This is a genomic window from Planococcus beijingensis (genome assembly GCF_016820615.1).
GTDB lineage: Bacteria > Bacillota > Bacilli > Bacillales_A > Planococcaceae > Planococcus > Planococcus notacanthi.
The window spans coordinates 1-52,112 of the sequence record NZ_JADHDZ010000012.1 but is presented as its reverse complement, the minus strand read 5'-3'; the positions used below and the strand labels follow the sequence as shown (position 1 = coordinate 52,112).

Genomic DNA, 52,112 nt, shown 5'->3' with positions numbered 1-52,112 from the left:
TGCGCGGGCCGTTTTGCGCGGCCGTTGCTGTATGTTGACGTTTTGCTGTTCAGTTTTCAAGGTTCAAGTTGTTTGCCGCGCTTATTGGCGACTTTTCAATATTACCAGCTTCCTAACAGGAAGTCAATAACTTTTTTACTTTATTTTCTTCCGCGTTATTTATTATGAAAAACGCGACAAGAAATAGTATAGCATCGTTTTAAAATAGAAACAAGTCTTTTTTTAAAAAAAGCCGATTTAAAGCTTTTTCACTTTAAACCGGCTATCCCTAAAGGCTTCTTATTCTTTCGGCCGCATTTGCGGGAACAATAAAACATCTCTAATAGAAGAAGAATTCGTCAACAACATGATTAAGCGGTCAATGCCTATTCCTAATCCACCCGTTGGCGGCAATCCGTATTCCAAAGCTTCTATGAAGTCCTCGTCCATTTCATGGGCTTCATCATTTCCTTCAGCCTTTTCGATCAACTGCGCTTCAAAACGTTGGCGCTGATCAATCGGGTCGTTCAACTCCGTAAAGGCATTGGCATGCTCACGGCGAACGATGAACAATTCAAAACGGTCAGTAAACCGCTCATCTTCAGGATTCTTTTTAGCCAAAGGCGATATCTCAACTGGGTGTCCGTAAACGAAAGTAGGTTGAACTAATTGCTCTTCTACTTTCTGCTCAAAGAATTCATTTAAAATATGTCCCACTTCCATAGTAGGCTTCACATCGATCTGATGTTCTTTCGCCAAAGCATGCGCTTCTTCTTTTGTCATCGGCTTCCAAAAATCAACACCTGTATATTCTTTTACGGCATCGGCCATATGTAGTCGTTTCCAACCTACAGCTAAATCAATCTCATCTTCCCCGTATTGGACAGTAGTAGTTCCCAAAACTTCCTGAGCAATATGGGCAACCAAGTTTTCAGTAAGCGCCATAATATCATTGAAGTCAGCGTATGCTTCATAAAGCTCCAGCATCGTAAATTCGGGATTGTGGCGTGTGGATATTCCCTCGTTGCGGAAGACGCGGCCAATTTCGTAAACTTTTTCAAGACCACCGACAATCAAACGCTTCAAGTGAAGTTCAATCGCAATGCGGATATATAATTCCATGTCCAACGCATTGTGGTGTGTAATGAATGGTTTGGCAGCTGCTCCCCCTGCAATTGAATGCAGCATCGGAGTTTCCACTTCCAGGAATCCTTCGTTATCCAAGTAGCGGCGCATCGATTGGATGATCCGGCTGCGCAGAATGAAAGTCTCTTTGCTGCTTTCGCTTGTCAGCAAATCCAAATAGCGCTGGCGGTAACGTTGTTCTACATCTTTTAAACCATGGAACTTTTCCGGTAAAGGACGCAACGCTTTTGTAAGGAACGTTACTTCTTTCGCTTTTACCGATAGTTCCCCTACGTTTGTTTTAAAGACAGTCCCTTTAACGCCTAAGATATCCCCCAAGTCGACTGTGTTGTAAAATTCATAAGCTTCTTCACCAATTGCATCTTTGCGGACGTAGATTTGAATCTGCCCTTTAAGATCCTGAATATGCGCAAAGCCTGCTTTTCCTTTTCCACGTTTTGTCATAACCCGTCCAGCAATGACGACTTCGTGCGGCGTTTCTTCAAGCTCTTCTTTAGAAAGCTCTCCGTATTGTTCGATAATTTCCTGCGACAAATGAGTCCGCTCAAAGCGGCCGCCGAAAGGATCCATTCCGTGATCACGGAATGCTTGCATTTTTTCGCGTCTCACCAATAATTGGTCATTTAATTCTTCTGACATGTCCTACACTCCTTTATCTATATAAAGCCAATCTCATTCATGTATTTCTCTATTGTACACAATTTCTTACCATACTACATAAAAAAGCTGCCACAAATTTGTGGCAGTCTCTGCATACACGCGAATCTTTGCTGCCCACATCTCCGCGTCCCACCTATTTAATACAGTTGTTAATGCGCATCCTGCAGAAACGCCGCGAGGCTATTATAGGATTTCCATAAAAGTACGCCATCAGTTTCTAGAGTTCCTGCCACTTCAAGACCAGGATCTATTTCCAATAAAGGGATGAGAACAAAAGCCCGCTCATTCATTCTTGGGTGCGGAACGGTAAGCCTAGCTGTTTCTATCCGGTCCTGATTGTATAGAAGAATATCAAGGTCAATTGTGCGCGGCCCCCATCTGACAAGACGCTTGCGGTTCAAGTTTTGCTCAATCATCTGGCAAACATCCAATAATGCCATCGCCGTCAATTCCGTTTCGAGCTGGACAACCATATTAAGGAATGGTTCCTGATCTGTGTAACCAACAGGATCTGTTTCATAGAGTGAAGAAATTTGGGTAACGGTAACAGCAGGCTGTTCCGCCAGCTGCGCGACAGCCTGCCTCAACATTTCAAAACGGTCGCCCATATTGGAGCCGAGTGATAAATAACTTAGGTTCATGAGAATTTCCCTCGCGTCAATTCGATGGCAACTGATTTATAGTGGCCAGGAATCGGCGGATCCGGCTTGATGAGCTGGACACGGATGCCTTGCACCAATGGAAATTCCGAAAGAATACGGCTGGCAATACTTTCTGCTACAGCCTCCACTAATTTTTTCGGCTCGCCTTCGACAATTGAACGGCAAGCTTCATAAACTTCTCCATAATGCACTGTATGTTCCAATGCATCCGTTTCTCCCGCCTTCTGCAAATCTACCGCCAATGAAACCGTCAAGCGAAATCGTTGGCCGAGTTTCGTTTCTTCAAGGAACACCCCGTGATAACCATAGAATTCCATATCATTCACGTGAATAAAATCCATCAGTCTTCCTCCTTGTATGGCCGCTTGCCATTGAGCGCATCCATCATCTTCACTACACGTACCGTTTCTTTTACATCATGGACCCGCACAATGTGGCAGCCTTGATTGACGCCATAGCAAACAGTAGCCAACGATCCTTCCAATCGCTCATCAACAGGAACATCCAAAATCTTTCCAATAAACGATTTCCTTGAAGTGCCGAGAAGAATCGGATAACCCAAGTTCGTAAGCTGGCCGATCATTTGCATCGCTTCAAGATTTTGCGCCACTGATTTAACAAATCCGACGCCAGGGTCAAGCCAGATATTTTCCCGGCTCACACCAGCCTTTAAAGAGATTTCTATACTTTCGTTCAAATCCTCCATAAAATCCTTTTGAAAATCCGTATATAACGTATCGTTACGGTTGTGCATAAGGATAATAGGCACATCCCATTTTGTCGCTATGCCTGCAATCGCGGGATCGTACTTAGCTCCCCAAATATCGTTGATGACGTGTGCACCAGCAGCAATCGCTGCATCGGCCACCTTCGATTTATAGGTATCAACGGAAATCAACACGTCAAACTGCCGGCGCAGTTCTTCGATAACAGGAACGATCCGTCCAATTTCTTCTTCATCTGAGATCCGCACATAGCCAGGACGCGTTGACTCGCCTCCCACATCAATGATGTCAGCACCATCTGCAATCATTTGCCGGGCATGCACTATCGCCTGTTCCACCCCATTGTATTTGCCTCCATCAGAAAAAGAATCCGGAGTGACATTCAGGATGCCCATAACGAGCGTTTTCTCATCGAAATTAATTTTCATGCAGATTCACCGTCCAAACTTTAAATATGTATCGATTTCCTGGGAAATAAAAGCGCGCCTTCATCTTACCTTAATTCATTGGTTTTTTTCCACAAAAAAAGAGCGGCCATTAAAGCGCACTCTTTTTGTATTTTAGTTGGATTCATCGAATTGGTAAAGTGGAGTACTTAAGTAGCGTTCTCCGTTGGATGGGATGATCGCCAACACTTTCTTGCCTTTGCCCAATCGTTTAGCCATCTGAAGAGCCGCGTAAATGGCAGCACCTGAAGATACGCCTCCAAGGATACCTTCTTCACGAGCTGCTTGGCGTGCAGTTTCATAGGACTGGTCGTTTGTGACTTGGATAATCTCGCTATAGATTTCAGTGTTCAATACAGCAGGAACAAATCCTGCCCCAATCCCCTGAATTTTATGCGGTCCCGGCTTGCCGCCAGACAATACTGGAGAATCCGTAGGTTCCACGGCCACGATTTGGATATCGGGATACTTCTCTTTCAATACTTGTCCCGCACCCGTAATCGTACCGCCTGTGCCGATCCCTGAAATGAAGGCATCCAATTGGTCGCCCATTGTTTCAACAATTTCCGGTCCTGTCGTCAAACGATGCACTTCAGGGTTTGCTTCATTGTTAAATTGCTGTGGCATGAACCAGCCGTTTTCAGCCGCTTTTTTCTCAGCAGTTTTGATGGCGCCATTTGGACCATTCATTCCGTCTGCTCCTGGCGTCAAGATTAACTCCGCTCCGTAAGCACGCAATAGATTGCGGCGCTCCATACTCATTGTTTCAGGCATAACCAAAACAGATTTATAGCCTTTTGCCGCTGCGATCATCGCTAAGCCAATGCCTGTGTTGCCGCTAGTCGGTTCAATGATGGTATCGCCTTCTTTTAGATCTCCGGACTTTTCAGCCGCCTCAATCATCGCCAGGGCAATGCGGTCTTTCACACTGCTGCCTGGATTGAAGTATTCTAATTTCAAGTAAACGTCCGCATCTTCAGGACCTGTTAATCGGTTTAACTTCACAATTGGGGTTTGCCCAATCAATTCAGTAATTGAATTTCCTACACGCGCCATATCTTCAACACTCCTAATCCCTAGTGATTTTGTCGACTTTAATAAAGCTAATGGTATCAATAAAATAGACCGTTTGTCAAATTGTATGAATTCATAAAAAATAGACGTTTCGTTGCCGAAACGTCCAGAATTTATTCTCCGTAAAACCATTCCGCGTCAAATTCCTGCCAGAATGCTTCCGGAGTGACCGATTGCGGCAATTGTTCCAATGCCAGCTCACGATTGATGTGGCCTTCTACATCTTCAAACGAAAATGTCTGGCCACCAACTTTTTCCGTTACAGAAATGATGGCGGTTTTGCCATTTTCAAGTGCCAAAGGAGATGACCAGCCGCCAACATCCACTTTCGCTACGTTCTTTGCGATATTAGCGTCTACGCCTGGCTCACCACTTGAAATATAGCCGATGTCGCCACCTAAATTACCGGTTGCGCTGTCGACCGAACGTTCACGGGCAGTCGCTTCGAAAGAAGAGCCTTTCTCCAGCTCTGCAATGGTTTCTTCCGCCTCTGCTACTGAGTTCAACATAATCATGCGCGTTCGGTAAGAATCTTTCACATCGTAAAGCGATTGATTGTCATCGTAAAAAGCTTTGATTTCGCTGTCTTCAATGACAATATCTTTCGTCAACACTTTTTCCAGAATCAATTGGGCTGCAACTTTCTCGCGTTGGCGTGTTTCATCCGCTGCGTAAAGAGCCGTCTCTGTACCGTCCTGCGAAGAGCGGAGAAGCGCCAGTTCCAAATCAATTTCTTTATCACTTACTTTGATTCCATAATCTTCCGCTGCAGTTGCCATTACTTTTTCGTTGACCAGTTCAAGCAATGCTTCGCGGCCATGCTGCTCTTCCATAGCAGCCAGCCACTCTTCCCGTGTAATCTCATCACCGCTGACGGAAGCGACTTTTTCCGCATTGCCGGTATCGTTGGGTATCAGCCATGCAATAAACCACAGGAAGTTAGCCAGCAGCAAAATGCCGATGACCAGCAGCACCGGTTTGGTCTTCAGATGTCTTTTCGGCTTTCCTGTGCCTGCCGGTGGCACAGGTCGCCGGTTATTATGACTGGAGTTCATTGATAAACGACTCAAGTTCCTCTTTAGAATAATGATACGTTTCCAGACAGAAATGGCATTGTGCTTCTGCCATGCCGTCTTCATCGATCATGTCTTGAATTTCTTTTTTCCCAAGCCCCAGAATAGCTGTAGCAAAACGGTCTTTAGAACAATTGCAGTCAAAATGTACCGGCATTTTATCAAGAATTTGAATATTTCCTTCTCCAAGCACTGCTTCAAGAATTTCTTCAGGTGATAATCCACGTTGAATCATTTTGGAAACAGGTTCGATTGCGGCTAATTGTTCTTCTAATTTCGTAATGGTTTCATCATCTGTATTCGGCATCAATTGAACGACAAAACCGCCAGCCGCCAATACCGAGTTGTCTGTATCCACCAGAACACCAAGTCCGACCGAGGAAGGAACCTGTTCGGATGATGCGAAATAATAAGTGAAGTCTTCAGCAATTTCACCCGATACAATCGGTGTCTGCCCTGTGAAATTGTCACGCATGCCAAGATCTTTGACAACGGACATCATGCCGTTCGTCCCAACTGCACGGCTGACATCCAATTTCCCTTTTTCATTCAAATCAAAATGCGTTTGAGGATTAGAAACATACCCACGAACGCCGCCTTTTGCGTTGCTGTCAACCAGCAATGCACCGATGGGTCCGCCACCCTCAAATTTAATCGTTACTTTGTCGTCGCCTTTCAGCATAGCGCCAAACATGACGCCTCCTGTCATGGCGCGCCCCAAAGCCGCTGAAGCTGTCGGCCACATCATGTGGCGGCGCTGTGCTTCTCCCACTGTTTTCGTACTGTCTACCGCAAATGCACGGACACTCCCATTAAATGCAAGGCCGCGTACTAAATAATCTGACACATTTATCGTTCCTTTCTTTACGCTTGGTTGCGTTTATAAATTAAATACAGTCCTTTTAATGTCAATAAAGGATCTACATAATCAATGATGGTCGACTCGCCGGCAATCAAAGAAGCCATTCCTCCAGTTGCAATGACAGTCGGTTTTTCCTTGCTTTGCTTTTTCATACGGGCCACAATGCCTTCTGCCTGGCCCACATAGCCAAAGATGATCCCAGCCTGCATAGCCGAAATTGTGTTTTTCCCAACGACATGGTCAGGCGTGGAAATATCAATCCGCGGCAATTTGGAAGCACGGGCATACAGTGCTTCTGTTGAAATATTGATGCCGGGAGCGATTGCGCCTCCCATGTATTGCTGCTTTTCATCAATGTAACAGAAAGTATTGGCAGTACCAAAGTCCACAATGATCAGCGGGCTGCCGTATTCATGAATAGCTGCGACTGCATTGACGATACGGTCCGCACCTACTTCTTTAGGATTATCATACTTGATGTTCAATCCCGTTTTTACACCCGGACCCACAATAAGGGCCTTTACGTGAAAATACTTTTGGCACATGCGCTCAAGCGCCGACATGATCGGCGGCACTACAGAAGACATAATAATGCCATCAATCGATGAAAATCCGAGTCCTGCATCGTTCAAAAAAGCTTTGATCTGCATGCCGTATTCATCTTCCGTTTTGTGGCGAAGGGTTTCCATTCGCCAATGATGTATTAACTGATCCTGGCTGTAGACACCCAGGACAATATTCGTGTTTCCTGCGTCCAATACTAGAATCATGATTTGCCCTCGCTTATTGACGAATTTCCAACACATCATACCATAATTTCAGGAAAGCAAAAAGCTGGTTGCCTCTCCCCTTCAAAGGGAACGGGCAACCAGCTCATCGTTTATCTTATTTGCGTTTTTCTGGAATCGGCTCTCCTACTGAAGTTGCTTCGCCTTCTTCTGATGGCAGGTCTCCAGCTGAAGGGTCGGATGACGCTCCTACTGCATCTGGGACATCGCTATCTTTTTTCAAATCAGGCGTGCTTTCATCCCCAAAGTCACCATTAAGTGACTCATACGAGCGTTCAGGAAGCGTTCCATGATCTTTCAAGTGAAGGATCTGGGCAGCATCCAGGGTTTCAACTTCAAGCAATGTATTCGCGATCAGTTTCAGAAGATCTTCGTTTTCAGTCAGAATCTCTTTCGTGCGGATATACTGCTCTTTGATGATGCGTTGAACTTCCTGATCGATTTCAAAAGCAATCGCATCAGAATAATTTTGTTCTGAGTTAAAGTCACGGCCCAGGAAGACATTCCCGCCTTGTGCCGTACCGAATTGGACAGGTCCAATCTTGTCACTCATCCCATATTCCGTAACCATGCTGCGGGCAATAGCCGTTGCACGTTGGAAATCGTTATGGGCGCCGGTTGATACTTCGCCGAATGAAAGATCTTCAGCCACACGGCCACCAAGCAATCCGGCAATCTTATCAAGCAATTCCGGTTTCGTCATAAAGTAACGGTCTTCTCTTGGAAGCATAACAGCATAGCCGCCTGCTTGTCCGCGAGGAACGATGGTTACCTTATGGACGATATCTGCGTCATCCAATATTAAACCGATGACAGTATGTCCAGATTCGTGGAATGCCACGATATTGCGTTCTTTTTTCGAAATAACGCGATTTTTCTTAGCAGGGCCTGCAATAACGCGGTCAGATGCTTCATCAAGATCTGACATATCGATTTTAAGCTTACTGCGACGGGCTGCAACAAGTGCCGCTTCGTTCAATAAGTTCTCCAAATCGGCACCCGAGAATCCAGGTGTACGCTGAGCGATCGCTTTCAAATCAACATTTTCGTCAAGCGGTTTGTTGCGTGCGTGTACTTTAAGCACTTCTTCACGGCCTTTTACGTCTGGACGGCCTACAGTAATCTGACGGTCAAAACGTCCTGGACGCAGCAACGCCGGATCCAGAATATCTGGACGGTTAGTTGCGGCAATAATGATGACGCCTTCGTTTGCACCGAAACCATCCATCTCTACCAATAGTTGGTTCAATGTCTGCTCACGTTCATCGTGCCCACCGCCAAGACCGGCGCCACGTTGGCGTCCGACTGCATCAATTTCATCGATGAAAATGATACACGGTGCGTTTTTCTTAGCGTTTTCAAACAAATCACGAACTCGGGAAGCCCCGACACCGACAAACATCTCAACAAAATCAGAACCACTGATGGAGAAGAAAGGAACCCCAGCTTCTCCGGCAACAGCACGCGCCAATAGAGTTTTACCAGTACCCGGAGGTCCAACAAGCAAAATCCCTTTTGGAATGCGGGCACCGATGTCTGCGAATCTGCGCGGATCTTTCAGGAAATCAACAACTTCTACAAGTTCCTGTTTCTCTTCATCTGCACCAGCTACATCGTTAAAGCGAACTTTATGCTTTTGATCATCATATAGCTTCGCTTTACTTTTGCCAAAGTTCATCACACGGCCGCCTCCGCCGCCTTGTGATTGATTAAGCAAGAAGAAGAAAAGGATAAAGATGATGATGAAAGGAATGATGCCAGTGAAAAATGAAACCCAACCACTTGTTTGTGGAGCTTTCAAATATTCAATTTCAACACCATCTTGTGCTTTGGCAACTGCATCGATTTCAGCAGTCAACGCCTCGTTCTCCAAAGGAATATTGGTAACGAAAGATTGCCCTTCTTCATAACCGGTCATTTTCCCGGTTACTTCGTAAACCATAGCATCCGGCTGGATCGTCACTTCTTCAATCTGCCCATTTTCCAATGCTTCCAAAAATTCGTTATATCCTATATTTTCAGTCGGCTGGTTACTGTTGTTAAAGGTACCCAGAATCCCGATAATAACTAGGAAAATCAGTAAATAAAATATGGTGTATCGAAATATCCGATTCATCCCGCGCCTCCTCATAAAGTTTCCCTAAAACTATACTAAATACTACCATAGGAACATTTAAGCATACAACGAAAAGGCCTTATTCCCGCTGTTAAATAAACAGACTGTGAACGAACATTGTCTATCCTTCTTCTCCACTATAAACTGCAGGCTTCAAGATTCCGATATAAGGCAGATTCCGATATCTTTCTGCATAGTCCAACCCGTAACCTACAACGAATGCATCAGGCACTACAAAGCCGACATAATCCGCTTTCAAGTCTACTTTCCGTCCTGTTGGCTTGTCCAGCAAGGTAACGATCTTGATTGATTTCGCTTTCCGGTATTTGAACAGGTCAACTAGATAACTGAGTGTTAATCCACTGTCAATGATGTCTTCGATGATCAGGAGATCACGCCCTTCGACACTGGCGTTCAAGTCTTTGATGATTTTAACTTCTCCAGAAGAAACGGTAGCGTTGCCGTAGCTTGAGACATCCATGAAATCCATTTCGACGTAACCGTCAATGCGTTTCATCAAATCGCCCATGAAAGGCATTGCACCTTTTAAGACGCCGATAGCCAACGGATATTTGTCTTTGTAGTCCTCTGTCAACACCGCTCCTAATTCACGGGCTTTTTCCTGTAACCGTTCTTCACTGATCAATACTTCTTTAATGTCATTCTGCAAAATGGTGGACCTCCTAGTATTCCTTGTTTTACATTCTATTAAATTGTTCAATTAGTACCCAATTGTCTCCGTCACATCTTTGCTGGCTGACCTTGGCGGATGGGCGTATGCCTGGCACTAATAAAAGTTCGTTTTTGTCAGTCGCAATGACAGGCCAACTTTCTCTCATAGGCACAGGGATTTTTTCATCAATCATCAAGCGGGCCAATTTTTTCGGTTGATCCATTCCAGCAAGCAGAATCCGGTCTCCCGGTTTTCTGTTCCTTACAAAGAATCGCGAATCTTCCGGTGCGCAAAAATGCCAGACCGCAGCATCTTCCGCTTGTTCAAATTGGGTGAACGGCAGCACTCTGTATCGGCAGCCACAATAAACTTGCGACCAATCCCCGGTAAGGCGTACAGGGTCTGTTCCGGCCACTTTTTCCAGCGATTGGCGATTGAGGAAAACCGTGTCGTATTGGCGGGTCGCTACATAATTTTGCGGCAAATGTAAAAAAACAGTGCCCGCTGAACTCTGCATCATCTCCTGCATTTGCTCAACCAGCTGTCTTGTTACGGGAACTTGCTTCCGATTATATAGATAGTTTAATAGTAGTAGAACCATTCTTTTTTGTAAAGCATACGCTTCAAGTCTGAAACTTTTGGCAGACAAACTGATTTCATCTTCTTTCACCTGGATCAACTGCCGTAATTTCTCTTGGGCCAAATCCTGGAGAAACTGCTGATCCTGCTGCATGTCTTCAGCCAACTCCACGAAATTTTGGGAGACTTGGCTGTTTTCCTCTTTAAGGAGCGGCAAAATCCGCTGGCGCAGACGATTCCGCGTATAGACTGCTTCTTGGTTACTGGAATCTTCCCGATAAGAGACTTTATGCTGCGCAGCGTACGCGGCAACCTGTTCCTTGGTTACTGACAATTGAGGGCGTACCAAAGAGCCCCGACCGAACGGACGACTGGCCTGCATCCCGAATGACCCGTTCTGAAGGCTTCCTCGCACGCCTGACATAAGAATCGTTTCGAGTTGATCGTCGGCATGGTGTGCGGTTGCAAACTTAGCGGCACCGGTCTGTTCCATGACTTCCTGAAAATAATCATATCTTTCCGAACGGCATACCTGCTGTTTGTTGCCGCCTTGTTCTTTCCATATGGCCGGAATTGGAATCGCCCGGCTAAAGCATCCGATTTCCCATTCAGTCGCTGTCGCTTCCGTGAACAACCGATCCTGATGGGATTCCTCGCCTCTCAACATATGGTCGACATGCACTGCAGCCAGCGAAATGCCAAGCTCCTCTTTTTTTGAATTCAGGAAATGGAGCAATACCATGGAATCAATCCCACCTGAACAGCCTACCAACACCAGATCGCCTGGTTCAAATAATCGGTGTTTGTGGATATGCTGCATCATCAGCTCTTGAAAACTCTTCATTTCCTCACCTCACTTGCCTAAGCCTTCTTTCTTCAAATACTGGAGAAGGTTAGGTTAAAAAAATTTCAATTTGCAATTGACATGTCCAGCATTCAATAGTATGCTATTAAATGTTCGTTTAAACAAGGCGGCGTAGCTCAGCTGGCTAGAGCGTACGGTTCATACCCGTGAGGTCGGGGGTTCGATCCCCTCTGCCGCCATCATTTTTCAATTGAATACCTTAACACCAAGCAGCGCCTTTATAAAGGCGCTGCTTTTTTTCACGGAAACCTTCGGCAAACTTTTGGAATGTGCTAAAAAAAACGCTTCCCAAAGTGAGAAGCGTTTCAATATTAAATTCCAGCTGAGTTGAAGCATTTCCCTATACTATTAAAACAGCTAGCAAGTTAGCCTCTTTTTGCCCCTCTGCCGCCACGTTTTGATTCAGTAGCGCGTTTTAAGGTCGTCATGTTTTCTTCGCTGTCTTTCAAGAACTTCGCCATTTTAGTTTCAAAGTTCTCTTTTGGAGCGCGATCAAATGAACGATTGCTTGGGCGTGGTCGTTGTGGTCGTTCTGTTCCGCCTTCTGGCTGTGGCTTCGCTTTACGAATGGAAAGACCGATTTTACCGTCTGCTTCTACATTCATGACTTTCACTTCTACCATTTCGCCAACTTTAAGATGATCGTTGATATCTTTGACATAATTGTCGGCGACTTCACTTATATGCACGAGGCCTGTTGCACCAGTTGGAAGCTGAACAAATGCTCCAAAGTTTGTAATACCTGTGACTTTACCTTCTAACTTGCTGCCTACTTCAATCGACATAAAAAAAATGCTCCTCCTTAAAAATTAAGATGACTCCAAAAAGCTGGGCCACACTGTCATTTTGCGGGACTTGTCCCACTTTTTATTATAACCATCAAAAAAAGAGTGTCAACCGACTACTCTTCTTCTGATGGTTTTTCTTCATCTTTTTTTTCAGTATTAGGTGTAGTGAAAATGATTTCTCCTTCATCTGATAGGAAATAATCTTTGCGCGCTAATTTCGCTAAATATTCTTCATCATTCAGTAGTAGAATTTGCTCTTCCAGTTGGCTCTGCTGTTTTTCAACCTCTTCAAGCTGCTGCAAAGCTTGTATACGAAGCTCTTCTTTTTCAGAAATCGTCTGTGTTTGTGCATAAATGGTGGAGCCTACCCAAATGGTGGCCATCAGGACCAGCAGGCCAAAGACGGTCAATCGTCTGAACAACCGGACTCGATGCGCTTTTTTGCGTTCCCCTTCCATTTCTACTGAACGGACATAGTCATTGCGAATTGAGGTGACTTCGCGCGTTTCCGCCTTTTGATCTCTCTTCAAACTCATGACCCGCTCCCCTTCCCTACTAACTTTGTCATTATTATACATGAAAACCCTTGATATTATAAGCTTTTTCTATAATTTTCCCTATTTTCACTGCATTTCTCGGCGTTACATTCTTTTCAATTTTCTTTTTATTAATAAAAATACTATTGACTTAATTTTTATACAGTCTTATAATACTAATCATTATCTTTATATGAACATTCATAAGCTTTTTACACATAAAAAATAAAATCACACTAATAAATATACAAAATTAATGAATAAAATTGGAGTGAAGTGTATGACCGGATTGTTAACATTATCGAATGGACAAACATTTAAAGGCCATTGGCACGGCAAATCTTCTGCCATTCAAGGAGAAGTTGTATTTTTTACAGGCATGACCGGTTATGAAGAAGTTCTGACAGATCCCTCTTATAAAGGCCAGATCATTGTGTTTTCCTATCCGCTGATTGGTCAATATGGCATCCAATCCCTTTATGCGCAGTCTGATTCCATTCAAGTAGCCGGCATCATTGTTGCCGGCTTGTATGATGGGCCTTTGAGCAAAGATTCCATTCCACTCGCCGAATTTGCCATAAACCACGGCATTCCGATTTTGAGTGGTGTAGATACACGGTCGGTCATCCAAAATGTCCGCGAGTCTGGAACCATGCAATCCCAACTAATCCATACTTCTTTGCCGGAATTGGCCTGGGAACCCGTACAGACCTATTTTTTCCCGGCCACCACAACCACAGACAAAATCCAGACCGTCGGATCGGGTTCTGCCCACATCGGTTTGATTGATTTCCATTATAAATCCTCCATTTTAAATGAACTGCTCGAATTCGATTGCCGAGTCAGCATCATTCCATATGCAACTGCTACAGAAACGCTCGATTCGCTCCAACTGGACGGGCTGCTTTTTTCAAATGGCCCTGGAGATCCGGCAGCACTTCAGCATTTATTTCCTACATATCGAGATTGGGCTGAACGCTACCCAAGCTTTGGCATCTGCCTTGGACACCAGGTACTGGCTTCTGCCTTTGGCGCAAAAACGACAAAACTGGCATATGGACATCGGGGAGCCAATCATCCTGTGATGAACCTGCAGACTAAACGGGTCAGCATGAGTTCACAAAACCACAGTTACGTGGTCGAAAAAAACAGTTTGCAGGACACCCCGTTTTCTGTCCTTTACGAAAACGTCAACGACGGCAGTGTCGAGGGCCTAGTCCACGACACCTTGCCATTGAAGACCGTCCAATTCCATCCAGAAGCAGCGCCGGGACCAACTGACCACCTCGAATTGTTCCATCAGTTCCTGGCTGCGGCACAACAGAAAGAGAGTGTGAAAATGCATGCCTAAGCAACAGCAAATCAAAAAAGTATTGGTTATCGGTTCTGGCGCCATTGTCATTGGACAAGCTGCAGAATTCGATTATTCCGGCACACAGGCATGCTTGGCTTTGAAAGAAGAAGGCATCCATGTAATCCTGATCAATAATAACCCAGCGACGATCATGACTGATAAATCCGTTTCCGATCAAGTGTATTTTGAACCGATGACCTTGGAAAGCGCTACGGCCATCATCGAGAAAGAGCGCCCAGATGGTTTACTCGCAACAGTCGGCGGACAAACTGGCCTGAACTTGGCGATGGCTTTATCCGATTCCGGCATTTTGGCGCAATACGGCGTCACCTTGCTTGGCACTGATATGAAAGCCATCAAACAAGCTGAAGACCGCGAGCAATTCCGTTCCTTGATGAATGAGTTAAGCGAGCCGGTCCCGGACAGCAACATCATCTACTCGATTGAAGGCGCTTTGGAGTTTGCCGCTTCAGCCGGCTATCCACTCATCGTGCGCCCTGCTTATACACTCGGCGGCTTTGGCGGCGGAATTGCCGAAGATGAGGAAACTTACATCAAGCTGGTCAAACAAGGATTAAGCGCAAGCCCCATCCAACAATGCCTGGTAGAAATCAGCATCGCCGGCTACAAGGAAATCGAATATGAAGTCATGCGTGACGCAGATGGCACCTGCATCACCATTTGCAATATGGAAAACCTGGATCCTGTCGGCGTACATACCGGTGACTCGATTGTGGTGGCACCCAGCCAAACTCTGAACGATAAAGATTTCCATATGCTGCGGAGCGCTTCCATCCACATCATCGAAGCACTTGGCATCATCGGCGCGTGCAATGTCCAGTTCGCACTGCATCCCGAAACTTCCGCTTATTACCTGATAGAAGTCAATCCGCGTGTCAGCCGCTCTTCGGCACTCGCTTCAAAAGCAACAGGTTATCCAATCGCTAAGATTGCCGCTAAATTGGCAATCGGATACACATTGGCAGAATTGAAAAACCCAGTAACCGGCACAACATTCGCCAGCTTCGAACCTGCACTGGATTATGTAGCGGTAAAAATTCCGCGCTGGCCGTTTGACCAGTTTCCGCAGGCGGAACGCAGACTCGGCACACAAATGAAAGCGACCGGCGAAGTCATGGCCATCGAACGGCGCATGGAAGCTGCGCTGCAAAAAGCAATCCGCTCACTGGAACTGCCGATTGATGGCTTCCGTCTGGCGGCACTTGCTGATTTTCCTACTGATAGCTTATGCCAATTGGCGATCGAAGCCGATGACCGCCGGCTGTTTGTTCTTTTTGAACTGCTGGTGCGTGGACAGAGCATTGAATTTCTTCACAACATCACGGGGATCACCCCTTACTTCCTGTCGGTGATGGCCAATATCGTGAACGAATGGCAGGAACTGCAGCAATTAGATTGGAACAGCATGACACGTTCCCGCCTCCTGCAAGCCAAAACGCTCGGATTCAGCGATCAGCAGTTGGCTGACCTTTGGAATGTCTCTTGCCCCGAAATCTGGGGGCAGCGCCGCATTTGGCAAGTGACGCCCGCTTACCGCATGATCGATACATGCGCCGCTGAATTCCGCTCAGATACCAATTATTTTTATTCGACGTGGCAAGGTTCTTCCGATGTCGATCGCTCTCACCACAAGAAAAAAGTGGCGGTTGTTGGATCAGGGCCAATCCGCATCGGACAAGGCATCGAATTCGACTATTGCTGCGTACACAGTGTCATGGCCGCACAGAAACTTGGTTACGAAGCGATCATGATCAACAATAATCCTGAAACCGTCAGTACCGATTATGAAGTGGCAGACGCGCTGTATTTTGAACCGATGACGCCGGAAGATATTCTCAATGTCCTGGATTTTGAAGGCATCAACCAAGTCATCCTCCAGTTCGGCGGCCAAACCTCCTTGAATGTGGCAGCTGCCCTGCAGGATGCCGGCATCACCGTTCTTGGGTCTACTGTGGATCTGCTGGATCAAATGGAGGACCGTGACCGGTTCTATGCCTTCCTGGAGTCAATCGGCTTGCCGACCATTCCAGGCAAAACAGCTCTCGAAGCTTCTGCTGTCATCCCGGCAGCCCGCTCACTCGGTTTCCCGGTGCTTCTTCGCCCTTCTTACGTCATCGGCGGACGCGGCATGATCGTGTTGCAGAATGAAACAGAACTGAGCGAATGGCTTCAGCAGACCACTATGGAATTCCCTGTACTGGTCGATCATTTTGTCACCGGCAAAGAAGTCGAAGCCGATATCCTGACCGATGGCGAAAACGTCTGGGTTTCCGCTATTTTCGAACACGTTGAAGGAACCGGCGTCCATTCCGGCGACAGCATCTCCATTACGCCGCCCGTTTCCTTATCGCAACAGGCCATTGTGGAGCTTACTGAAACAGCGAAACACATTGCCACCAACATGGATTATACTGGCTTGTTCAATATCCAGTTCGTATATGAAGGCGATCAATTATTCGTTATGGAAATCAACCCGCGCGCTTCGCGGACAGCGCCGATCAGCTCGAAAGTGACGGATGTGCCGCTCGTTCAGCACGCCACGGCTTTATTGCTGGGAGTGCCGTTTGAAGAGCTCCATATTGAAGAAAGCTATAATGGACAGCCGGAATATACCGTGAAAGCGCCGGTATTCTCCCATATCAAACTTCCTGGATTATCGCCTGTCCTGTCTCCTGAAATGATGTCGACAGGTGAAGTAATCGGTTCAAGCCCTGACCTCGATACCGCATTGGCGAAAGCTCTGACCGGTGCCTCTGTCCAATTGGCCAATTTGGCCGACGGCGGGACAGTGTTTGTCGCGGACAGTTCAATTGACCAAGTGGACAACGCTTCATGGGAAGCACTCGGGTTCAGGATTGTCACAGAAGCGACTATGCCTTTCGAGGAATGGCTGAAAACAGAAACGAAGAAAGTTTATATCGACTTTGCCCCTGACCCGGAAAGCACCAACGCGAAGCAAGCTGCCATTCACCGTCTCCACGTATGGACACGCCCTGAAACCGCAGCAGCCTTCAACGGAACGTATTCATCCATTACCGCATTAGCGAAAGGAGTGCTTGCAAAATGACAATGGCGATCCCGTTTGCTCCATCGATTGTCCAAGAGGACTTCTTGTCCCTGAAAGATTACAGCACAGACGAAATCATGGATTTGCTGAACCTGGCAATTGAACTGAAAAAACCTGAGAACAAATACCTGCCGCTGTTGAAAGGCAAAGTGCTGGGCATGATTTTCGAAAAATCATCCACCCGTACACGCGTTTCCTTCGAAGCCGGAATGCTCCAACTGGGCGGCAACGCCATGTTCCTGAGCTCACAGGACACGCAAATCGGCCGAGGAGAAACCATTCCCGATACCGGGCGCGTACTGTCCGGTTACTTGGACGGATTAATGATCCGTACGTTCCATCAATCTGTAGTCCAGGAACTGGCAGACTTTAGTTCCATTCCCGTCATCAACGGCTTGACGGATGATTTCCATCCGTGCCAGGTGCTGGCGGACTTGATGACCGTTCTCGAACATTTCGGCACTTTGAAAGGCAAGAAAATGGCCTATATCGGAGACGGCAACAATATGGCCAACTCGTTGATGATCGGCGCTGCCAAAGTCGGCATGGACATCAGCGTCGCTTCGCCTGCCGCTTATGCACCTACTGCAAAGATGGTAGCGTTGGCTAAAGACATTGCCCAATATACCGGCTCGAAAATCGAAATTACGGAAAGCCCTGAACAAGCGGTTGCCGGAAGCGACGTAGTCTATACAGACGTCTGGGCAAGCATGGGGCAAGAGCAGGAAACCATCGAACGACTGCAGCACTTCCAAGGCTTCCAGGTCAATGAAGAACTCGTTAAGCATGCCAATGAAGATTATATTTTCATGCACTGCCTGCCCGCACACCGTGAAGAAGAAGTGACGACAGCTATTTTGGAAGGTCCGCATTCGGTGATTTTCCAGGAAGCTGAAAACCGCCTGCATGCTCAAAAAGCGGTTCTTGTTGCCTTGATGGGCGACAAATAACCCACAGCAAACAGAAACACCTCAGGAATCCATGGATTTCTGAGGTGTTTTTTGTCTACTTGCCACTAACTTTCAAGTACCCTTCCAGGGTCTTGCCGCTGTTCTTCAATTGCCCGGCCAATTCAGATCCCAGATAGCGGTAATGCCACGGTTCATACAGATAGCCTGTAATTTTTTCTTTGCCTTTCGGATACCGGAGAATAAAGCCATAACGATGGGCATTGGCTGCCAGCCATCTCCCTTCTTTTGTTGCGGCGAACGATTCTTTCAGCCATTGGGATTGATCGCTTCCGCCAAAGTCGAATGCCAATCCAGTCTGATGCTCGCTATAGCCGGGCTTGGCACTGAAGCGGTTGGCTTCCGCTGCCCCGTGCTTACTGACGTAGCTGTTGTACAGCTCATTTTGATACGCATAAGAACGGAAGCCGCTGAACGCCGTCAGCTGGATTCCTTGTTTTCTCGCCTCACCGGTCATGGCGTCCATCGCTTTTTGGGCCAGTTTGCTGACGCCTGGATTGTAGCTGGACGGCAGGCCGTATTTTTTATTGACGATCAGCACACCTGATGCATAAGTTCCCGGCGTTTCAGTGGAAGGTGCCGGATAAACTGCCGCTTTGCCTGGCGTTTCGTTGCTCAAGTAAGCTGAATTGACCCAGCCGGTTTTTTGGCCGTACTTCACTTTATACCAATTGGCGTCTTTTCCAAGATACTCTACCATTTTCCCTTTAGGTATCGAACCCACAATCGGATTGCTGGCACCCGGCTTGGAGCGCATGTTCAATTGGTCAAGGGTGACGTATGTGACGGGTTTGCCAGGCTGCGCTTTGGCGATCGGGAACAGCTCCGGAGCCAATAGCCGTGCCATGAATCCAGCAAAATGCTGGCGTTGCAAAGGCTCTGCCGGCTTGAATGCCCCTCCCGGAAAACCATTGGTGATGCCGGCCGTCGCCAACCGGCTTATGTATGCATTCGCCCAATGAGCAGAACTGACATCTGAGAAAGAAACACCTTTATCAGCTGTTAAACGATAGGCTTTCGTGAGAATTTTAGCCATCTCGGCACGGGTCAAAGCTCCTTTGGCATCAAAGTACTTGATGCCTTTCCCCGTTTCTTTGCCTTCAATAAAACCAAGCTGAACAGCTTTGGCAACTTCTTCATATCCGGCAGCACCTGGTTTCAAGTCTGCAAAGCCCGGATCAGGAACAGTGGTTTTTTTAGGTTTCATTTCACGCAGAATCATTCGCACTGCATCCAAGCGGGTAATGGTGGCTGCCGGTTGGAAGCTGCCGTCCGGAAAGCCGTTAATGATGCCCTGACCTGCCAGGAAATCAACTTCCTTTTTGAAAGTGGTAACGTCCCGGAAAGAACTTGCGGCGCTGGCCTGGCTCATGCCGATTGGTGAAGTTTGTTGCGGAGGAACCACTGAAACAGCGACCATCAACGCAGCGGCCGATAATCCGATTTTTTTAGCCATCGATTTTTGAGGCAATGCCATCATTTCCTTTCACCAGATCCCTTGCGGCGAATCTGTCTGTTTTCTATTTTCCATGGTATAGAAAATGAAAGGCCTTTTCCATGGTGCATTTTAATCAGAAAAAAAGCCTGCACTGGGCAGGCTTCGACAAATGCTTATGCTTCGTCATCAATAAATTCAGGTTCGATCTTTTCCAGCTTTTCTTCTTTCAAAATGGTGTACATATTGGCTGCTTCTTCTTTTTTCGCCACTTCTTTCAGCCCATCGATGCGCACCGTAACCACTTTTTGGCCGAAACGGATTTGCAGTTCGTCGTTTTCTTTAATGACCGAACTGGCTTTGGCTTTATTGCCATTTACCGTGATGCGGCCTTGGTCAGCCACTTGCTTTGCCAAGGTCCGGCGTTTGATCAAACGGGACACTTTCAAAAATTTATCGAGTCGCATGGTCAGTCTTCCTTTCTTGCCAACAGTTTGGCTTGGTTCCAGAATCCATCCAGCTGCTCCAATGTGTAGTCGCTGAAGTTTCCGGTTCCTTCTTTTACTTGCTGTTCAACATAGCGGAAACGTGTTTGGAATTTACGGTTCGCCTGCATCATCGCTTCTTCCGGCGACAAATCGAAGAACCGGGCAAGGTTCACCAAAGTAAACAATAAATCGCCGAGTTCGTCCAATTGGCGGGCTTTGGAACCTTTCGCCACTTCTTGTTGGAACTCCTGCAATTCTTCATGGAATTTATCCCATGCACCTGCAGCATCCGGCCAGCTGAAACCGACCTTCGCCGCTTTTTTCTGGTAATTGAACGATGTGGTCAATGAAGAACTGAAACGGTCCTGCCCTTCCAATAAAGAATCTGCAGCCGGTTTTTCCTGCGCTTTGATTTCCTGCCAATTGGCAATGACCTGTTCAGCGTTGTCAGCCGATACATCACCAAAGACATGTGGATGGCGGCGGATCATTTTGGCGCTGATGGATTCCAGCACATCCTCCAATTGAAAGTAGCCATTGTCCTGGCCAATCTGGGCGTGCAGGAACACCTGAAGCAACACGTCACCTAATTCGTCAGCAATCGCGTCATCGTCACCCTCCTGAATCGCCTGAAGCAGCTCGTGTGCTTCTTCTATCAAATAAGGGCTCAGTGACTCATGCGTTTGCTCGCGGTCCCACGGACACCCTTCAGGACTTCTCAGCTTCGCGATGATGCTGCGGAATGTCTGCCATTCTTTCAGCCGTTGTATTTGTTCCGCTGCGGGCGGCACGTAGACGGTCGTCAAGTTGTTGACTTCTGTCGAGCGGTCCAATTCATGAAGCGGCACGGTGCGCAGCACTTCGTCTGCAGATCCGGCCGCTGTGACGATAGTCACCGGATAATCATCCGGGTATTTTTCCATCAACGTCAATTTGACTTCCGATGCGCTGAAGCTGTCATAAACCTGGGCAATCAGCAGATGCTGTGTCATGTTCACCTGATCGCTGGTCATCTCCGTACCGTCCATCAATTGGAAACCTTCGATCGGATCGATGCGAAGCGCACCGAACAGCGAATCCAGGAAACTATGCCCACCTTCGATGGCTAATTGGCAACGTCCTTGCTTTTCAGCTTCGATCAAATTTTGCACTGTCTGTTCCGCCACTAACGGATGGCCCGGCACCGCATAGATTACTGCTGCCTGTTGGGACAAGCCAATCAGGGTTTCTGCAATTTCTTCATAGACCGGGCTGAAGCTATCATGTTTTTCATAAACGGCGTCAAAGCTCTCGAACGTTACGCCTTCTTCCCCAAGCTCTGTCAATACCGGATGGTCTGCAGTCCGCACGTATAAATTTTCTGCAGCTTTCAGTTTTTTATAGACACCCAGCGGCAATTGATTTAAATCTCCGGCACCCAGGCCGATTATGTGAATGGTGTTCATCGCTTCTCACCTTTTTTCTTTGAATTTATTGCTAATTGCAGTCCGGCCAGTTTGCGGCCGAACGGAATAATGTACCATTCCTTTTCGGTAATGATGCGGCTTCTGGCAATCAATGCCATGAATGCTACAGCACCAAGCGGAATGGCCGTCGCCGTGGTCAAAGCAGCGCCCAGGCGGCTTGATAAGCTATCAAAAAGATAGACATCCGCCAAAACCGACCAGCCCAGCACTGTTACGGACATCGCTGCAGCGGCGCCAAAAAGCCAGGCATAATAGGTCCACGGTGCAAACTGCAGCGGCCAGACTTTTTTGAAATAAAACAGCAGACCGGCTACAATCACAGCCAGACCGATATTCCCCGCAACAGCCGCGCCAGCCACTCCCCATACAGGAAGCAGCAGCCAATTGCTGACGACTTTCACTGCTAATCCCATGATCAACAGCAAAGCTGGAACCCTCACCTTACCGAAGCCATGCAGCATTGCCGTCATAATCAGCAGCAAGGACATCCAGACAATCTGCCAGTTGAAGATGATTAAAGCACCCGATTGTTCGCGTGTCTGGAACAGCATTTCATTAACATAAGGCATGACGAAAGTCAGCCCTACTGCAGCAGCGAATGCAAACAGGAACGATACACGGAAAGCCAACCTGGCATACATTTCAGCTGGCCTGCCGCTGTGTTTTCGGGAAGTCCGCGCCACTAAAGGCACAATCGCCAAAGTCAGCGAAGTGGCAATCAAAATACCGAATTGCACCAATGGCTGGCCCCGGTCATAAATGCCTTTCTGCTCCATGGCTGCAAGCCGCGACATGCCGCTTGCTTCCAATAGACGGAAAACGGTAAACGAATCCACCAGCTGGAACAGCAGCAGGATCAAGGAACTCATGCTGACGCTTATGCTGACTGCAGTCATTTCCTTGATGATTGGCCAAGTACGGATTGCGGAAGTATTCCTCAACATCTTTGAATGTCCGCGGAAATAGAGCAGCAGCAGAATCACGGCCCCAAGTCCTCCGGCAACCGCGCCCAGCATCGCCATCTGCCCTGCAGCATACAGTGAAAAACCGCTTGAAACAACAACCCACGTACCGAGTAAAATGACGGATACGCGCAGCCCCTGCTCCACCACTTGGGCGTAAGCAACCGGCGCCATATCATTGCGCGACTGGAAATGGCCTTTCAGCACGGCGAGCGGCGCCATCAGCAAGACTGAAAACGAACCGACTTTCAACAATTGATCCAATTGCGTGTCGCCCATCCATCCCGCCAGCAGTTCCGCACCCAAAAACAACAGCAGGAAAACGGTAAAGGAAATGATGGCTACATACATGAAAGCGACGCGCAGAATGGCGCCGTGGTCTTGCCTGCTGTTATCCGCCAGCAATTTGGAAACCGCTACCGCAAAACCATAGGAAGTCCAGATGCCGAAAATAGCGACAAACGGATAGACCTGCTGGTAGATATAGAACCCCTGGTCTCCGACGAGGTTTTGGAAAGGCACCCGATAGACCGCGCTCAGCAGCTTCACGATAAATCCAGCAATCGTCAGCAGCACAGCACCTTTCATAAATGATTTCATTGTGCCTTCATTGTTCACCGGATCCACTCATCTCTTGCTTATAGTGACTTTATGTGTTGGGAAAAAGGATTTTACTGTCATATACCGCTTCGGCTACTCGAGCAGTTTAAAAATAATCATTCTTTAACTTAACTAACCGGCTTCTCTTCACGGAGCGATTCCGGCAATAGTTTGATCATGCCTTCCAATACATCGAACGGATGCAGTTTCTTGGTTTTATTTTCATCGATGGACATGACCAGCTGCTGGCCGGCCATGCTGAACCCGACCGCGCGGCCATAGGCGGCAGATTCCTCCACCACTTTTCCGCCATTGATGCTGGCTGTGCCTTTTTCAGTCAATCGGATGGTTACGACTTTGCCATGTTGCTTGATCGATTCCACCCCTACTTGGCGAGCCCATACTTTCATGCGGGCAATGCGCAGCAAGCGGTCGGTTTCATTCGGCATATCGCCGAAACGGTCGATCAATTCATCCTGCAGCTCGATCATTTCTTCTTCCGTCTCTATGCCTTTGACACGTTTGTACATCTGAATCTTCTGGTAGCCATCGTTGATATAAGAATCAGGAATATAAGCATCGATGTCCAACGCAATTTCGATTTCCGGAACCACTTCTTTTTTGACTCCTGACTGGCGTTCCTCAATGGCTTCCTGCAGCATTTGTGAATACAGGTCAAAGCCGACAGAATCAATAAAGCCATGCTGCTGCGAACCGAGCAGATTTCCCGCTCCACGGATTGTTAAATCACGCATAGCGATTTTGAAACCGGAACCGAGCTCTGTGAATTCCTTGATTGCCATTAAGCGTTTTTCAGCCACATCTGTCAGCACTTTGTCGCGCTGGTACATAAAGTAAGCGTAGGCAACACGGCTCGAACGCCCGACACGCCCGCGCAATTGATAGAGCTGCGACAAGCCCATGCGGTCGGCATTGTAGACGATCAGCGTATTGACGTTTGGAATATCAATACCGGTTTCGATAATGGTGGTCGTCACCAGAACATCATAATCGCCGTCCAGGAATCCGAGAATGACGGATTCCAGTTCGGTCTCACTCATTTGCCCATGTGCATAACCGACGCGGGCTTCCGGGACCAGTTGTTGAATTTCTTCCACTTTCCGCGTCATATCATCTACACGGTTGTACAAATAAAATACTTGTCCGCCGCGTGCCATTTCACGTTCGATGGCTTCGCGCACAAGAGCGCCGTTATGCTCCATGACGTAACTTTGCACAGGGAAACGGTTGGCCGGCGGCGTTTCGATAACGGATAAGTCGCGCACACCGATCATCGACATATGAAGCGTCCGTGGAATCGGCGTTGCCGTCAGCGTCAGAACGTCCACATTGGTCTTCATTTGTTTGATCTTTTCCTTATGGGTGACGCCAAATCGCTGCTCTTCATCAATGATCAATAATCCCAAGTCTTTATACTGCATATCCTTCGACAAAATCCGGTGCGTACCAACAACAACATCCACCGAGCCATTCTTCAAGCCTTTAACGGTTTCGGTCTGTTGTTTTTTGGACCGGAAACGGCTCATCAAACCAACGGTGATTGGATAATCTTTGAATCGTTCACTCATTGTTTCAAAATGCTGTTGGGCCAATATCGTTGTCGGCACCAGGAACGCCACTTGTTTGCCGTCCAATACCGCTTTGAAAGCCGCACGGATGGCCACTTCAGTTTTTCCGTAGCCCACATCCCCGCAAATCAGGCGGTCCATAGGCCGTTCATTTTCCATGTCACGTTTTACTTCATTTATGGAACGCAATTGATCGACGGTTTCCTCGTAGGGGAATTCCGCTTCGAATTGGCGCTGCATATCCTGTTCTTCAGAAAATGCAAACCCTCTTAACGCTTCCCGTTCTGCGTAAAGTTTGATCAGGTCATCCGCAATATCCTGTACGGCTGCAGACACTTTCGTCCGGGTCTTCTTCCATTCGGCGCCGCCCATTTTATGCAGTTTCGGTTCTTTCTCTTCAGACGCGATGTATTTTTGAATCAAATCGATTTTGTCAACCGGCACAAATAATTTGTCGTCCGCTTTATAGACAATATGAAGGTAATCTTTGTGGACTCCTCCGCTTTCCAGCGTTTCGATGCCTACAAAACGGCCAATGCCGTGATGGATGTGAACGATGTAATCGCCCGGTTTGATTTCAGAATAACTCTTGATGCGTTCCGCATTCGTCAGCTTTTGCGCGCGTGTTTTCTTTTTCGGTTGCTGCTTGAACAATTCCGAATCGGTAATAACGGTCAAGCGCTGCAGCGGCATTTCAAATCCGGTCGACAATTCACCATCGACCAAATAGATTTTGCCGCCTTGGATTTCTGTTGAAGGTAAGGCAATTTCAGCTTCCATATCGTAATCTGCCAAAACGTCTCGTACTTTCTGCAGGCGATCGTCTCCCTGCGCCACGATAAAGATCTGGAACTTCCCTAAAGTCCAACGCTCCATTTCTGCTTTCAGCAAATGCATTTGGCCATGGAAGGATTGCATCGGCTTACAGGAAAAGGCAATCGACTTCTTAACCGAAACCATAGGAAATGTCCGTACGAATAAAGACAGGAACGTTACTTGCTGTTGAAGCTTCGACATGATTTCGCGGAATGTATACGTTAACGAAACGTCATGAAGAAACTTGCCTTCTTCCAGCAACGAAACGATCCAATCGCCTTCTTCACGTTCCAGCGTATCTGTCATTTCCTGAATCCGACCCAGTTCATCAAAAAAGACCAGTCCATTTCCCGGGAAATAATCACCTAGAAAGGCCGTTTGGGTATCAATCAACGAAGCATATTTGGCTAACTGCTCGGGAGTTTCACCTTGCTTCAATAAATCAATGTCATGTTGGACATGCTGAAGCATCAATGTTTTCGTATCGTCAGCTTTTATCTTCTTCAAGCTTGTTGCCAGTTTTGCTTCCAGTTTCCCTGCCAGGGTGATGCGTTGGTCTTTCGACAGCACCAATTCGCTGGCTGGCAAAATGCACAGTGACTGGACTTTTTCGAGAGAACGTTGGTCTTCAGCTGAAAATAGCCGCAATGAATCCACTTCTGTATCGAATAATTCAATACGCACCGGATGTTCCAGGTTAAGCGGATAAATATCCAAGATTCCGCCTCGGAGTGCGAATTCACCAGGGGTGGTCACCATTGGCGTACGGGAATAGCCCATCGCCACTAATTTCAACAACCATTCGTCTGTATCCAGTTCTTCACCTTCTGAAATCCGAAGTGTAGCGTAATCCCATTGTTCTTTCGTTGGCAAGAGCTTACGCATTCCCGCAACCGGTGTGATGTACACGCCTTTGCCTATGCTCTTCATGTGATCCAGCGTATCAATTCGGTGGGCCCGTAGTTCAGGACCCGAGAAAGACACTTCTGCGGCAATCAACTCTTCCGCTGGGTAAAGGTGAACCTGCTCTTCCCCGATCAAACGCACCAAATCATCGTATACGCGCTGAGCATGCAATAAATTCGGCGTCACAATCAATAACGGGTTTTCCGTTTCAGACCAGATGGTTTGGTAGAAAATCGGCCGTGCACTGCCCGATAAACCCGAAATCAGTTGATGGTCCTGCCCTTTTTTCAAATCAGCTATAAATTTCTGTGTATGGGTATCCTCCGAAAAGGTTTGTAAAATGTGGTTCATTCAACTTCCTCCTTCCAAAACATATAAGAAACAGAAAAAAGCTCTGAACGCCCAATGCGTCAAAGCGGTTATGCTCCATTAAATTGATTCATTACTTCTACATACGGTTTTGACAACCATGTCTCACAGGCTGCCGCGCTTTTCTTAATGGCGTCATCCACTTCCGGCCTTTCCTCTTTCGAGAATCGCTGCAGCACATAATCCGGCACTTTCATACCTGCAGGCGGACGGCTGATGCCAATGCGCAACCGATTGAATTCTTGGCTGCCTAAATGCTGAATCAATGATTTGATGCCATTATGGCCACCCGCGCTGCCTTTTTGGCGCAAACGCAACTGCCCGGTCGGCAAATCAAGATCATCGTAAATGACAATGATGTCTTTTAGAGCGACATCGTAATATTCCATTAACGCACTGACGCTTTCCCCGGACAAATTCATATAAGTCAATGGCTTCAAGAGTATCACTTTGCCCTCAGGCTTATGGGTCACGGAATACATGCCCTTGAATTTGGATTGCGTCAATGGTGCGTTCCATTGAGCCGCCAAATAGTCGATCACTTTAAAGCCAATGTTATGGCGTGTATCTTCATATGCTTTACCTGGATTTCCCAGGCCAATAATCAGTTTCATACCCATCTTCCTTTGCTTTTTCACTGCCTTCTATTTTACCATAACCAATCTTGAAACAAAAAAATAGGGACTGTCTCTCGACAGCCCCTTATTTCTTGTTCGTATTTACGCTTCTTTGTTTTCTTCAGAATCTTCGCTGCCAACCACTTCTGGTTCTGCATCTTCGTCAGATACAGTTTCAAGCTCGTCCAATTCTTCTTGAGTACGAGGAGCTGTTACAGAAACAAGGATAAAGTCATCTTCGTCCAAAATTTCGTAAGATACAGTTCCACGGATATCGCCAACTGTGATTGTTTCGCCAATCGCCAGTTCAGTGGTATCCACTTCCAAAGCATCCGGAATATCAGAAGGTTTCACGCGAACATTTACTTCACGGTTCGGTTGTGTGATAAAGCCGCCTTCTTTTTCGCCTACAGATTCGCCAGTCAAGTGAACAGCTACTGCCACTTCAAGCTCATCGGACATATTGATTGCCAAAAAGTCGACATGTTTAAAGCTTCCTTTTAGGGCGTCCATTTGATAATCGCTCAAGACGACGTTTATTGTCGTGCCATCGATTTCAAGGTTGATTACGCCATTACGTCCGGATTCACGCAAAGTTTTAATTAAGTCAATTTCAGAAACAGTTACTGGTGTTGTTTCGGTTTGGAAACCGTAGACGACGCCCGGTACATTTCCTTTCGAACGAAGTTCGGTCAAAGCAGAATTCTTATTGCTGCTTTCTCTTTTTTGTGCGGTCATTTTTACAGTCATTACTTTCAGCCTCCAGTTATATTAAAAGTACATAATCACGATAGGTACATAATATGTATATACCCGTTCTTTGTATTTATGAAACATGGAGCATAGAAAGATATTGTTGATGATCAATCAAAAAGAGTGCTGACTGATTTTTGTTCGTGTACACGGACGATTGTTTCAGCCAATAGGCGTGCTACGGACAACTGTTTGATTTTAGGAGATTTCTTTTCTTCAGGCAATGCAATCGAGTTGGTAATAATCAATTCTTTGATAACTGAATCATTGATGCGTTGTACGGCAGGTCCAGAAAGTACTGGATGTGTACAGCATGCATAAACTTCTTTCGCTCCACTTTCAATTAATGCGCTGGCAGCAATTGAGATTGTGCCGGCCGTGTCAATGATGTCATCGATGATGATGGCCGTTTTGCCTTCTACATTACCGACGATGTTCATGACTTCCGCGACATTCGGACGTGGGCGTCGTTTATCAATGATTGCAATTGGTGCTTTCAGACGGTCTGCCATTTTGCGTGCGCGCGTTACCCCGCCGTGATCCGGCGAAACGATGATGACATTTTCCAAGTCAATGCCGCTCTCGTTAAGGAAGTAATCGGACAGCAATGGGACAGCCACCAAATGGTCAATCAAAATATCAAAGAATCCTTGAATTTGAGGAGCATGAAGGTCCAAAACAATAACGCGTGTAGCTCCAGCAGTTTCCAATAAGTTTGCTACCAATTTCGCTGTAATCGGTTCACGTGAACGGGCTTTACGATCCTGGCGTGCGTAGCCGTAGTAAGGAATTACAACATTGACCGTACGGGCAGAAGCACGTTTGACGGCATCGATCATGATCAACAGTTCCATCAAGTTCTCATTGACAGGCTGAGATGTCGATTGCACGATAAATACATCGTAACCGCGAATACTTTCTTCGATATTAATCTGGATTTCCCCATCGCTGAAATGTGTAACTGAACTTTTCCCAAGCGGAATGCCTGCGTGTTCAGAAATTTCTTCAGCCAGCTCCTGGTTCGAATTCAATGAAAAGATTTTCAATTTTGAGTTTGCATTTTGATAGCCCATTAGGTGTGAACCCTCCTATTTTTTACCGTTCAGTTTGTTTGCATAGCCTTCTTTATTTTCCTGGCGCGCGCGAGCAATCGCCAATGAATCCTCAGGTACATCTTTGGAAATGGTTGAGCCTGCAGCTACATAAGATCCTTTGCCTACAGTGACCGGTGCAATCAAGTTCGAGTTGCAGCCGATAAAGGTATCATCTTCAATAACGGTCTGAAACTTATTTTTCCCGTCGTAATTCACTGTGATGGTTCCACAGCCGATATTCACGCCAGTGCCAACTTGAGCATCGCCAATATAGCTCAAGTGGGAAACTTTGCTGTCGTTTCCGACTTCTGATTTTTTGACCTCGACAAAGTTGCCGATTTTCACGTCATTGCCCAAAACGGTCTGTGGACGAATGTGTGCAAATGGCCCTACAGCTGTATCCGTGCCGATGCTGCTGTCATGGATTTCAGAACTGCGAATTGCTGTGCGGTCGCCGATGACACTGTTGACAATATGGGTATTGGAAGAAATGATGCAGTCTTCTCCAATTCTCGAATTGCCGTCAATCGTGACATTCGGATGGATAATGGTGTCTGCTCCAATTTCAGCTTGTGCACTGATGTAAGCAGTCGCAGGATCGATAATGGACACTCCGGCTCTCATGTGCTTTTCAGCAATCCTTTTGCGCATGATGCCTTCAGCCTGGCTCAATGCTACACGGTCATTTACACCCAATGTTTCATCAAAGCTGTCTGTCGCATAAGCCGCAACGATTTCACCTTGTTTTTGAAGGATTTCAATTACGTCAGGCAAATAATATTCACCTTGAACGTTATCGTTGGAAACCAATTTCAATGCTTCAAATAATGCTTTATTGTCAAAGCAATAAGTACCCGTATTGATTTCTTTTACTTGCTGCTCTTCTGGGGATGCATCTTTCTGCTCGACAATCTTTTCAACAATGCCTGCACTGTTGCGAAGAATGCGTCCGTATCCAGTCGGATTCTCGGCAATCGCCGTCAAAATTGTTGCTTTCGCCTGCGTTTCCGCATGTTGGTCAAGCAAAGCCTGCATTGTTTCCGGACGGATCAACGGCGTATCGCCACAAACAACCAATGTCGTTCCTTCCAGTCCTTCAATCAATGAAGCTGTCTGTTGGACGGCGTGTGCTGTTCCCAATTGTTCCGCCTGTAAAGCATATTCACTTTTATCGCCCAGTTGCTGCTGAACTTTTTCAGCGCCATGCCCGACAACCGTCACAATTTTTTCAACGCCGAGCTGTTCGACGTTTCCTGTTACATGCTCAACCATTGGCATGCCGCAAACCGGATGAAGCACTTTATACAGTTTCGACTTCATTCGTGTGCCTTGGCCAGCCGCTAAAATTACTGCATATGTATTTGCCATTCCTTACCCCTCCTCTTAATCCGATAGAATTCCTTTTTTCACAATCCTATCCAGTCATTTCTTCTATTGCTTGATAGATCCAGTTTTCAGCTGGCTATGTCAATTAAAAAATTCGCTTTTCCTTATTGACTATAGCGGAAAAACCTTGATTTTTCAAGGTTTCAGAGCATGACAATACCATGACAAAAAAAGTCAAACAAAAAAAGAGCCCTTATTATGAAAGAAGGCCCTTTGATTCAGCTCTATTAAACGCTGGCATTTTCCAATACCGCTTCGTTTTCACTTTGCTCATATGCAGTTAAGACAGCTTCTTGAAGCTTGGTACGCGCGCTCGAGTTGATCGGGTGTGCAATATCCCGAAATTCTCCATCCGGAGTTCTTTTGCTCGGCATTGCGACAAACAAGCCGTCATTTCCATCAATCACTCGAATGTCATGGATGACGAATTCGTTGTCTAGCGTGATAGAAGCGATTGCTCTCATTCGGCCATCGGTTTGTACACGTCGTAATCTCACATCTGTTACTTCCATTCTCTTCATCACCCCTTATCTCAGCTGCTATTTTTCATTCCTAATTATGGGTATTCGCCATAAAGGACTAATCTCCTTCATAATTTACAAAACTTATTAGAAAATTTGCTCAATGGAAGAAAAAACCGGAAAGAAAGCTGAGTTCATCGGCAAAAAAAATACAGGCAAGCCCATAGTTCATGGGTTTGCCTGTATCCTTCAAAAAGAATTACTTAGCTGTTCACTTTTGCAATAACTTCGATTTCCACTTTTACGTCTTTTGGCAAACGCGCCACTTCGACAGTTGAACGCGCCGGCTTATGGTCTCCGAAATACGCTGCATAAATCTCATTCATTTCTGCAAAATCGTTCATATCTTTAATGAAGACAGTTGTCTTGATCACGTCACCAAGAGAAGAGCCTGCTTCCGCAAGAACCGCTTTCAGATTTGAAAATACCTGATGCGTTTGATCAGCAATTGTGCCTTCAACCAATTCGCCGGATGCTGTTAATGGAATTTGACCTGAACTGTATAGAATTCCTCCTGAAACCACGCCTTGTGAATAAGGGCCAATCGCTGCTGCCGCTTTGTCTGTCGCTACGTAATTCATATTAAATTCCTCCATTTTCAAAGTAGTTTCCTTCTTCTAAAGCAATGGTGCGTTCTTTTTCACTGACTTCATGCAATTTAACAAGAGACAGGTATTTTTCGACCAGCCGCTCATCCGAATGCTCCGCCTCTACGAGGACTGCAACACCCGCTAACGTGCATTCGAACTCTTCCAGCAGGTTCTTCATGCCGTTCATCGTTCCGCCGACTTTCATGAAGTCGTCCGTGATGAGTACACGTTGGCCGCTCTTCATGCTGCGTTTGGATAACACCATGGTCTGTATGCGGCGGGAAGACCCCGATACATAATTGATGCTGACTGTAGAGCCTTCCGTCACTTTGCTGTCTCTTCGGACAATGACTACCGGCACATTCAAATGGCGGGCAATCGCATGGGCAATCGGAATGCCCTTTGTAGCTACCGTCATTATGACATCAATTTTGGCATCAGCAAATGCCGTCGCAAAAACTTTTCCGACACGGTTCATCATTTCCGGGTTGCCCAGTACATCCGTCATGTATAAATAGCCGCCCGGCAACAATCTGTCGGAATGGCTCAACTCTTCCATCAAGTCTGCCATAACGGCTTTGATGTCTGCAGCCTGCAACCTGGGAATATACTTAACACCGCCCGCTGCCCCTGGAACCGTCATCAATAAACCCGTTCCTTTTTCTTCGAACGTTTCTTTGACAATGCCCAAATCTTCACTGATGGAAGACTTAGCGGATTGGTACAGATCCGAAAAATACGTCAGCGGAATCAATTTATGCGGGTGTTCCAATAAAAATTGTGTCATATCAACAAGCCGTTCACTGCGCTTCCACTTCAAAACTACCCTCTCCTAAACACGAATGATTTATAGAAAACTTACCATAAATGTACGTATTTAAGCAAGCAGCTCCCGTTCGCCGATCAAGCGTACTGCATATACTTCCGAACAAAAGCCCCGTAAGCCATTGTAAATCCGCGGAATGCGCGCTTCTTGATGGACCAGGCCAAAAACTGTAGGCCCGCTGCCGCTCATCAAGACAGCATCTGCACCAAATTTTTTCATCTGTTCTTTTATCTGTTCCACTTCCGGATACAATTTCAACGTCACACTTTCCAATGCATTGCCTAAATTAGCACACATCGCTTCATAATCGCCTTCATTGAGTGCCCGGATCATCCCTTCTGTATCTGGATGCTGTGCAGATTGGACATCAAATGCACCATAGACATCAGCTGTAGAAACGCCAATTGTCGGTTTTGCCAAGATAACCCAGCAATTCGGCGGAGTCGGCAATTCCTGGATGATCTCACCACGGCCTCTGGCTAATGCGGTACCGCCATAAACGCAGAAAGAAACATCCGATCCAATTTTGGCACCCAGTTCCGCCAGCTCATCAAGCGACAGGTTCAATTGCCAAAGTTTGTTCAGGCCTTTTAATGTTGCAGCTGCGTCACTGCTGCCGCCGGCTAATCCTGCTGCTACCGGAATTTTCTTATCCAGGGAAATAATGACGCCGGTCTTTATATTGAACGTATCTTTAATCAATTGTGCCGCCTGGTAGGCCAGGTTGCGGGAGTCGTTCGGCACAAAACGGTCTGCAGACTGAATATGTATCCCTTTTGCTGTTCCCATCAATCCAATGCGGTCCGATAAATCCACAGTTGTCATGATCATTTCAATTTCATGGTAATTATCCGGACGTTTATGTAAAACATCAAGTGTTAGGTTAATCTTGGCAGGTGCTTTCACGTAGAGCATCTCACTGCCTCCTTTATATTCTGATGAAGACTATTTTAACATACCGCGAGGCAATGGAAAGCAAAGTGCTGGCAGAAACAAAAAAACTCGCCTTCCGCTTGATTAAGCAGTAGCAAGTTTTGAAGAATCTTATAAAATGTAGTTCAATTATTTCACGACAAGTGCATCTTCTGTTCCTTCGTACACAGTAATTTCTACCGCTTCAGTTAAGATGTCTGCGTAGCTGTAAGACACGCGTTCGAATGCATGCTCTTCTTGATCAAGCTCAATCACAAACACAGAGTGATATGTTTCGCGCAGGATTCCAGCACGTTCGACCGTTTTCTTGCGACCTCCGTTTGCCTTTAAAAGCAATCGTTTTCCTAAATGCAGATCCAACGATTTTTTAATATCCGCCAAAGTTTTGGGCATTTTGTCTACACCTCACTATAGACAAAATTCTACCATAATTTATTGAAATAGTCAAGCAAATTCCTAATTTTATCAGCGTCTATCCGTTTATGTCAATATTTTTTTATTCGAAATATCTTTATCCCGAAATAAGTTGTGCCGATATTGTAACAGAATGCCGATATTAGTGGAAATAAGCGTATAATTTGTCGGCCAATAAGCCAAATTCTTTAATGGTCAAGGTCTCTCCGCGCCGTGCCGGATCGATTTCCGCTTCTTCCAACGCTTTTAAAATCAGTTCTTTCTTTTCTTTGCCAAGCGGCATCGCAACTTGAAGGTTGTTTAAAATAGTTTTTCTTCGTTGAACAAACGACCCTCTCGTTACGCTAAAGAAGAAGTCTTCATCAATCACTTCCACTTCCGGCACTTCCCGTTTAGTCATGCGGATGACAGCGGAATCTACATTCGGCTGCGGCAGGAAAACAGATTTGGGAACAGTCAACGCCATTTCAGCCTGTGTATAGTACTGGATAGCGATAGAAAGAGATCCGTATGCCTTTGTTCCAGGTTTGGCTGTAATGCGCTCAGCCACCTCTTTTTGAAGCATAACGACCATGCCTCGGATCGGCAGCTTTTCCAGCAATAGTTTTAAGATGATGGGTGTCGTAACGTAATAAGGCAGATTGGCTACAACGACAATGTCGTCATACCCTGCCAATTCGTTGTCGATGGCTGCTTGTACATCCGTTTTTAGAATATCGGCATGAACGATAGAAATATTGTCGTAAGGAGAGAGTGTGTCGTCAAGAACCGGCAGCAGACGCTGATCGATTTCAAAAGCCAGTACTTTCCCTGCTTCTCTTGCCAAGTGCTCCGTCAAAGCACCAATACCGGGACCGATTTCAATGGCAGCAGACTGTTTGGTCAGTTTCGCCTGTCCAACGATTTTACGTAAAATATTGGGGTCGATCAGAAAGTTCTGCCCCAGGCTTTTCTTCACTTTTAAATTGTACTTTGCCATAATCTGCTGTGTCCGGATGGGTGTAGCAATATCTTTAGTCATTGGTTTTCCTCCTGAATTAACGCTTGTACCGCTTTGATGAACTGGTCTTTCGAGATACCGAACATGTGAAGCCGCTTTTGGAGCTGCTTACCGTTCGTATAGCCGATTTGCAGAGTGTTGCCAAGTTGTATACGGCGCTGCTTCGCTTTAGGATGGGCGACAAGTCCGGCATCGATCAAGTCTTCCATTGTAATCTCTACAGGACGCTCTTCCTGAAGCGGCGTATAGACGGCCTGCAAGGCTTCTCGGATGTCTTCATCGCGAGCATGCTCGATCCCTAAACCTTTGCCGTTTTTAGCAATCGTTTTTTCCTTCGCCAAAAATGCATGTTTCGCCTGAGGCACATGTTCTTCAATAATAGCACGGATCCGCCGCCCGGGATAATCAGGATCTGTAAAAACAATGACCCCTCTCTTTTGTTGGGCATGAGCAATGCGCTGCAGCGTTTCTGCTGAAATCGCCGAACCATTTGTTTCTATTGTATCTGCAATGACAGCTCGTTTGATTGCTACCGTATCGTCTTTTCCTTCAACTACTATAATTTCGTTTATTTTCATTTATTCTGTTCCTCTTTTCAAGCTTCTTGTTTTATTCTACACGTTGGCGGGTAGACATGTAAAAAGCTTTCCCGGGAAATATCCCAGGAAAGCCTGTAGTGGAATGGTTTGTAGATTAGTTAAGTACTCTCACTTTTACTTGTTTGCGCCCAAATGACAATGCATCGGATTTATTGGCCATGAACAAATCGATTTTATTGCCTTTGATTGCTCCGCCTGTATCGCCTGCGATTGCGTTGCCGTAACCTTCAACCCATACTTTAGAGCCTAGCGGAATAACGCTAGGATCCACTGCAATTACTTTAAGGCCTGGATTGGCATGCAGGTTGATGCCTGTCGCTGTAATGCCCGAGCATCCCGTGCAGCTTGCTGTATAAGCTGTAGCTGACACGTAGAATTCTTTACCGCCTGCTGGCTCTTCAGCTGGTTGGGCTTTTGCCGGTTCAGCTTTTGCTGGTGCTGGCGTTGCTGCTTTTTCAACAGAAGCCGTTTTCACTGCTGCTTTCTCCTGCTTTTTCTCTTGTGCAGGAGCTGCCTGTGTTGCAGGTGTTGCTTTTGCTGCTGGTGCCGCTTTTGTTTGAGCCCCACGTGAGACGCTGGCTACAACTGTCTTCGTACCGACTGCCGTTACTTGCTTGGTTGGTTCTTTTACAACTTTTTCGTTTTTAAGATCACGTTTTACTTCTTTACCGTTTTCTTTGATTACTTCATACGTTTTTTTAACTACACCATTTGCGCCTTTTTGAACGACTTTTTCGTTGCCTTTAAGCAATGAATCGTCTTTTTTTGTCTCTACTGCATATTTCACAGTATCTTCGACTACATCGGTGACCTTTTCAACACGAACCACTTTGACTTTTGAATTTGGAAGAACCAGTTCGTCCATTTCTTTTTCCACTCGGTCAAGTTTGCCTAAAGAAACTTTATGTTGTTTTAAAAAGTCAGCGACCGTAGTCGAAGTAGACCATACTTTCTTTTCATTAAGACCGTCTTGAATAGTAACTTCATAGGCTTTTTCAACTGAAATGGTTGTTTCTTCATCTACTTGTTCATCCAAAGCAGGTGATACTTTATCATGTTTTGTAAGTTCAACATTTGCTTTAGCTAAAATTTCGGACACTGTATTTTCAGTTGTCCATGCAGAAGTAGCTTTTCCATCAACTGTTACGTTATATTGTTCTGCTGCATCCCACTCGAGTGCCAAATCTTCATTGATCGGCGTTTCCTTTGAATGGCTTAAGAAATCATGTTCTCCAGCTTCGATTTCCTGTTCCTCCAAAAATGCTCCAACTGTTTCTGCATGTGTTCTTACTTCTTCCTGTTCACCATTCGCTGTTACGATAACAGTATTTTTTGTACCTTCATATATAGCAAAAGTTAAAACCGCTGCGAACAACAATACAGTTGCGATTGTGACCGCCAATGATTTACCTTTGAATATTTTTGATGAATTGGTATTATTTGCTTCATTTGACAAAAATAACTCCTCCTTCTTCACCTGAGTGATTATATGGGCTCATTTCCAATGTGTCAATCAATACGAATTTCTCAATTTCACTTTATTTGAGAAAGCTTATAAAACTTTTCTGCGTTTTGTGTTGTCGCTTTGGCGACCTCTTCTACTGAAATTCCTTTCAATCGCGCAATTTCTTCCGCAACCAATGGCACATAAGATGGTTCGTTTCTTTTTCCCCGGTAGGGATGGGGAGCTAGATATGGAGCATCTGTCTCAATCATCAAGTGATCAAGTGAAATCAACTCGGCCACTTCTTTCGGCTTTTTGGCATTTTTGAATGTTACGGGTCCGCCAAGCGAAATCATGAAGTTCATTTCTATACTTTCACGGGCCGTCTCCACACTGCCACTAAAGCAATGCATGACACCGCCGATTTCTTTCGCGTTTTCTTCTCGAAGAATTGTCAGCACATCTTCTGTAGCTTCCCGGTTATGGATAATAATCGGCAATTTGACTTTTTTTGCCAACCGAATCTGCTTCCGGAAAATTTCCTGCTGTACTTCTTTTGGTGATTTGTCCCAGTAGTAATCCAATCCGGTCTCCCCGATTCCCACTACTTTTGGATGAGCAGCAAGCTCTTCAATCCATTTCAGATCTTCTTCAGTACAATCGATTGCATCAACTGGATGCCAACCAACTACCGCGAAGATGAATTCATAAGTTTCGGCCAAATCGATGGCCCGTTCGATCGTTTTTCGGTCGAAGCCGATGACTACCATTTTCTCCACGTGATTTTCTCTTGCGCGCTCAATGACTTGTACAAGGTCCTCATCATATTGGTCTGCATTTAAATGTACATGGGTATCGATAAACATCAATCATTCTCCTCACATTAAGCTTTATTCTAATGGTTCTACCTGTATCTTTCTTCACAGCAACATTACAATTAGGTAACAAAACATGTTAGTTCAATGTCAAAAGCGCTTTTTTCTCTGTAATACTGGGCATTAAAACCCACAAAAACAAAAAAAGACCCACTGATAACAGTGGGTCAAAACAGGTCTTTTCCAGTAATCTTATTTAATTTTCGAGCCGTTCGGGAGCTTTTCAGCGACCGATGCCAAAGTCAGATACCCGTCTTTTTCACCAGCCAGGATCATTCCTTGCGAGAGTTCGCCACGCAATTTCACCGGTTTCAAGTTCGCTACGACGACTACTTTTTTGCCGACCAGGTCAGCTGGTTTGTAATGTTCCGCAATACCGGACACCACTTGCCGATGCTCATAGCCCATGTCCAACTGAAGTTTCAGCAGTTTGGACGTTTTCGGCACAGCTTCACAATCTGTCACTGTCGCTACACGCAAATCCACTTTCGCAAAATCCTCAATCGCAATTTCCGGTACGTCCGGAACTTCCACGACCGCCGGTTCTTCTGCAGCAGGCGATTCAGTACCGCGCATTTGGTCACGGATATATGCTACTTCCGGTTCCAGCTCAAGGCGCGGGAAGATTGGCGTTCCTTTTGACACGACTTGAGTGCCTCCAGGAATTTGGCCGAAGCCTTGAAGCGTATCCCAGCCAAGAGCTTCTTCTGTCAATCCAAGCTGCTCGATGATTTGTTTCGGTGCATTCGGTAAGAATGGCTGCAACATAACCGCAGTCATGCGAAGGCTTTCTGCCAAGTGCGCCATAACAGATGCCAATTGCTCCTTGGCAGCTTCATCTTTCGCCAATACCCATGGCTGTGTTTCATCAATGTATTTATTGGTGCGTGAAATCAGTGCCCACACTTCACTTAAGACGATGCTGAATTGCATTCTTTCCATATGTTGCTCATAGACTTTTACCGTCTGCGCGGCTACACGTTGAAGTGGCCCGTCGAATTCGGTTTGCAGCCCGTTGATTTCAGGTATGGCTCCATCAAAGTATTTATTGATCATCGAGACTGTACGGTTCAATAAATTCCCCAAGTCATTAGCCAAATCAAAATTGGTGCGTTCCACAAACGACTCCGGTGAAAAGACGCCGTCAGAACCAAATGGCAGTTCACGCAATAGGAAATAACGCGTCGCATCCAACCCATAACGTTCTACGAGCATTTCCGGATAAACGACATTGCCTTTGGATTTCGACATTTTGCCGTCTTTCATCATGATAAAGCCATGGGCGAAAACTTTCTTCGGCAAGGGCAGATCCAAAGCCATCAAGAAAATCGGCCAATAGATTGTGTGGAAACGGACGATGTCTTTGCCGACTACATGGACATCAGCCGGCCAGTATTTATTGAACAAGCTATCGTCTTCTGAGCCGTAGCCAAGAGAAGTGATGTAGTTGGACAGCGCGTCAACCCATACATAAATGACATGTTTCGGGTCTCCAGGAACCGGAATTCCCCAATCAAAGGAAGTCCGTGAAACCGACAGATCCTCTAATCCCGGTTTGATGAAATTATTGATCATTTCATTTTTGCGTGATTCAGGCTCAATAAACTCTACGTTATTTTCGTAGTATTCCAAAAGACGGCCAGCGTATTTTTTCATGTTGAAGAAATACGATTCCTCTTTTACTTTATGGACTGGGCGGCCGCAGTCTGGGCAGTTGCCGTTATCCAATTGATTTTCCGTGAAGAACGATTCACAAGGTGTACAATACCAGCCTTCATATTCGCCTTTATAAATATCGCCATTGTCGAGGAACGTTTTGAAAATCCGCTCGACGCCTTCTTTATGGCGGTTCTCCGTAGTCCGGATGAAATCATCGTACGTAATATCCATAGTCGCCCAAACTTTTTTAGCAGCCTCGGCCATGTCATCTACAAATTCCTGTGGCTCTTTGCCAGCTTCTTTTGCTTTTTCTTCAATTTTTTGGCCATGTTCATCCATTCCGGTCAAAAACCGGACATCAAATCCACGCAAACGCTTATAGCGCACCATCGCATCAGAAGCGACTGTCGTATAAGCCGTTCCAATGTGGAATTTTCCGCTTGGGTAATAAATCGGTGTAGTTAAATAAAAGGTGTCTTTGTTAGCAGTCACGAAAAATTCCTCCAGTTTTTTAGTATAATCCTTATTTTAACGAAGTCCCCTATTTTGTACAATCTTTCAATTCGACAAAGCCATTTTCCAGTGAAATTCGACATTTTCCAGCTAATGCTGCGTCGTTTTTTTAGGGCTTCCTATACAACTATGTCAAAATTATGACTTCAAAACTCATGAATATCAAAAATATGATACACCTTATAAAATTTCATTATAAATTCGATAGTTTTTTATTGACCTAATTGCCAGTAGTTGGTATGATTTATGACAGGAAGTGGTAAATGTCGAATTTTGACGAATACATCCGATAAAATAAAAGGAGGACTATTATTATGAAATCAACAGGTATCGTTCGGAAAGTTGACGAATTAGGGCGTGTAGTTATTCCAATCGAATTGCGTCGTACTTTGGGAATCGCAGAGAAAGACGCTTTGGAAATTTACGTAGATGATGACAAAATTATCTTGAAAAAGTATTTACCAAACATGACTTGTGCAGTTACAGGCGAAGTATCAGACGACAACATGCAATTGGTTGGCGGCAAATTGATCTTAAGCACTGAAGGCGCAGAAATGCTGGTAAAAGAGATCCAAAACAACTTAAAGAAGTAAGATAAAAAAAACCAGGAAGCTAATGCATCCTGGTTTTTTTGATGCTTGCAAAGACAGAGTAGCTATTTTCAGTACCTAGCTTCAGCGTAGAGGCTGCTTCAGCTTTTCTTTGTCCAGCTTCAGCGCCCAGGCCCTAGGGTCATAAGCCCATCTGGCTATGCGGCAAAGAGCGCCGCTTCGCCAGCTCGTCTTATGCCCGTCAGGCCTATACGGGCGCTTCCGCTTTTCTAAGTATGATAAGCCTGATAGACTTCTCGCTTAGACAGCTGGCGTTCGATGGCCGCTTCTTTGATGGCCTCTTTGGATGTCAGGTTTTTGGTTTCCATCAGCTGGTCCACGTGTTCTTCGATGGATAAACTTTCCCACCACTTTACGTTCTCCAAAGGCTCTGGATCTGCATTGCCTTCCAACACCAAACAAAATTCTCCGCGGATTTCATTTTCTTCTGCCCATATTACCGCTTCTTCAACAGTGCCTCTCAGAAACTCTTCGAATTTCTTCGTCAATTCCCGGGCCAAGGTGATTTTCCGTTCATTGCCGACCGCTTTTTGCATACTCTTCAAGCTTTCTTTCAGCCGGTGAGGTGCTTCGTAAAAGATCAGGGTCTCTTCTTTTTGGCTGAGTATGTCCAACTCTGCCTGCCGCTCTTTTTTATTGCGCGATAAGAATCCGTAGAACAAAAAAGGCTGCGGCGAAATCCCTGAAGCAATCAGTGCACTAAGGGCTGCATTGGCTCCAGGAATCGGCACAACAGGAAATCCTTCGGCAACCGCCCGTTTGACGATGTCTTCTCCTGGATCGGAAATACACGGCATGCCGGCATCGCTGACCAAAGCTACTGACTTGCCTTCTTCCAGGTACGAGAGGATTTTGAAGCCTCCGCTTTCCTGGTTGTGTTCGTGGTAGCTGACTAATTTGGTCTGGATATCAAAATAATTGCAGAGGTTTTTCGTGTTGCGCGTATCTTCCGCTGCAATGATGTCCACTTCTTTTAAAATACGCAATGCACGGATCGTCATATCTTCCAGGTTGCCGATTGGAGTGGCCACCAAATACAAGGTGGGTTGTTGATGCTGGAAACTTTTTTGGGATTTCATTTGCCGTTCTCCTTTCCTTCAGCAATATAATGGATTTTCTGTGCCTTCGTTAACTGCTTGAAGGCATATTCCGCTTTCATTGCTGCCGGTTTCGTGTCGTAGCATTCGTGATGGATCAGCTTGGACGGCCCTTTGGCGCGTGTGTATTTCGCACCTTTTCCAGCGTTATGCGCCGCCAGCCGCTTTTCAAGGTTGTTGGTATAGCCAGCATAAAACGACCCGTCGGCACATTCCAGCACATAAAAATAATGATCACTGGCTGCCATATAACAATTCCCGCACTTCTTCGGTATACTCGCCGTCGTCTCCGTAGACAATCAAAGGAGGCAAGATCTTTAAATCTGGTTTGCCGTCTTTAATGCCTTCAATCAACAAAGTATTGGCTTCCTTGCCCGCTTTCGGATATACAAGGCGGATCCGTTTCGGTTCTAAGCGGTTCGCACGCATTGACGCAATCAAATCGATCAGACGGCCTGAACGATGGACAAATGCCGCTTTCCCCCCTTGCTTCAACAATTGGCTCGCCGACAATACCGCCTCATCCAAGGTTAAGTGCAGCTCATGCCGCGCAATAGCCATGTGTTCACTGATATTTTTATCGCTCATTTCATGTGCTGGAAAATAAGGCGGGTTGCAGGTGACTACATCGTATTTTTCAAACCCAAGCTGCGCCGGCATATGTTTGACGTCGCCTTCAACAATTTCAATTTGCTGCTCCAAGCCATTGTATTCCACGCTGCGGCGTGCCATATGCGCAAGCCGTTCCTGCAATTCTACGCCAATGATCCGTGATTCTGTACGGGCACTCAGAAACAAAGGAATCGCTCCATTCCCTGTGCACAGATCTACAATGGTGCCGCGCTTCAATGGAACATACGCAAAACGTGCCAATAATACCGCATCCAAAGAAAAGGAAAACACCGACGGACTTTGAATGATCCGCAGGTCTTCCGCCAATAAATAATCCAATCTTTCATCATCCACTAACATCTTTTCAACTCCTAGCATAACAAAAGGCTGCCGCCACACGAAGTGTCGGAAGCCTTTCTCTTTATTATCTTACAGACAGCTTTCTTCTGCCTTTATGTTCAGTTCTGTTTATTCAGGAACGATAAACAGAACAGGCAATCGTCGCCTTTTCGGGAACTGCCGAAATGTACATTGCAGACATGGTAGCCTTCATGATACAAGCGGGCTAAGTTATCATAGCCTTCACCAATATCCATAACAGCTTTTTTCAATTTCACCGGATCTACAGCAGCTACTTCCGGCACTGCTTGATGAAACTCATCCAACCGCGCGCGCAAATGATGATTCTCCAATTGCAGCGCATGATGTTCTTCCATCGTCCGAGCTACCACTGCTTTTAATTCGCTGAATTGTTCTTGCATGGATTGGAGTTGCTGTTCAAACTCCATTACCGTGTCCAAAAAATTCTTTTCCTTCACCTAAAACCACCTCACGCTCTCGTTCCTTGGCCCATTATCTCATCTAATGTGTATTCAAGTGTCTGTTCCTGCTCAGTCAATCGGATTTTCAACACCCGCTCTAAAATATTCATACCTACAACACGGCCTTCGCCATCCGGTGTTGTTACTCGTGTACCGACATCCGGCATTTCTTTTTTCGCTGTTTCATACTCGTCATTCTCGTATTTTAAGCAGCACATTAAACGGCCGCATAAACCAGAGATTTTCGAAGGGTTCAGCGATAGGTTTTGATCTTTCGCCATTTTGATGGAAACCGGCTCAAAATCCCCTAAAAATGTTGAACAGCAAAGCATCCGCCCACAAGGACCGATACCGCCAAGCATTTTCGCTTCATCCCGAACGCCGATTTGGCGAAGTTCGATGCGTGTACGGAAAATGGAAGCCAAGTCTTTCACCAAGTTCCGGAAATCCACACGGCCTTCCGCCGTAAAGTAAAAAATGACTTTATTGCGGTCGAAAGTGTATTCGACATCTACCAATTTCATATCCAAGCGATGCTCTTCAATTTTGTCGGTTCCCAGTTCGAAGGCACGGCTTGCTTCCAAACGATTTTCTTCCACCTGGTGGCGATCGCGGTCAGTTGCCACTCTTACCACTTGTTTCAAAGGCAGAACTACATCGTTTTCTCCAACAGTTTTCGTTGGTACAACCACTTTTCCATACTCTACGCCTCGTGCTGTTTCCACAATGACGTAATCGTCTTTTTCAATCCCTAATGCACCTGGATCAAAATAATATATTTTACCCGCTTTCTTAAAGCGGACACCTATGACATTATACAATTGCTACCCCTCCTGCAGATTCAGCATTAACTGCTCCATCAACAGCGTCCGGTTCATATTGCGCGGCAATTGTTGTTTGGCCTGTAAAACGGCCTGCAACTGCTTCGACAATACCGTAAAAGAACGCTGGAGAGCCATCTGCTTCCAAGTTTCTTCCATGTCTGGATATGTTCGTGCAGTTTCAAGACCTGCTTTTACCGAAGCAATGTCCCGATATGCAAATAATAACATGTCCAGACCTCTTTCGGCATCTTCTTTTTCTTTAAATAATGGCAGCCATTCGGCTTGAAGCATCAAAAGAGCCTCATGAACATTGCTGCCAGCCACTTCCACCAGTTTCAACACGGTTTTTCTGGCCTGGGCAAATTGCTCATCTTGAGCCAACAAGACAGCTTCTTCTTCACTTTGCGTCAGCATGCTGACAGTTGCAGCCATTGATCCAGTCATTCCATCTGCTATCAGTTTTTCCATAAGCTTGGGACGCGACAGCGGACGAAAAGAAACCAGTTGGCACCTGGAACGGATTGTGCTCATCAATGCATTGAGCCTCTCAGTCAATAGGATGGCTGTCACATTAAACTCAGGCTCTTCCAAAAACTTCAGCAAAGCATTGGCAGAAGAATTGTTCATGCGGTCTGCCTGTTCAATCACGTATATTTTACGGCCTGTATTCAAACCGGTTTTATTCAATTTGAAGATTAACTCTCGGATTTGGTCAATTTTTATGTTTTGGCCATCCGGTTCGATGAAAAGAACGTTGGTGTGGTTGCCGGAATTATAGAGCTGACAACTTCGACATGTTTCACATGGAACATTTTCCACAGGCGATTCACACAGCAGCAGCTTGACGAAAAAATGCGTAATTTCCGTTTTGCCAGAACCAGCCGGACCTTCAAACAGATAAGCGTGCGCTAACCGGTCTTTTGAATAAGCACCTTGGAGCCGCTTCATCACCACTGGCTGCATTTCCAAAAATTCATCAATTGTTTTTTGCACAAACTTCACCTTCAGACTTTGTAAAAAATCCCGTGTTCCGGTTGGAGCACGGGTTTTATTTTATCGTACTGGCTGCCGGGCAGCCGCCTTTATTTAAAAGTGGTGGAATTGTTCAATCGGCAAGACGAAAATAGTTGCTCCGCCCACTTCAACTTCCACAGGATAAGGAATATACGAGTCAGCATTTCCACCCATCGGCGATACAGGTGCTACCATCTGTTCACGAGACCGGCAGTTTTCACGAATCAAATCCAGCAACTTCGGTACCAGGTCATCCTCTACACCGATTAAAAAGGTTGTATTCCCTGAGCGCAAAAACCCCCCTGTACTGGCAAGCTTGGTAGCCCGGAAATCATTTTTTGTTAACGCGTTGGATAATCGGTTACTGTCTTGGTCCTGTACAACTGCTACTACGAGTTTCATCAGCACTCACTCCTTTTTGTCTTTCTTCTATATAAGTATAACATGAACAAAGATATACGCTGCATATCTTTCCAGCTCTTTGCCAAAAAAACGGTCTTATCAAAAAGACAGCTGACCCTAAGAAGGATCAACTGCCGCTTGCCGTTCTTCTATAAATCGTACAGCTGTTTCCAATGCATCAGCATAAACGATGTCCAGTTCATTTTCTGCATTGATCAAGCGAATTCGTTCGGGATTCTGGCTCAACAGCAAGAGGTATCCTTCTCTTACTTTGTAATGGAATTTCATTGATTCTACATCCAAGCGGTTGATCTCACGGTCTGAATCTTTTTCGATCCGTGCCAGACCCACTTTCGGATTGACATCAAAATAAAGCGTCAGATCCGGCATGTATTCATCGATGGCAAACTTGTTGATGGCGAAGATCTCTTCCATTCCAAGACCCCGTGCATAGCCCTGATAAGCTAGACTCGAATCAATGTAACGATCACATAAAACGATGCTTCCCGCTTCGAGTGCTGGAATAATTTTTTCGACCAAATGCTGCCTTCTCGCTGCTGCATATAATAAAGCTTCTGTTCGCGCGTCCATTGCGGTGTTGTTCCGGTCCAAGATCACTTGGCGGATTTGTTCGGCTATGTCGATGCCGCCTGGCTCACGCGTGCAAACCACAGAAAATCCTTTTTCCTCCAACGCAGTTGCCAGCATTTTCAGGACCGTTGACTTTCCCGATCCTTCTCCACCTTCTAGGTTGATTAAATAACTCATTTTCCAGCTCACCTTATTCCATGAAGTTAATTATTTTCTACTGTTTCAAACTCTTTTTACTATACACGAAATGGCTTCGATTTTATAGTGACCAGCAGAAAACCAACTATTCTTCATCTTCTGCCACTTGATATGCCCGGCGGAACAACTCCATTTGGCTGTCTATCACTGGCTCATCGTCCTTGCGCGGCACATAATGGTAAACCCCGTCCGCATCCTGCTGTCTGGCTTTGACATTATCGGCAAGCCCCAATTCCAGTATGTTTTTCACTTGCTGTTTAATGGTTTCGTCAACAATCGGAAATAAAATTTCAATGCGGTTATTTAAATTCCGCGTCATCATATCCGCTGAAGATAAGAAGGTCCGTCCTTTGCCGTTATGGTTAAAGTAATAGACACGGCTATGCTCCAACAAGCTGCCCACGATGCTCCGAACCTGAATGTTCTCACTGACCCCTGGGATTCCTGGACGCAGGCAGCAGATCCCTCTGACAATCAAATCCACTTTCACACCTGCATTGGACGCTTCATACAACTTCATAATAATGAGCTTATCCGTCAGTGAGTTCATCTTCGCAATGATGCGGCCATTGCCATGCTTTTTTTGGAAACGAATTTCCGTATCGATCAAGTCGATGATATCGGTCCGAATCGTAAAAGGCGCTACCGATAAATAATGGAACTCCGGCTTCTCGGTATAGCCGCTTAAATAATTGAAGAAGTTGGTAGCATCAATTCCAAACTGCCTTTTCGAGGTGAACAAGCTCATATCTGTATAGATTTTTGCCGTCTGATCGTTGTAATTGCCGGTTCCTAAATGCACGAAACGCTCAATTTTATCGTCTTTTTTCCGCACGACCAAGGTGATTTTGCTATGGGTTTTCAAATGCGTCATGCCATAAATAACGTGGCATCCCGCCTTTTCCAACTCTTTTGCCCATTGGACATTATTTTCCTCGTCAAAGCGGGCCTTTAATTCAACCAGCACGGTTACTTGTTTGCCATTCTCAGCAGCTCTTTTCAGAGCCTTGATTACCGGAGAATCACCGCTCACCCGGTAAAGGGTCTGCTTGATGGCTAGGACATCGGGATCATCAGCGGCTTCTGAAATAAATTGAACGACCGGTTCAAATGATTCATACGGATGATGAAGAAAAACATCCTGCTCACTGACCTTTTGAAAAATCTGCTTGCCTGTTTCCATCCCTGCCGGCAGCTGCGACACTTTGCCTTCAAAGACCAAATGCTCCCAAACTGGTGCCATTTTTTTATAAAAGCTGAAAAACACCGTCAAATCCAAAAATCCTTCAATAGCATAGACATCTTTTTTATGGACTTCCAGTTCATTGGTCAAGTATTCCAAAATGGCCGGATCAAATCCTGGCTGCTGAATCTCCAGCCGGACAGCCGCTCCCCATTTGCGTTTCCGGAGCTCTTCTTCAATTTCCTTCAGCAAATCACGTGCGCCTTCTTCATGGATCGTCATGTCGGCATTGCGGGTAATCCGGAATACCGACGTTGAAATCACCTTAAAACCATGAAAAAGTTTGCGAATGAAGAAACTGATGACATCTTCCAGTAAAATCAGTTTGTAGCTGCCCTTTTTCGATTCCAGGCGGACAAACCGATCCAGTACAGAAGGCACCTGGACAATGGCGATTTTTTGCCCTTCTTCCGCCTGGTCTTCTACGTCTTCCAGCACCACCGCCAAATTGATGCTTTTGTTGAGCAACATGGGAAATGGACGGTAAGCATCGATGGCCATTGGCGTCAGTACCGGAAAAATATGATCCTCAAAATGCCGTTCCATTATATCCAATTGGTCTGCACTTAAATCCGCCATTTTGACGAATTCTACGTGCTCTTTTTGAAGCTTTGGCAACAATGTTTTTTGCAGCGTTTCATATTGCAGATCCACCAATTGATGGGTCTTCATCGCAATTTCATTTAATTGTTGCTTTGGCGTCATTCCCGCTTTATTCTCGGGTTTCGTAAACCCGACTTTCACCTGATCCTGCAGCCCTGCTACACGGACCATAAAAAATTCATCCAGGTTGGAGCTGAAAATCGCCAGAAATTTAAATCGTTCCAATAACGGGTTCCGTTTATCAAGGGCTTCCTGCAGGACCCGTTCATTAAAAGCCAGCCAGCTCAGTTCGCGGTTATTGTAATAAGAAGGATCCCTGAGTTCCACGCTTTTCTTTTTTAAAGTCTCCAATTTTGACTCCACCTTTTACTTATAATCCATTTATCTATCCTATCACCATCTGCCTGTCAGCAATACGAGATATGTCACTTGAAATGTTAATTATTTGTAAAATTTAAAATCAATCGTTTTCTTTAACTGCTTCTCTAAATGCTTTTTCTGTTTTTCCACCTGGTATTGTTCCGGCTTCCAATCTTCTCGGCATTGCACAGAAAAAACAAGTTTGTCCTCGTTTTCTTCCAGCTCAATCGTTTCCACAATATCACGTTTAGTTGCATTCAAACTGTACGCCAGCTTGATGATAGCGCCAAGCAGGCTGTATTTCGCCAACTCTTCTTTATTGAACCATTCCTCATACACATTAACGTTCCGTTTAAAGACCTCTTTATTTTTAAATGAAGCCATCAAAGCAATGACGATCCGGTCTTTGTGCAGCAAACCATCGATGGTGCGGTTGCCCAATAAGTAAAAAGTATGCTGATGGCTGGATTCCGAATCGATGTAGCTCCCTAAATTATAGAGTGCACTGCTGAGCTTCAAACGCTTATAGTCCAACTCTTCCAATGACAGCAAGCCCAACTCTTCCAATTCCTTTGAAATCAGCAAAGCACTATTGGCAACATGGAATGCATGGGTCAAATTGATGTCATAATCGATAGCCAACTCGTGAAAACTTTCTTCCACGACATTTGGAAATACCGACAAATCGAAATCCTTGGTCGTCTCTTCATAAAACACACCATCCCTTAAGCCTTTTCTGCTGAGGGCAAACTGTTTGGTGTCGATCAATTCCATTAAATAGCGGAACACTTCAACAGCCGGGATGATGATATCCGCCCGGTCCTTCGACAGCCCTTCCAAGCGCTGCAGCTCTGAAAAATCCACTGACTTCAATAAATCACTGACTTCTTCTACGTCATCTCTGCTCATCATGTATTGATGAACACCAGACAGCGGATATTCAATATGCTCCTGATGGATCTGAGCCATGTTCCGCGCACTTCCCCCAATGCCGATCAACGGCAAACGCTTATCAGCCAGCCATTCCAATTGATCAAACTGCTCTTTTAAAAACGACCGCAACTCGCGCAATTCGCCTTTGGTCGGTGTGTTTCCTTCGACAAATTGCTGTTTCAATGATAAAGCACCAAACGGAAAACTGTAGAAAAAAATCAGCTGGCGATTATGGAAATAGGTAACTTCTGTACTGCCCCCACCAATATCAACCGTGATGCCGCTGGCGAATGGTGTGGAATTGACGACGGCCAGGTAACCGTAGTTCGCCTCTTCAAATTCAGAGAGGATACGCATCGTAAAATCTGTTTCTTTTTCCACTGCTGCCAGAATGCTGTCTTGATTTACAGCTTGGCGCACAGCCGCCGTAGCCACACATTTGATGTCTTTCAATTGATGATGGCGGGTCACTTCCTGAAAACTTTTTAAAGTCTTGATCAGTACATCGATGCCTTCCTGTTCCAACACATTGTCTTCATTTAAATAATTACGGAGACGAGCAACGGCTTTCACGTTCTCACTCTCTGTAAAACGTCCGCTTTTATCCCGCGTGTAAATGACGAGCCTGATGGTATTCGAGCCGATATCAATGATTGCATACTTTTCCTGTTCCATGAAAATCCCCCACATTCTGTACCAAGTAAATGATGTTACAGTATACCCTCTTTAAGCATTTCTTATGCTCGGGATGTTTCTTGCTGAAGCACAGACAATTCTTTAGAAGCGAGCCTGTGGTCTCCCTGTATCTGTGCATCAGAAGCCAGGTAATTCATGAGCTCCTCGACTTTGGCCAATGTCCATTTCTCGCCCGCCACCACCAGCGGAATACCCGGTGGATATGGAATCACCATACCCGCTGCAATACGGCCGATAACTTGTGTATAAGGCACCCATTCCTGATCCGTCAAATCAATTTCTTCAAAAGACAATTCGGGAACTGTTACTTGGGATACTGTTTTCACTTGGACTCTCATGTCTTTTCTCGCTTCGCCTTCCAACAGCTGTACCGCTTCTTTTAAACGGCTGCGAATTTCGGCAAATGGATAGGCATGCCATTGTTTCAATAAAGGCAAGATCAACAAGACCTGATAAAGGTCCGCCAGTTCAACATGAACCCCTGTTTGTTCCAACTTCTGTTTGAGCTGGTAGCCGCTGTGATGGGAAACCCTCAGCATTATTTTTAGCGGATCATCAGACTCTACCACCGCCAAATGCGGAATCATCCGCAGGCTGCTGAGAAAACGCTCCCTCTTTTCATTGAACATCCGCATATCAGGCTGCGAATAATTTTGAAGATAAGAACGTGCGTCATCCAATGAGGCAAGGATCAGATACGAAGGACTGCTTGATTGAAACATCCGTAAGTATTTTTGGATTCTTTTCACATTTACACGTTCGCTTCCGATATGTAAAAAAGAGCCCATCGTCATAGCGGGCAATGTTTTATGGGCTGACTGTACGACTACATCTGCACCAAGAGACAACGATGAGACCGGAAACGGAGCGCCTGCCTGAAAGTGGGCACCATGGGCTTCATCCACCAGAACGGCAATTCCATGTTCATGGCATAAAGAAATAATGGCAGTAAGTTCGTAGGAAACCATTCCATAATAATTCGGATAGGTCAGTACAATGGCCTTGGCTTCCGGATAGGCCTTTATCGCTTCTTCTACTGCCTTTAGAGGCACTGCAGCCGCTGTCATGGATTCCTCATCCCATTGCGGTGAAACGTAAACGGGCCGCACATGTGCAAGCTCCAACGCATGGAAGATCGACTTATGGGAATTGCGCTGAACAATGACCACATCCCCTTCTCTGCAAGCGGCGTGAATCATCGCCAGATTTCCGACAGTTGAACCGTTGACCAACAAAAAGCTGCGTTTCGCACCATAAGCTTCCGCTAATAAAAGCTGTGCCTCGTTGATCGCCTCTTCCGGATAATGAAGATCATCCAGACCCGCCAGTTCTGTCACATCATACTGAAGAGCTGACTGAATTTCTTGCGGCAGTCCCGACAGGATGCCATGTTTATGTCCTGGTACATGAAAAGAAATGGGTTGTTTATTTTGAAATTCGATTAATGCATCCACAATTGGGCGTCGTTGCGTCATGATTTTCCATCCTCACATTGATTGATTAACTTCATTATAACAATTCCGGTTGAGAGCAGCGGTTCGGAAAACAGTCGGTTGGATGTTTTCAATGGCTGTGACCGGTTTTCTCCAAACAAAAAAGCCGTTACCGGAATCGGTAACGACTTTCTTTCATTGTGCCCAGCGACGTCTTACTCTCACAGGGGGAGACCCCCAACTACCATCGGCGCAAAAGAGCTTAACTTCCGTGTTCGGGATGGGAACGGGTGTGGCCTCTTTGCCATCATCACTGGACTGTTTGATTGAGTGTTTGTTCACTCAAAAGAATAACTAGATAAAAATATAAAATAGCCCAGCGACGTCCTACTCTCACAGGGGGAGACCCCCAACTACCATCGGCGCAAAAGAGCTTA

The 52,112-nt window shown here is 45.8% G+C and carries 47 protein-coding genes, 1 tRNA gene and 1 rRNA gene; 5 read left to right on the top strand and 44 right to left on the bottom strand.

Going from position 1 to position 52,112, the window contains the following annotated elements:
• Window positions 1–279 precede the first annotated feature (279 nt).
• The 11 genes from lysS to tilS all read right to left on the bottom strand — a co-directional run bounded on the left by lysS (window position 280) and on the right by tilS (window position 11,627).
• Entirely contained in the window at window positions 280–1,764 is a 1,485-nt protein-coding gene (gene lysS / locus IRE19_RS18215; RefSeq protein WP_191716937.1) for a lysine--tRNA ligase, read from the bottom strand.
• A gap of 170 nt (window positions 1,765–1,934) precedes the next feature.
• A complete protein-coding gene (folK, locus tag IRE19_RS18210) occupies window positions 1,935–2,426 on the bottom strand; it encodes a 2-amino-4-hydroxy-6-hydroxymethyldihydropteridine diphosphokinase (protein ID WP_203341438.1) in 492 nt (163 codons plus the stop codon).
• Window positions 2,423–2,788 carry a dihydroneopterin aldolase gene (gene folB, locus IRE19_RS18205; protein WP_203341437.1) on the bottom strand — a complete coding sequence of 122 codons (366 nt, stop codon included), beginning with the start codon at window positions 2,786–2,788 and terminating at the stop codon, window positions 2,423–2,425. The genes folK and folB overlap by 4 nt, the downstream gene beginning before the upstream one ends.
• A complete protein-coding gene (gene folP, locus IRE19_RS18200; protein WP_203341436.1) occupies window positions 2,788–3,600 on the bottom strand; it encodes a dihydropteroate synthase in 813 nt (270 codons plus the stop codon). The genes folB and folP overlap by 1 nt, the downstream gene beginning before the upstream one ends.
• Window positions 3,601–3,732: 132 nt before the next feature.
• Complete coding sequence (gene cysK / locus IRE19_RS18195; protein ID WP_203341435.1) at window positions 3,733–4,674, bottom strand: cysteine synthase A; 942 nt, start codon at window positions 4,672–4,674, stop codon at window positions 3,733–3,735.
• A gap of 131 nt (window positions 4,675–4,805) precedes the next feature.
• Window positions 4,806–5,747: a peptidyl-prolyl cis-trans isomerase gene (locus tag IRE19_RS18190; RefSeq protein WP_203341434.1), complete on the bottom strand. Its 942-nt coding sequence runs from the start codon at window positions 5,745–5,747 to the stop codon at window positions 4,806–4,808.
• A complete protein-coding gene (hslO, locus tag IRE19_RS18185) occupies window positions 5,731–6,612 on the bottom strand; it encodes an Hsp33 family molecular chaperone HslO (protein WP_203341433.1) in 882 nt (293 codons plus the stop codon). Before hslO ends, IRE19_RS18190 begins: the two co-directional genes overlap by 17 nt.
• Before the next feature lie 17 nt (window positions 6,613–6,629).
• Entirely contained in the window at window positions 6,630–7,397 is a 768-nt protein-coding gene (locus IRE19_RS18180) for a type III pantothenate kinase (RefSeq protein ID WP_203341432.1), read from the bottom strand.
• A gap of 115 nt (window positions 7,398–7,512) precedes the next feature.
• The gene (ftsH, locus tag IRE19_RS18175; protein ID WP_191716929.1) at window positions 7,513–9,531 is read right to left on the bottom strand and encodes an ATP-dependent zinc metalloprotease FtsH; all 2,019 of its coding nucleotides are present in this window, start codon (window positions 9,529–9,531) and stop codon (window positions 7,513–7,515) included.
• Window positions 9,532–9,652: 121 nt separating this feature from the next.
• Window positions 9,653–10,204: a hypoxanthine phosphoribosyltransferase gene (gene hpt, locus IRE19_RS18170; protein ID WP_191716939.1), complete on the bottom strand. Its 552-nt coding sequence runs from the start codon at window positions 10,202–10,204 to the stop codon at window positions 9,653–9,655.
• A gap of 25 nt (window positions 10,205–10,229) precedes the next feature.
• Window positions 10,230–11,627 (bottom strand): tRNA lysidine(34) synthetase TilS, encoded by a 1,398-nt coding sequence (gene tilS, locus IRE19_RS18165; RefSeq protein ID WP_203341431.1) that lies wholly within the window; start codon window positions 11,625–11,627, stop codon window positions 10,230–10,232.
• A 126-nt stretch (window positions 11,628–11,753) separates the two neighbouring features.
• Here tilS and IRE19_RS18160 point away from each other — a divergent pair.
• Window positions 11,754–11,827, top strand: a tRNA-Met gene (locus tag IRE19_RS18160).
• 186 nt (window positions 11,828–12,013) lie between these two features.
• On the opposite strand, the gene IRE19_RS18155 is transcribed toward IRE19_RS18160, so the two are convergent.
• Together IRE19_RS18155 and IRE19_RS18150 are read right to left on the bottom strand one after the other, a co-directional pair.
• Window positions 12,014–12,433: a S1 domain-containing RNA-binding protein gene (locus IRE19_RS18155; protein ID WP_203341430.1), complete on the bottom strand. Its 420-nt coding sequence runs from the start codon at window positions 12,431–12,433 to the stop codon at window positions 12,014–12,016.
• A gap of 116 nt (window positions 12,434–12,549) precedes the next feature.
• Window positions 12,550–12,972 carry an FtsB family cell division protein gene (locus tag IRE19_RS18150; protein WP_191716926.1) on the bottom strand — a complete coding sequence of 141 codons (423 nt, stop codon included), beginning with the start codon at window positions 12,970–12,972 and terminating at the stop codon, window positions 12,550–12,552.
• 280 nt (window positions 12,973–13,252) lie between these two features.
• Here IRE19_RS18150 and IRE19_RS18145 point away from each other — a divergent pair, with 280 nt between their 5' ends.
• Genes IRE19_RS18145 through argF form a run of 3 tightly spaced genes read left to right on the top strand, consistent with a single transcriptional unit; the run spans window position 13,253 to window position 18,364 of the window.
• Window positions 13,253–14,323, top strand: a complete 1,071-nt coding sequence (locus IRE19_RS18145; RefSeq protein WP_203341429.1) for a carbamoyl phosphate synthase small subunit — start codon at window positions 13,253–13,255, stop codon at window positions 14,321–14,323.
• Window positions 14,316–17,414, top strand: coding sequence for a carbamoyl-phosphate synthase (glutamine-hydrolyzing) large subunit (gene carB / locus IRE19_RS18140; protein ID WP_203341428.1), 3,099 nt, complete (start codon window positions 14,316–14,318; stop codon window positions 17,412–17,414). The genes IRE19_RS18145 and carB overlap by 8 nt, the downstream gene beginning before the upstream one ends.
• Complete coding sequence (argF, locus tag IRE19_RS18135; protein ID WP_191716923.1) at window positions 17,411–18,364, top strand: ornithine carbamoyltransferase; 954 nt, start codon at window positions 17,411–17,413, stop codon at window positions 18,362–18,364. The genes carB and argF overlap by 4 nt, the downstream gene beginning before the upstream one ends.
• A 55-nt stretch (window positions 18,365–18,419) precedes the next feature.
• Here argF and IRE19_RS18130 read toward each other — a convergent pair whose 3' ends face one another.
• The 19 genes from IRE19_RS18130 to metG form a co-directional block, all read right to left on the bottom strand.
• Window positions 18,420–19,862: a D-alanyl-D-alanine carboxypeptidase family protein gene (locus IRE19_RS18130; protein WP_238943299.1), complete on the bottom strand. Its 1,443-nt coding sequence runs from the start codon at window positions 19,860–19,862 to the stop codon at window positions 18,420–18,422.
• A gap of 131 nt (window positions 19,863–19,993) precedes the next feature.
• Window positions 19,994–20,284: an RNA-binding S4 domain-containing protein gene (locus IRE19_RS18125; RefSeq protein ID WP_146559535.1), complete on the bottom strand. Its 291-nt coding sequence runs from the start codon at window positions 20,282–20,284 to the stop codon at window positions 19,994–19,996.
• Window positions 20,285–20,286: 2 nt separating this feature from the next.
• Window positions 20,287–21,750, bottom strand: coding sequence for a bifunctional methyltransferase/pyrophosphohydrolase YabN (gene yabN, locus IRE19_RS18120; protein ID WP_203341427.1), 1,464 nt, complete (start codon window positions 21,748–21,750; stop codon window positions 20,287–20,289).
• Complete coding sequence (locus tag IRE19_RS18115; RefSeq protein WP_203341426.1) at window positions 21,747–23,351, bottom strand: oligosaccharide flippase family protein; 1,605 nt, start codon at window positions 23,349–23,351, stop codon at window positions 21,747–21,749. Before IRE19_RS18115 ends, yabN begins: the two co-directional genes overlap by 4 nt.
• Before the next feature lie 110 nt (window positions 23,352–23,461).
• The gene (gene mfd, locus IRE19_RS18110; protein WP_203341425.1) at window positions 23,462–26,995 is read right to left on the bottom strand and encodes a transcription-repair coupling factor; all 3,534 of its coding nucleotides are present in this window, start codon (window positions 26,993–26,995) and stop codon (window positions 23,462–23,464) included.
• Between the two features lie 68 nt (window positions 26,996–27,063).
• Window positions 27,064–27,627 (bottom strand): aminoacyl-tRNA hydrolase, encoded by a 564-nt coding sequence (gene pth, locus IRE19_RS18105; protein WP_203341424.1) that lies wholly within the window; start codon window positions 27,625–27,627, stop codon window positions 27,064–27,066.
• Between the two features lie 105 nt (window positions 27,628–27,732).
• Complete coding sequence (locus IRE19_RS18100; RefSeq protein ID WP_203341423.1) at window positions 27,733–28,380, bottom strand: 50S ribosomal protein L25/general stress protein Ctc; 648 nt, start codon at window positions 28,378–28,380, stop codon at window positions 27,733–27,735.
• A 113-nt stretch (window positions 28,381–28,493) separates the two neighbouring features.
• The gene (locus IRE19_RS18095) at window positions 28,494–29,456 is read right to left on the bottom strand and encodes a ribose-phosphate diphosphokinase (protein WP_006830759.1); all 963 of its coding nucleotides are present in this window, start codon (window positions 29,454–29,456) and stop codon (window positions 28,494–28,496) included.
• A 15-nt stretch (window positions 29,457–29,471) separates the two neighbouring features.
• A complete protein-coding gene (gene glmU / locus IRE19_RS18090; RefSeq protein ID WP_203341422.1) occupies window positions 29,472–30,845 on the bottom strand; it encodes a bifunctional UDP-N-acetylglucosamine diphosphorylase/glucosamine-1-phosphate N-acetyltransferase GlmU in 1,374 nt (457 codons plus the stop codon).
• Window positions 30,846–31,090: 245 nt separating this feature from the next.
• Entirely contained in the window at window positions 31,091–31,375 is a 285-nt protein-coding gene (gene spoVG, locus IRE19_RS18085) for a septation regulator SpoVG (protein ID WP_191716916.1), read from the bottom strand.
• Between the two features lie 212 nt (window positions 31,376–31,587).
• Window positions 31,588–31,965: a RidA family protein gene (locus IRE19_RS18080; protein WP_191716915.1), complete on the bottom strand. Its 378-nt coding sequence runs from the start codon at window positions 31,963–31,965 to the stop codon at window positions 31,588–31,590.
• A gap of 1 nt (window position 31,966) precedes the next feature.
• Entirely contained in the window at window positions 31,967–32,794 is an 828-nt protein-coding gene (purR, locus tag IRE19_RS18075; RefSeq protein WP_203341421.1) for a pur operon repressor, read from the bottom strand.
• A 57-nt stretch (window positions 32,795–32,851) separates the two neighbouring features.
• Entirely contained in the window at window positions 32,852–33,715 is an 864-nt protein-coding gene (gene ispE, locus IRE19_RS18070) for a 4-(cytidine 5'-diphospho)-2-C-methyl-D-erythritol kinase (protein WP_191716913.1), read from the bottom strand.
• A gap of 147 nt (window positions 33,716–33,862) precedes the next feature.
• Complete coding sequence (veg, locus tag IRE19_RS18065) at window positions 33,863–34,126, bottom strand: biofilm formation stimulator Veg (RefSeq protein WP_006830753.1); 264 nt, start codon at window positions 34,124–34,126, stop codon at window positions 33,863–33,865.
• Between the two features lie 163 nt (window positions 34,127–34,289).
• Complete coding sequence (gene rsmA / locus IRE19_RS18060) at window positions 34,290–35,168, bottom strand: 16S rRNA (adenine(1518)-N(6)/adenine(1519)-N(6))-dimethyltransferase RsmA (RefSeq protein WP_203341420.1); 879 nt, start codon at window positions 35,166–35,168, stop codon at window positions 34,290–34,292.
• Window positions 35,165–35,725 carry a ribonuclease M5 gene (rnmV, locus tag IRE19_RS18055; RefSeq protein ID WP_191716911.1) on the bottom strand — a complete coding sequence of 187 codons (561 nt, stop codon included), beginning with the start codon at window positions 35,723–35,725 and terminating at the stop codon, window positions 35,165–35,167. The genes rsmA and rnmV overlap by 4 nt, the downstream gene beginning before the upstream one ends.
• Before the next feature lie 115 nt (window positions 35,726–35,840).
• Window positions 35,841–37,202 (bottom strand): G5 and 3D domain-containing protein, encoded by a 1,362-nt coding sequence (locus tag IRE19_RS18050; RefSeq protein WP_203341419.1) that lies wholly within the window; start codon window positions 37,200–37,202, stop codon window positions 35,841–35,843.
• Between the two features lie 77 nt (window positions 37,203–37,279).
• On the bottom strand, window positions 37,280–38,056 hold the full coding sequence (locus IRE19_RS18045; RefSeq protein WP_191716909.1) for a TatD family hydrolase: 777 nt from the start codon (window positions 38,054–38,056) through the stop codon (window positions 37,280–37,282).
• 201 nt (window positions 38,057–38,257) lie between these two features.
• Window positions 38,258–40,216: a methionine--tRNA ligase gene (gene metG / locus IRE19_RS18040; RefSeq protein WP_203341418.1), complete on the bottom strand. Its 1,959-nt coding sequence runs from the start codon at window positions 40,214–40,216 to the stop codon at window positions 38,258–38,260.
• 335 nt (window positions 40,217–40,551) lie between these two features.
• Between metG and abrB the strand changes: the two genes are divergently transcribed.
• Entirely contained in the window at window positions 40,552–40,830 is a 279-nt protein-coding gene (gene abrB / locus IRE19_RS18035) for a transition state genes transcriptional regulator AbrB (RefSeq protein ID WP_006830747.1), read from the top strand.
• 227 nt (window positions 40,831–41,057) lie between these two features.
• Here abrB and rsmI read toward each other — a convergent pair whose 3' ends face one another.
• From rsmI to rrf, 12 genes are all read right to left on the bottom strand, one after another.
• Window positions 41,058–41,927, bottom strand: coding sequence for a 16S rRNA (cytidine(1402)-2'-O)-methyltransferase (gene rsmI, locus IRE19_RS18030; protein WP_203341417.1), 870 nt, complete (start codon window positions 41,925–41,927; stop codon window positions 41,058–41,060).
• Window positions 41,924–42,193: a GIY-YIG nuclease family protein gene (locus IRE19_RS18025; RefSeq protein ID WP_203341416.1), complete on the bottom strand. Its 270-nt coding sequence runs from the start codon at window positions 42,191–42,193 to the stop codon at window positions 41,924–41,926. The genes rsmI and IRE19_RS18025 overlap by 4 nt, the downstream gene beginning before the upstream one ends.
• Window positions 42,180–42,917, bottom strand: a complete 738-nt coding sequence (locus tag IRE19_RS18020) for a tRNA1(Val) (adenine(37)-N6)-methyltransferase (protein ID WP_203341415.1) — start codon at window positions 42,915–42,917, stop codon at window positions 42,180–42,182. Before IRE19_RS18020 ends, IRE19_RS18025 begins: the two co-directional genes overlap by 14 nt.
• Before the next feature lie 98 nt (window positions 42,918–43,015).
• Entirely contained in the window at window positions 43,016–43,375 is a 360-nt protein-coding gene (gene yabA, locus IRE19_RS18015) for a DNA replication initiation control protein YabA (RefSeq protein WP_191716904.1), read from the bottom strand.
• Window positions 43,376–43,386: 11 nt separating this feature from the next.
• Window positions 43,387–44,199 carry a PSP1 domain-containing protein gene (locus IRE19_RS18010; RefSeq protein ID WP_191716903.1) on the bottom strand — a complete coding sequence of 271 codons (813 nt, stop codon included), beginning with the start codon at window positions 44,197–44,199 and terminating at the stop codon, window positions 43,387–43,389.
• Window positions 44,200–44,202: 3 nt separating this feature from the next.
• Window positions 44,203–45,195 (bottom strand): DNA polymerase III subunit delta', encoded by a 993-nt coding sequence (gene holB / locus IRE19_RS18005; RefSeq protein ID WP_203341414.1) that lies wholly within the window; start codon window positions 45,193–45,195, stop codon window positions 44,203–44,205.
• Between the two features lie 93 nt (window positions 45,196–45,288).
• On the bottom strand, window positions 45,289–45,618 hold the full coding sequence (gene darA, locus IRE19_RS18000; protein WP_191716901.1) for a cyclic di-AMP receptor DarA: 330 nt from the start codon (window positions 45,616–45,618) through the stop codon (window positions 45,289–45,291).
• A 117-nt stretch (window positions 45,619–45,735) separates the two neighbouring features.
• The gene (tmk, locus tag IRE19_RS17995) at window positions 45,736–46,386 is read right to left on the bottom strand and encodes a dTMP kinase (RefSeq protein WP_191716900.1); all 651 of its coding nucleotides are present in this window, start codon (window positions 46,384–46,386) and stop codon (window positions 45,736–45,738) included.
• A 106-nt stretch (window positions 46,387–46,492) separates the two neighbouring features.
• Window positions 46,493–48,604, bottom strand: a complete 2,112-nt coding sequence (locus IRE19_RS17990; protein WP_191716899.1) for an RNA degradosome polyphosphate kinase — start codon at window positions 48,602–48,604, stop codon at window positions 46,493–46,495.
• Between the two features lie 90 nt (window positions 48,605–48,694).
• Window positions 48,695–50,221, bottom strand: a complete 1,527-nt coding sequence (gene ppx / locus IRE19_RS17985; protein WP_203341413.1) for an exopolyphosphatase — start codon at window positions 50,219–50,221, stop codon at window positions 48,695–48,697.
• A 62-nt stretch (window positions 50,222–50,283) separates the two neighbouring features.
• Window positions 50,284–51,717: an aminotransferase class I/II-fold pyridoxal phosphate-dependent enzyme gene (locus IRE19_RS17980; protein WP_203341412.1), complete on the bottom strand. Its 1,434-nt coding sequence runs from the start codon at window positions 51,715–51,717 to the stop codon at window positions 50,284–50,286.
• 160 nt (window positions 51,718–51,877) lie between these two features.
• Window positions 51,878–51,993, bottom strand: a 5S ribosomal RNA gene (gene rrf, locus IRE19_RS17975).
• Window positions 51,994–52,112 lie beyond the last annotated feature (119 nt).

Coding starts and splice junctions, on each gene's coding strand:
- lysS (WP_191716937.1), bottom strand. CDS start 1,764: ATGTCAGAAGAATTAAATGACCAATTATTGGTGAGACGCGAAAAAATG.
- folK (WP_203341438.1), bottom strand. CDS start 2,426: ATGAACCTAAGTTATTTATCACTCGGCTCCAATATGGGCGACCGTTTT.
- folB (WP_203341437.1), bottom strand. CDS start 2,788: ATGGATTTTATTCACGTGAATGATATGGAATTCTATGGTTATCACGGG.
- folP (WP_203341436.1), bottom strand. CDS start 3,600: ATGAAAATTAATTTCGATGAGAAAACGCTCGTTATGGGCATCCTGAAT.
- cysK (WP_203341435.1), bottom strand. CDS start 4,674: ATGGCGCGTGTAGGAAATTCAATTACTGAATTGATTGGGCAAACCCCA.
- IRE19_RS18190 (WP_203341434.1), bottom strand. CDS start 5,747: ATGAACTCCAGTCATAATAACCGGCGACCTGTGCCACCGGCAGGCACA.
- IRE19_RS18180 (WP_203341432.1), bottom strand. CDS start 7,397: ATGATTCTAGTATTGGACGCAGGAAACACGAATATTGTCCTGGGTGTC.
- ftsH (WP_191716929.1), bottom strand. CDS start 9,531: ATGAATCGGATATTTCGATACACCATATTTTATTTACTGATTTTCCTA.
- tilS (WP_203341431.1), bottom strand. CDS start 11,627: ATGAAGAGTTTTCAAGAGCTGATGATGCAGCATATCCACAAACACCGA.
- IRE19_RS18155 (WP_203341430.1), bottom strand. CDS start 12,433: ATGTCGATTGAAGTAGGCAGCAAGTTAGAAGGTAAAGTCACAGGTATT.
- IRE19_RS18150 (WP_191716926.1), bottom strand. CDS start 12,972: ATGAGTTTGAAGAGAGATCAAAAGGCGGAAACGCGCGAAGTCACCTCA.
- IRE19_RS18145 (WP_203341429.1), top strand. CDS start 13,253: ATGACCGGATTGTTAACATTATCGAATGGACAAACATTTAAAGGCCAT.
- carB (WP_203341428.1), top strand. CDS start 14,316: ATGCCTAAGCAACAGCAAATCAAAAAAGTATTGGTTATCGGTTCTGGC.
- argF (WP_191716923.1), top strand. CDS start 17,411: ATGACAATGGCGATCCCGTTTGCTCCATCGATTGTCCAAGAGGACTTC.
- IRE19_RS18130 (WP_238943299.1), bottom strand. CDS start 19,862: ATGATGGCATTGCCTCAAAAATCGATGGCTAAAAAAATCGGATTATCG.
- IRE19_RS18125 (WP_146559535.1), bottom strand. CDS start 20,284: ATGCGACTCGATAAATTTTTGAAAGTGTCCCGTTTGATCAAACGCCGG.
- yabN (WP_203341427.1), bottom strand. CDS start 21,750: ATGAACACCATTCACATAATCGGCCTGGGTGCCGGAGATTTAAATCAA.
- mfd (WP_203341425.1), bottom strand. CDS start 26,995: ATGAACCACATTTTACAAACCTTTTCGGAGGATACCCATACACAGAAA.
- pth (WP_203341424.1), bottom strand. CDS start 27,627: ATGAAACTGATTATTGGCCTGGGAAATCCAGGTAAAGCATATGAAGAT.
- IRE19_RS18100 (WP_203341423.1), bottom strand. CDS start 28,380: ATGACTGTAAAAATGACCGCACAAAAAAGAGAAAGCAGCAATAAGAAT.
- IRE19_RS18095 (WP_006830759.1), bottom strand. CDS start 29,456: ATGGGCTATCAAAATGCAAACTCAAAATTGAAAATCTTTTCATTGAAT.
- glmU (WP_203341422.1), bottom strand. CDS start 30,845: ATGGCAAATACATATGCAGTAATTTTAGCGGCTGGCCAAGGCACACGA.
- spoVG (WP_191716916.1), bottom strand. CDS start 31,375: ATGGAAGTAACAGATGTGAGATTACGACGTGTACAAACCGATGGCCGA.
- IRE19_RS18080 (WP_191716915.1), bottom strand. CDS start 31,965: ATGAATTACGTAGCGACAGACAAAGCGGCAGCAGCGATTGGCCCTTAT.
- ispE (WP_191716913.1), bottom strand. CDS start 33,715: ATGCTCTACGTGAAAGCACCTGCCAAGATTAACCTAACACTTGATGTT.
- veg (WP_006830753.1), bottom strand. CDS start 34,126: ATGCCCAAAACTTTGGCGGATATTAAAAAATCGTTGGATCTGCATTTA.
- rsmA (WP_203341420.1), bottom strand. CDS start 35,168: ATGACTAAAGATATTGCTACACCCATCCGGACACAGCAGATTATGGCA.
- rnmV (WP_191716911.1), bottom strand. CDS start 35,725: ATGAAAATAAACGAAATTATAGTAGTTGAAGGAAAAGACGATACGGTA.
- IRE19_RS18045 (WP_191716909.1), bottom strand. CDS start 38,056: ATGTTTATCGATACCCATGTACATTTAAATGCAGACCAATATGATGAG.
- abrB (WP_006830747.1), top strand. CDS start 40,552: ATGAAATCAACAGGTATCGTTCGGAAAGTTGACGAATTAGGGCGTGTA.
- rsmI (WP_203341417.1), bottom strand. CDS start 41,927: ATGAAATCCCAAAAAAGTTTCCAGCATCAACAACCCACCTTGTATTTG.
- IRE19_RS18025 (WP_203341416.1), bottom strand. CDS start 42,193: ATGGCAGCCAGTGATCATTATTTTTATGTGCTGGAATGTGCCGACGGG.
- IRE19_RS18020 (WP_203341415.1), bottom strand. CDS start 42,917: ATGTTAGTGGATGATGAAAGATTGGATTATTTATTGGCGGAAGACCTG.
- darA (WP_191716901.1), bottom strand. CDS start 45,618: ATGAAACTCGTAGTAGCAGTTGTACAGGACCAAGACAGTAACCGATTA.
- tmk (WP_191716900.1), bottom strand. CDS start 46,386: ATGAGTTATTTAATCAACCTAGAAGGTGGAGAAGGATCGGGAAAGTCA.
- ppx (WP_203341413.1), bottom strand. CDS start 50,221: ATGGAACAGGAAAAGTATGCAATCATTGATATCGGCTCGAATACCATC.
- IRE19_RS17980 (WP_203341412.1), bottom strand. CDS start 51,717: ATGACGCAACGACGCCCAATTGTGGATGCATTAATCGAATTTCAAAAT.